At 64.6% G+C, this 57,671-nt stretch carries 49 protein-coding genes and 2 pseudogenes (1 of these 51 running past the window's edge); 11 read left to right on the top strand and 40 right to left on the bottom strand.

The features are described 5' to 3' along the window. The 6 genes from truB to rimP all read right to left on the bottom strand — a co-directional run. Positions 1-855: the 5' portion of a tRNA pseudouridine(55) synthase TruB gene (gene truB, locus IVA80_RS04155; protein ID WP_247425872.1), read on the bottom strand. 264 nt of this gene lie to the left of the window's left edge; the window shows 855 of its 1,119 coding nt (coding positions 1-855); it begins with the start codon at positions 853-855; its stop codon lies off the left edge, out of view. Then, a complete protein-coding gene (gene rbfA, locus IVA80_RS04150; RefSeq protein WP_247425870.1) occupies positions 852-1,283 on the bottom strand; it encodes a 30S ribosome-binding factor RbfA in 432 nt (143 codons plus the stop codon). Before rbfA ends, truB begins: the two co-directional genes overlap by 4 nt. A 156-nt stretch (positions 1,284-1,439) precedes the next feature. Continuing rightward, entirely contained in the window at positions 1,440-4,139 is a 2,700-nt protein-coding gene (gene infB, locus IVA80_RS04145; protein ID WP_247425868.1) for a translation initiation factor IF-2, read from the bottom strand. 72 nt (positions 4,140-4,211) lie between these two features. Then, positions 4,212-4,895, bottom strand: coding sequence for an RNA-binding protein (locus IVA80_RS04140; RefSeq protein WP_247425866.1), 684 nt, complete (start codon positions 4,893-4,895; stop codon positions 4,212-4,214). Between the two features lie 23 nt (positions 4,896-4,918). Beyond that, positions 4,919-6,529, bottom strand: coding sequence for a transcription termination factor NusA (gene nusA, locus IVA80_RS04135; RefSeq protein ID WP_247425864.1), 1,611 nt, complete (start codon positions 6,527-6,529; stop codon positions 4,919-4,921). A 2-nt stretch (positions 6,530-6,531) separates the two neighbouring features. Continuing rightward, positions 6,532-7,311, bottom strand: coding sequence for a ribosome maturation factor RimP (gene rimP, locus IVA80_RS04130; RefSeq protein WP_247425861.1), 780 nt, complete (start codon positions 7,309-7,311; stop codon positions 6,532-6,534). A 380-nt stretch (positions 7,312-7,691) separates the two neighbouring features. On the opposite strand from rimP, the gene IVA80_RS04125 reads away from it, so the two are divergent. Next, entirely contained in the window at positions 7,692-8,774 is a 1,083-nt protein-coding gene (locus IVA80_RS04125) for a DUF2336 domain-containing protein (protein WP_247425859.1), read from the top strand. Here IVA80_RS04125 and IVA80_RS04120 read toward each other — a convergent pair. From IVA80_RS04120 to murJ, 16 genes are all read right to left on the bottom strand, one after another. Continuing rightward, a complete protein-coding gene (locus IVA80_RS04120) occupies positions 8,771-9,481 on the bottom strand; it encodes a tRNA (guanine(46)-N(7))-methyltransferase TrmB (protein WP_247425857.1) in 711 nt (236 codons plus the stop codon). The genes IVA80_RS04125 and IVA80_RS04120 overlap by 4 nt on opposite strands. After that, positions 9,478-10,635, bottom strand: a complete 1,158-nt coding sequence (locus IVA80_RS04115; RefSeq protein WP_247425855.1) for a M20 family metallopeptidase — start codon at positions 10,633-10,635, stop codon at positions 9,478-9,480. Before IVA80_RS04115 ends, IVA80_RS04120 begins: the two co-directional genes overlap by 4 nt. 84 nt (positions 10,636-10,719) lie before the next feature. After that, on the bottom strand, positions 10,720-11,133 hold the full coding sequence (locus IVA80_RS04110) for a helix-turn-helix transcriptional regulator (protein ID WP_007598327.1): 414 nt from the start codon (positions 11,131-11,133) through the stop codon (positions 10,720-10,722). A gap of 221 nt (positions 11,134-11,354) precedes the next feature. Next, a complete protein-coding gene (gene lnt / locus IVA80_RS04105; RefSeq protein ID WP_247425852.1) occupies positions 11,355-12,968 on the bottom strand; it encodes an apolipoprotein N-acyltransferase in 1,614 nt (537 codons plus the stop codon). After that, positions 12,965-14,083 (bottom strand): hemolysin family protein, encoded by a 1,119-nt coding sequence (locus IVA80_RS04100; RefSeq protein ID WP_247425850.1) that lies wholly within the window; start codon positions 14,081-14,083, stop codon positions 12,965-12,967. Before IVA80_RS04100 ends, lnt begins: the two co-directional genes overlap by 4 nt. 1 nt (position 14,084) lies before the next feature. Next, on the bottom strand, positions 14,085-14,573 hold the full coding sequence (gene ybeY, locus IVA80_RS04095) for an rRNA maturation RNase YbeY (protein WP_247425848.1): 489 nt from the start codon (positions 14,571-14,573) through the stop codon (positions 14,085-14,087). Positions 14,574-14,655: 82 nt separating this feature from the next. Beyond that, positions 14,656-15,651, bottom strand: a complete 996-nt coding sequence (locus IVA80_RS04090; RefSeq protein WP_247425846.1) for a PhoH family protein — start codon at positions 15,649-15,651, stop codon at positions 14,656-14,658. Positions 15,652-15,715: 64 nt separating this feature from the next. Next, the gene (gene miaB / locus IVA80_RS04085; RefSeq protein WP_247425843.1) at positions 15,716-17,113 is read right to left on the bottom strand and encodes a tRNA (N6-isopentenyl adenosine(37)-C2)-methylthiotransferase MiaB; all 1,398 of its coding nucleotides are present in this window, start codon (positions 17,111-17,113) and stop codon (positions 15,716-15,718) included. A gap of 177 nt (positions 17,114-17,290) precedes the next feature. Continuing rightward, the gene (locus IVA80_RS04080; RefSeq protein ID WP_247425841.1) at positions 17,291-17,971 is read right to left on the bottom strand and encodes an HAD family hydrolase; all 681 of its coding nucleotides are present in this window, start codon (positions 17,969-17,971) and stop codon (positions 17,291-17,293) included. A 4-nt stretch (positions 17,972-17,975) separates the two neighbouring features. Beyond that, entirely contained in the window at positions 17,976-18,431 is a 456-nt protein-coding gene (locus IVA80_RS04075) for a Fur family transcriptional regulator (RefSeq protein ID WP_247425839.1), read from the bottom strand. 38 nt (positions 18,432-18,469) lie between these two features. Continuing rightward, positions 18,470-18,955 (bottom strand): ribosomal protein S18-alanine N-acetyltransferase, encoded by a 486-nt coding sequence (gene rimI / locus IVA80_RS04070; protein WP_247425837.1) that lies wholly within the window; start codon positions 18,953-18,955, stop codon positions 18,470-18,472. Next, positions 18,952-19,641, bottom strand: a complete 690-nt coding sequence (gene tsaB, locus IVA80_RS04065) for a tRNA (adenosine(37)-N6)-threonylcarbamoyltransferase complex dimerization subunit type 1 TsaB (RefSeq protein ID WP_247425835.1) — start codon at positions 19,639-19,641, stop codon at positions 18,952-18,954. The genes rimI and tsaB overlap by 4 nt, the downstream gene beginning before the upstream one ends. Positions 19,642-19,784: 143 nt before the next feature. After that, on the bottom strand, positions 19,785-20,354 hold the full coding sequence (locus tag IVA80_RS04060; protein ID WP_247425833.1) for a NifU family protein: 570 nt from the start codon (positions 20,352-20,354) through the stop codon (positions 19,785-19,787). 284 nt (positions 20,355-20,638) lie between these two features. Next, positions 20,639-21,133 carry a universal stress protein gene (locus IVA80_RS04055; RefSeq protein ID WP_247425831.1) on the bottom strand — a complete coding sequence of 165 codons (495 nt, stop codon included), beginning with the start codon at positions 21,131-21,133 and terminating at the stop codon, positions 20,639-20,641. A gap of 104 nt (positions 21,134-21,237) precedes the next feature. Continuing rightward, positions 21,238-22,290: a tryptophan--tRNA ligase gene (gene trpS / locus IVA80_RS04050; protein ID WP_247425829.1), complete on the bottom strand. Its 1,053-nt coding sequence runs from the start codon at positions 22,288-22,290 to the stop codon at positions 21,238-21,240. 104 nt (positions 22,291-22,394) lie between these two features. Then, a complete protein-coding gene (gene murJ / locus IVA80_RS04045) occupies positions 22,395-23,927 on the bottom strand; it encodes a murein biosynthesis integral membrane protein MurJ (RefSeq protein ID WP_247425827.1) in 1,533 nt (510 codons plus the stop codon). 124 nt (positions 23,928-24,051) lie between these two features. On the opposite strand from murJ, the gene IVA80_RS04040 reads away from it, so the two are divergent. Next, positions 24,052-25,053 (top strand): adenosine kinase, encoded by a 1,002-nt coding sequence (locus IVA80_RS04040; RefSeq protein ID WP_247425826.1) that lies wholly within the window; start codon positions 24,052-24,054, stop codon positions 25,051-25,053. 162 nt (positions 25,054-25,215) lie between these two features. Here IVA80_RS04040 and IVA80_RS04035 read toward each other — a convergent pair whose 3' ends face one another. Next, the gene (locus IVA80_RS04035) at positions 25,216-26,409 is read right to left on the bottom strand and encodes a serine hydrolase domain-containing protein (protein ID WP_247425824.1); all 1,194 of its coding nucleotides are present in this window, start codon (positions 26,407-26,409) and stop codon (positions 25,216-25,218) included. 602 nt (positions 26,410-27,011) lie between these two features. Here IVA80_RS04035 and IVA80_RS04030 point away from each other — a divergent pair. Beyond that, complete coding sequence (locus IVA80_RS04030) at positions 27,012-28,505, top strand: NAD-dependent succinate-semialdehyde dehydrogenase (protein ID WP_247425822.1); 1,494 nt, start codon at positions 27,012-27,014, stop codon at positions 28,503-28,505. 97 nt (positions 28,506-28,602) lie between these two features. On the opposite strand, the gene IVA80_RS04025 is transcribed toward IVA80_RS04030, so the two are convergent. The 4 genes from IVA80_RS04025 to IVA80_RS04010 form a co-directional block, all read right to left on the bottom strand. Continuing rightward, positions 28,603-30,819, bottom strand: coding sequence for a SulP family inorganic anion transporter (locus tag IVA80_RS04025; protein ID WP_247425820.1), 2,217 nt, complete (start codon positions 30,817-30,819; stop codon positions 28,603-28,605). 139 nt (positions 30,820-30,958) lie between these two features. Beyond that, positions 30,959-31,873, bottom strand: coding sequence for a phosphoribosylaminoimidazolesuccinocarboxamide synthase (locus IVA80_RS04020; protein ID WP_247425818.1), 915 nt, complete (start codon positions 31,871-31,873; stop codon positions 30,959-30,961). Positions 31,874-31,951: 78 nt separating this feature from the next. Beyond that, positions 31,952-32,869, bottom strand: a complete 918-nt coding sequence (locus tag IVA80_RS04015; protein WP_247425816.1) for a pirin family protein — start codon at positions 32,867-32,869, stop codon at positions 31,952-31,954. Between the two features lie 88 nt (positions 32,870-32,957). Continuing rightward, complete coding sequence (locus IVA80_RS04010) at positions 32,958-34,328, bottom strand: MmgE/PrpD family protein (protein ID WP_247425814.1); 1,371 nt, start codon at positions 34,326-34,328, stop codon at positions 32,958-32,960. A 124-nt stretch (positions 34,329-34,452) separates the two neighbouring features. Here IVA80_RS04010 and IVA80_RS04005 point away from each other — a divergent pair, with 124 nt between their 5' ends. Next, entirely contained in the window at positions 34,453-35,568 is a 1,116-nt protein-coding gene (locus IVA80_RS04005; protein ID WP_247425812.1) for an FUSC family protein, read from the top strand. 343 nt (positions 35,569-35,911) lie between these two features. Beyond that, the gene (locus tag IVA80_RS04000) at positions 35,912-36,406 is read left to right on the top strand and encodes a septal ring lytic transglycosylase RlpA family protein (RefSeq protein WP_346347960.1); all 495 of its coding nucleotides are present in this window, start codon (positions 35,912-35,914) and stop codon (positions 36,404-36,406) included. Positions 36,407-36,484: 78 nt separating this feature from the next. On the opposite strand, the gene IVA80_RS03995 is transcribed toward IVA80_RS04000, so the two are convergent. The 9 genes from IVA80_RS03995 to rpsT all read right to left on the bottom strand — a co-directional run bounded on the left by IVA80_RS03995 (position 36,485) and on the right by rpsT (position 49,144). Then, a complete protein-coding gene (locus tag IVA80_RS03995; RefSeq protein WP_247425807.1) occupies positions 36,485-36,973 on the bottom strand; it encodes a DUF2867 domain-containing protein in 489 nt (162 codons plus the stop codon). Next, the gene (locus IVA80_RS03990; RefSeq protein ID WP_247425804.1) at positions 36,970-38,364 is read right to left on the bottom strand and encodes an MATE family efflux transporter; all 1,395 of its coding nucleotides are present in this window, start codon (positions 38,362-38,364) and stop codon (positions 36,970-36,972) included. The genes IVA80_RS03995 and IVA80_RS03990 overlap by 4 nt, the downstream gene beginning before the upstream one ends. Before the next feature lie 375 nt (positions 38,365-38,739). Then, positions 38,740-40,035 carry a UDP-N-acetylglucosamine 1-carboxyvinyltransferase gene (gene murA, locus IVA80_RS03985; RefSeq protein WP_247425803.1) on the bottom strand — a complete coding sequence of 432 codons (1,296 nt, stop codon included), beginning with the start codon at positions 40,033-40,035 and terminating at the stop codon, positions 38,740-38,742. 285 nt (positions 40,036-40,320) lie between these two features. Further along, on the bottom strand, positions 40,321-42,756 hold the full coding sequence (gyrB, locus tag IVA80_RS03980) for a DNA topoisomerase (ATP-hydrolyzing) subunit B (RefSeq protein ID WP_247425801.1): 2,436 nt from the start codon (positions 42,754-42,756) through the stop codon (positions 40,321-40,323). A gap of 250 nt (positions 42,757-43,006) precedes the next feature. Then, entirely contained in the window at positions 43,007-44,143 is a 1,137-nt protein-coding gene (gene recF / locus IVA80_RS03975; protein ID WP_247425799.1) for a DNA replication/repair protein RecF, read from the bottom strand. Positions 44,144-44,226: 83 nt separating this feature from the next. After that, entirely contained in the window at positions 44,227-44,592 is a 366-nt protein-coding gene (locus IVA80_RS03970) for a DUF559 domain-containing protein (protein ID WP_247425798.1), read from the bottom strand. A 131-nt stretch (positions 44,593-44,723) separates the two neighbouring features. After that, positions 44,724-45,842 carry a DNA polymerase III subunit beta gene (dnaN, locus tag IVA80_RS03965; RefSeq protein ID WP_247425796.1) on the bottom strand — a complete coding sequence of 373 codons (1,119 nt, stop codon included), beginning with the start codon at positions 45,840-45,842 and terminating at the stop codon, positions 44,724-44,726. Positions 45,843-46,218: 376 nt separating this feature from the next. Further along, positions 46,219-47,631, bottom strand: a complete 1,413-nt coding sequence (dnaA, locus tag IVA80_RS03960) for a chromosomal replication initiator protein DnaA (protein ID WP_247425794.1) — start codon at positions 47,629-47,631, stop codon at positions 46,219-46,221. Positions 47,632-48,877: 1,246 nt separating this feature from the next. Then, positions 48,878-49,144 carry a 30S ribosomal protein S20 gene (gene rpsT, locus IVA80_RS03955; protein WP_247425792.1) on the bottom strand — a complete coding sequence of 89 codons (267 nt, stop codon included), beginning with the start codon at positions 49,142-49,144 and terminating at the stop codon, positions 48,878-48,880. Between the two features lie 383 nt (positions 49,145-49,527). On the opposite strand from rpsT, the gene IVA80_RS03950 reads away from it, so the two are divergent. From IVA80_RS03950 to IVA80_RS03940, 3 genes and pseudogenes are all read left to right on the top strand, one after another. Beyond that, entirely contained in the window at positions 49,528-49,845 is a 318-nt protein-coding gene (locus IVA80_RS03950) for a hypothetical protein (protein ID WP_247425790.1), read from the top strand. 78 nt (positions 49,846-49,923) lie between these two features. Continuing rightward, a pseudogene (gene msrA / locus IVA80_RS03945) lies at positions 49,924-50,465 on the top strand (peptide-methionine (S)-S-oxide reductase MsrA); the annotation flags it as partial. Positions 50,466-50,828: 363 nt separating this feature from the next. Further along, positions 50,829-51,575: a polysaccharide biosynthesis/export family protein gene (locus tag IVA80_RS03940; RefSeq protein WP_247425788.1), complete on the top strand. Its 747-nt coding sequence runs from the start codon at positions 50,829-50,831 to the stop codon at positions 51,573-51,575. A gap of 165 nt (positions 51,576-51,740) precedes the next feature. Here the strand turns inward: IVA80_RS03940 and IVA80_RS03935 are convergent, their stop codons facing one another. Beyond that, positions 51,741-52,040 (bottom strand): hypothetical protein, encoded by a 300-nt coding sequence (locus IVA80_RS03935; protein ID WP_247425786.1) that lies wholly within the window; start codon positions 52,038-52,040, stop codon positions 51,741-51,743. Between the two features lie 41 nt (positions 52,041-52,081). Between IVA80_RS03935 and IVA80_RS03930 the strand changes: the two genes are divergently transcribed. Continuing rightward, positions 52,082-52,240 (top strand): hypothetical protein, encoded by a 159-nt coding sequence (locus IVA80_RS03930; RefSeq protein ID WP_247425784.1) that lies wholly within the window; start codon positions 52,082-52,084, stop codon positions 52,238-52,240. 215 nt (positions 52,241-52,455) lie between these two features. Here the strand turns inward: IVA80_RS03930 and IVA80_RS03925 are convergent, their stop codons facing one another. The 3 genes and pseudogenes from IVA80_RS03925 to IVA80_RS03915 form a co-directional block, all read right to left on the bottom strand. Beyond that, positions 52,456-53,127 (bottom strand): dienelactone hydrolase family protein, encoded by a 672-nt coding sequence (locus IVA80_RS03925; protein WP_247425782.1) that lies wholly within the window; start codon positions 53,125-53,127, stop codon positions 52,456-52,458. A 166-nt stretch (positions 53,128-53,293) separates the two neighbouring features. Continuing rightward, complete coding sequence (locus IVA80_RS03920; protein ID WP_247425780.1) at positions 53,294-53,635, bottom strand: hypothetical protein; 342 nt, start codon at positions 53,633-53,635, stop codon at positions 53,294-53,296. Between the two features lie 23 nt (positions 53,636-53,658). Further along, a pseudogene (locus IVA80_RS03915) lies at positions 53,659-54,422 on the bottom strand (alpha/beta fold hydrolase). Positions 54,423-54,743: 321 nt separating this feature from the next. On the opposite strand from IVA80_RS03915, the gene IVA80_RS03910 reads away from it, so the two are divergent. After that, positions 54,744-55,235, top strand: coding sequence for a (2Fe-2S)-binding protein (locus tag IVA80_RS03910; RefSeq protein WP_247425778.1), 492 nt, complete (start codon positions 54,744-54,746; stop codon positions 55,233-55,235). Beyond that, on the top strand, positions 55,232-57,514 hold the full coding sequence (locus IVA80_RS03905) for a molybdopterin cofactor-binding domain-containing protein (RefSeq protein ID WP_247425776.1): 2,283 nt from the start codon (positions 55,232-55,234) through the stop codon (positions 57,512-57,514). The genes IVA80_RS03910 and IVA80_RS03905 overlap by 4 nt, the downstream gene beginning before the upstream one ends. The last annotated feature ends 157 nt before the right edge of the window (positions 57,515-57,671 follow it).

The raw sequence follows: 57,671 nt of genomic DNA, 5'->3' as shown, positions 1-57,671 counted from the left end.
GAGGCTACCCTCGCCGGACGCGGCTCTATCGCATAAAGCCTCCAGCTGATCCAGCGGAATCATGTCGGTTTCGCCGAATGGGCCGACCAGGGTCCGCCGCAGCGCGCAAATATGGCCAAAAGTGCCGAGAATCCGGCCCATATCGCGGGCGATCGCGCGCACATAGGTGCCTTTGCCGCACTCGGCCTCGAATACGGATCGGTCGTTATCTAGTTGATCTACAAGGGTTAAATGGTGAATTTCGACCGGACGGGGGGCCAGTTCCACCACCTCGCCGTCACGGGCGAGATCATAGGCGCGCTCGCCATGGATCTTGATCGCGGAATAGCGCGGCGGAGTCTGCTGGATCACCCCGGTGAACCGGGGCAGCAGGGCCAGGATGGCCTCCCGGGTCGGGCGCTGGTCGGAGGTCGCGGTGACCCGGCCCTCGATATCGTCGGTGTCGCGCTCCTCGCCCCAGCACACGGTGAACTGATAGCGCTTGCGGCCGTCCATGACGAAGGGGACGGTCTTGGTGGCTTCGCCAAGCGCGATCGGCAGGCCGCCGGAGGCGAGCGGGTCGAGCGTGCCGGCATGTCCCGCCCGCTTGGCATTGAACAGGCGCTTGAGCACGGCGACCGCCTGCGTCGAGGTCATGCCGATCGGCTTGTCGAGCACGACCCAGCCATGGACGTCGCGGCGGTCGCGGCGCGGCTGGTTGCCTTTCTGCTGCTTGGCACGGGGATCGTTGTTGACGCGGCGCGGCTCCTGATGCGGCTGAGAAGTGCCGCTCATGTCCGCAAAATTATTTTTCTGCACGTCGCGCTGATCAGCTTCTTCGCCGCCGATCGTGCCGTGAGCCGGATCCATCGTCATTGTTCTTCTTCCCGATCCGACTCCGGATCCTGTTCCAAGTCCTTCTGCACCGCGGGTGTTCGCAAAAGCTTCTCGATCCGTTCCGCTTCGTCGAATCGCTCGTCGACGTGGAAGCGAAGGTCAGGTGCAAATTTCAGGTTAACGCGCCGCGCGACGTCGCCGCGCAGGAATTTCTTGTTGCGCTCGAGCGCGGCGATGACGATCTCGGTGTCGCGGCCGCCGAGCGGCATCACGTAAACTGTTGCGAGCTTCAGGTCGGGCGACATCCGTACCTCCGGTACGGTGATGATGTGGCCTTCGAGGTCCGCATCATGCACATTGCCTTGCGCCAGAATCTCGGCCATCGCGTGGCGAACCTGCTCGCCGACCCGCAACTGACGTTGCGAGCCGCCCGGCGCGGAACTTTTCTTCTGATGGTGGCGGGGCATGGTCGAAAATCACCTCGTCGTGCCCGCGTTTGAGACACGAGCATTGTCATTTGTCCTGTTGAAACGAATGCGGCGCGGATGGCCGGAATAAATCCGGCCATCGCACTCCCGCAATTTCAGCTCAAAAAGATCCGGGCGCTTCGGTAAGATTTGGACTTACAGGGAGCGCTGGATCGTCTCCACGCGATAACACTCGATCACGTCACCGGCACGCATGTCGTGATAGTTCTCGAAGGCCATGCCGCATTCTTGACCGGACTGGACTTCCTTCACTTCGTCCTTGAAGCGTTTCAGCGTCGACAGCTTGCCTTCGTGCACGACGACGTTGTCGCGGATCAGGCGCACATTGGCGCCACGTTCCACGGTGCCGTCGGTGACCCGGCAGCCGGCGACCTTGCCGATCTTGGAGATGTTGAAGATCTCCAAGATCGCGGCATTGCCCAGCATGGTTTCGCGCAGGGTCGGCGCGAGCAGTCCGCTCATCGCCTTCTTCACGTCATCGACGAGGTCGTAGATGATGTTGTAGTAGCGGATCTCGATGCCGTTGCGCTTGGCGGCCGCAGCCGCCTCCTTGTTGGCACGAACCGAGAAGCCGATGATCGCGGCGTTGAAGCCTTCCGCGAGCGTCACGTCGGATTCCGAGATTCCGCCGACGCCGGCATGCAGGATGCGAGCTGCGACTTCGTCGGTGCCGAGCTTCTCCAGCGAGCCGAGGATCGCTTCCAGCGAGCCCTGCACGTCGGCCTTGATGATCAGCGGGAATTCCTTGCGGCCCGCCGTCTTCAATTGCGACATCATCTGCTCGAGCGAGCCGCGCATGCCGGAAATCGAGGCCGCCGCGTTCTCGCGCTTCTGGTGCGCGCGGTAGCTGGTGACCTGGCGGGCGCGGGCTTCGTTCTCGACCACCGCGAGACGATCGCCGGCTTCCGGCGGACCATTGAAGCCGAGTACCTCGACGGGCACTGAAGGACCTGCCTCCTGCACCGTCTCGCCCTGATCCGAGATCAGCGCGCGGACGCGGCCCATTTCGGCGCCGGCGACGATGATGTCACCGACACGGAGCGAGCCGCGCTGGACCAGCACGGTCGCGACCGGACCACGGCCGCGGTCGAGCTTGGCCTCGATCACGGTGCCCTCGGCCGGCCGTTCCGAATTGGTCTTCAGGTCGAGGATGTCGGCCTGGAGCGCGATCATCTCGAGCAGCTTGTCGAGATTGGTCTTGTTCTTGGCGGAGACTTCGACGTCGACGACTTCGCCGCCGAAGGATTCCACCTGCACCTCGTGCTGGAGCAGCTCGGTGCGCACGCGCTCGGGCTTCGCATCGGGCTTGTCGATCTTGTTGATGGCAACGATGATCGGCACCCGCGCCGCCTTGGCGTGGTTGATGGCTTCGATCGTCTGCGGCATCACGCCGTCATCGGCAGCAACCACCAGCACGACGATGTCGGTCACCTTGGCGCCGCGGGCGCGCATCGCGGTGAACGCGGCGTGGCCGGGCGTGTCGATGAAGGTGATCTTCTTGCCGCTTTCGGGCGACAGCACCTGATAGGCGCCGATATGCTGGGTGATGCCGCCGGCTTCGCCGGAGACGACGTTGGCATGACGGAGCGCGTCGAGCAGCGAGGTCTTGCCGTGGTCGACGTGACCCATCACGGTCACCACCGGCGAACGCGTCTCGGTGTCGGTGGAATCGGCGACCTGATCAAACAGACCCTCTTCGACGTCCGACGCGGCAACGCGCTTGACCGAGTGGCCCAGTTCTTCGGCGATCAGCTGCGCGGTGTCGGCGTCGATCACGTCGGTGATCTTGTGCATCGCGCCCTGCTTCATCAGCATGCGGATGACGTCGACCGCGCGCTCGGCCATGCGGTTGGCGAGCTCCTGGATGGTGATCGCTTCCGGAATGATCACCTCGCGGATGAGCTTTTCCTTCGGCTCGTTCGAGGCGTGGCCCTTCAGGCGCTGGGTGCGGCGGCGGAAGGAGGCAATCGAGCGCTCGCGCACGTCGTCGGCATTGAATGCCGTGACGACGGTCAGGCGGCCGCGCTCCTTCTGCGGGCCGGGCTTGTGGGTGGTCTTCGGGGGCGGCACGGGGCGCGCAGCGCCGCCGGGGCCGCGACGGATCTGGCGCGGACCCTCGTCCTCGTCCGGTCCGGCTGCGACAGCAGGGGCGCGGCCCACCGGGCCTCCCGGCCGCTGCGTGGTCGTTCCGGGCCGCGCCGTCGTTGTTCCGGGGCGGGCCGTGGTGGTCGTCCCGGGCCGCGCCGTGGGCGCTCCGGGCCGCGGTGCAGGAGCGGCTGCGGCCGTCGTTGCAGCGCGCACCGCAGATTGCGGCTGCTCGCCTTCGCCAAAACGCTTCTTGGCCTCGGTTTCGGCCTTGCGCTTGGCTTCCTCTTCGTGGCGGTGACGCTCATCCTCGGCCTTGCGGCGGGCTTCGGCGGCCTCGCGCTCGACGCGCTCTGCGCTTTCGCGGACAGCGCGGCGCTGAGCCTCTTCCTCGGCATGGCGGCGCTCTTCGACTTCGCGCACCTTGGCATCGGCCAGCGCGCTGGCGCGGGCGGAACGTTCGTCCTCGGTCAGCGTGCGCAGCACCACGCCGGATCCGGCGTTGCGCGGCGGAGCCGGGCGCGCGGGAGCAGGCTTGGGCGCGGCGGGAGCGGGCTTCGCCACCTCGGCGGCCTGCGGCTCGGGGCTGCCGTCGATGCGGCGCTTGCCGCGCTTCTCGACCACGACCTGCTTGCTACGGCCATGGCTGAAGCTCTGGCGCACAGTGCCCGTTTCGACGCGCGGCTTGAGCGATAGCGTCTTGCTCGGAACGCTCAGCTTCTTGTCTCCAGGGGTCTTGGTATCAACCATTCAGCAGTCCTAATCCTGATTTATCAGTTGTTGTGCGTTGCCGCACCGTCCTATCGGGGTCGTCGTTGTCTCTCAGAAATCCTGGCCGGGCTTTTCGGCAATCTTGTCATCGTCCGCCATCCGGTATCGGACCAGCATCTGGCTACGTGACAGGAATGACCTGCTCGCCGGGCCCGCGAGCAGGGCAGCATGTATCACATTTGACCGGGTCAGTGCCAAATCCAATTCTATCGATTTCAGTGCCGTGACGACGGGAATCTGCGGCTTGGCGCCGCGATTTACGTCATTTTGCCGCGCCAGCATGTCCAATTTGCGGATTCCGTCCGCGGCCCCGTCGCTGGCGTGGATCAGGACCTCGACCGTGCCTTCCCGCAGGGCGCTCTCGACCTTGCCGAAGCCGGCTACGACCTGGCCCGCCTTGGCAGCGATCCCGAGGGCTTCCGTGGCGCTCCGAACCAGGAGCGCCTCGATATCGGCGGGGAGCGTCTGGGGAGTGCGCAGCTCGCGCTTGAAGGCCTTGCTAAATTGGTGACGCCGCACGGCTTCCGCAACCACCTCGCGTGAGGCGGTGATCCACATACCGCGTCCGGGCAGCTTGCGCTTGAGATCGGGAACTATGTCCCCTTGGGGCGAAATGACGAAGCGGATCAGCTCGTCGATCGGCCGGACCTCGCGGCTGACCGCGCACATCCGCATGGTCGCGGACCTTTCGGTCCGCGGGCCATTGTCGAGATCGTGGTCAGTATCTGCGAGCATCCGGGCGACATTCTCCTTTGCCCTTAAGCCGGCTGATCTTCAGCCGCCTCAGCCTCTTCGGCCGGCTTGGCCAGGTCAGCCTCGGTGATCCAGCCGGCCTTGACGCGGGCCTGCATGATCATCGCTTCCGCATCGTCGCGGGAGACCTCGAGGCCGTCGAGCGCACCAGCGAACTTGGTCTGCTCGCCGCCTTCCTTGCGCTCGGTCCAGCCGACCAGATCATCGGTGGCGCAGCCGGCGAGGTCGTCGACGGTCTTGATGTCGTTCTCGCCGAACTTCACCAGCATCTTCGAAGTGACACCGGGCACATCCTTGACGGCATCCTCGACGCCGAGTTCCTTGCGCCTGGCCTCGAGCTCGGCTTCCTGCTGCTCGAGATATTCGCGGGCGCGGTTCTGCAGTTCCTGCGCGGTTTCCTCGTCAAAACCTTCGATGCCGGCGAGCTCCTTGACGTCGACCATCGCGAGCTCCTCGACCGAGGTGAAGCCTTCGGATGCCAGCAACTGGCCGACCACCTCGTCGACGTTGAGCGATTCCATGAAGACGCGGGTGGAGTTCTCGAAGTCGGCCTGGCGGCGCTCCGATTCCTCCTGCTCGGTCAGGATGTCGATGTCCCAGCCGGTGAGCTGCGAGGCCAGACGCACGTTCTGGCCGCGGCGGCCGATCGCCAGCGAGAGCTGGTTGTTGGTGTCGGGCACGACGACCTCGATGCGCTCGCGGTCTTCGTCGATCACGACCTTGGAGACTTCGGCCGGCGCCAGCGCGTTGACCACGAAGGTCGCGATGTCGGGCGACCAGGGAATGATGTCGATCTTCTCGCCCTGCAATTCGTTCACCACCGCCTGCACGCGCGAGCCGCGCATGCCGACGCAGGCGCCGACCGGGTCGACCGAGGAATCGCGGGAAATCACGCCGATTTTCGCGCGCGAGCCGGGATCGCGGGCCACCGCCTTGATCTCGACGATGCCGTCATAGATTTCCGGCACTTCCTGCGCGAACAGCTTCGCCATGAACTGCGGATGGGTGCGGGAGAGGAAGATCTGCGGGCCGCGGGTCTCGCGGCGCACGTCGAAGATATAGGCGCGGACGCGGTCGCCGTTGCGGAACACTTCGCGCGGCAGCATCTCGTCGCGGCGGATGATGGCTTCACCGCGACCGAGATCGACGATCACGCTGCCATATTCGACGCGCTTGACGACGCCGTTGACGATGTCGCCGATGCGGTCCTTGAATTCCTGATATTGCCGGTCGCGCTCGGCCTCGCGCACCTTCTGCACGATCACCTGCTTGGCCGATTGCGCGGCGATGCGGCCGTATTCCAGCGGCGGCAGCGTATCGGCGATGGTGTCGCCGACCTGGGCGCCGGGATTGGCGCGTTGCGCATCCACCAGAGAGATCTGGTTGGAATGATTTTCGACCGTCTCGACCACCAACATGTGGCGCGACAGCCGCAGCTCGCCCTTCTTCGGGTCGATCTCGGCGTGAACGTCAGTCTCGCTGCCATAACGTGCCCGCGCCGCCTTGGCGATGGCATCCTCCATCGCCGCGATGACGATGCCGCGGTCGATCGATTTCTCGCGCGCAACGGCATCGGCGATCTGGAGCAATTCAAGTCGATTGGCGCTGACTGCCATGGCTAGTCTCCTTCGTCAGGCTCGATCTCGCCCCGTCGCGCGCGTTCGGCGGCCAGGCGATGTTTCTTCGTATTGGTCGGTGCCGGCTTCTTTGTATTGGTCGGCGCCGGCTTCTTTGTCGGCTTGGTGTTCTTGGTCGTTTTTTCGCTGATGCTGGCGTGCGGTGCGGCCGGCGGCTCCAGGCCGAGATTGCGGCGCATCTCGCGTGCCTGGGCCTTGCCGCGGCGCATGGATTCCGCGATCAGCTCGTCGGTCAGCACCAGCCGCGCTTCGCCGATATCCTCCATCGTCAGGAGAACTTCCGCGGTTTCGCCGGCCTTGACGTCGTCGCGGGTCAGATGCACGCGGTCGCCTTCGACGGCACCGATCGTGCCGCGGAACCGCTTCCGCCCCTCATGGGCGACTCCCATCTCGACCTTGACCAGATGACCGGCATAGCGTTCGAAATCGGAGCGCCGCACCAGCGGCCGGTCGATCCCCGGTGAGGAAATCTCCAACCGGTAGGCGCGCTCGATGGGGTCTGCGACGTCCAGCACGGGCGACAGCGCCCGCGAGATCGCCTCGCAATCCTCGATCTGCATCGAGCCGTCCGGCCGCTCGGCCATGATCTGCACGGTGCAGCCGGCTTCTCCGGAAATGCGGATCCGCACCAGGCGATAGCCCATGCCCTGGAGCACCGGACCCGCAACCGCAGATACCCGCGCCGCCGCGCCGGGCTCGACCACGAGCCTCGGCTCGGCCAGCAACTCGGCATCTGTGGAACCAGGGTGCGGTTCGGTCATATCAGGGGTCAAGGCGCTCGATGGTTAAGGCTTGGTTAAGGCTTGCGCAGGTTAAGATTTGCAGAGCCTGCTTTGGAACTCTTCATCCCGACAGGTCGTCGGCCGGGCATCTTCTGCCAAACTGCGTTCAGGTAACAAAAAAGAGCGGGTCCTTTCGGGCCCACTCTCATTACGCGGATCGTATGAGAAGGTGAATTGGCGCTGATATAGCCCTTTCCACCCTCCCGGACAAGGCCCATCGCGGGTCTGATGTGGCTTTTTGCAGCCAGTCTGCGGCCCCCGCGCAACGCTTCCTTCACCTGGGAGGCCTAAATTCCCTGATTGTCGGGCGGCTTGAGTTATGGGGCGCCCACGGCGTGCCAAATCCGAGTTGCGCTCTCATGACCGTTGCCACGTCGCTGATTCCCGGACTGGACGATATCGTCAAACGCGGCGATCTACGACGTCGTGGCGAAATTGCGCGCGCCATCTCTGCATTGTTCTTCCAGGATGCCGAGAAGCTCCGTCCTGATCTCGTCGATCTCTTCGACAATTTGCTGATCGATCTCGTCCCGCATGCCGAGCTTGCCTCGCGCATCGATCTCGCCGAACGCTTTTCGCGCCTGAGCAACGCGCCGCCGCATCTGGTGAAACAGCTCGCCCGTGAAAACGAGATCACGGTGGCAGGCCCCGTGCTGCGCCGCTCGCCCGTGCTCGACGAAGCTGCGCTGCTCGAGATCGCGCGGCTGAAAGGCCAGGGGCATCTGCTGGCGATGACGGAGCGCCCCGCTTTGTCGGCTGTGGTGACCGACGTGCTGATCGAGCGCGGCGATCGCGACGTGGTGCGCCATGCCGCCGGCAATGCCGGCGCGGCGTTCTCGCCCGGTGGCTATTCGGAGTTGATCAAGCGGGCGGCGCAGGACGGCGTGCTGACGCTCAAGATCGGTCAGCGCGAGGACCTCTCCGGCGAGCACCTCAAGGAACTGCTGAACGGCACGCTCGACGTTATCCGCCGCCGTCTCTCCAGCGTGGTCAACCCCGCGCGCCAGGTCGAGATCAAACGCGCGATGTCGGCGATCGAGGAGGCGACGCTGCCCCCCGGGCCGCGACGCGATTTTTCGGCGGCGCAGCGCACGGTGCTCGGCCTGCATCGCGGGGGTCATCTCGGCGAGAGCGCGCTGCTCGGCTTCGCCAAGGCGCACAAATACGAGGAATCGATCGCCTCGCTCTCGGCGCTGTCCGGCGTCCGTCTCTCGATCCTCGATCGCCTGATCGCGGGCGACCGCTGCGATCCGATCCTGATCCTGGGGCGCATGTTGAACTTGGGCTGGCCCACGGTGCGCGCGCTCGTTCTGTTGTGGCACGGACCGCATCGCACGCCGGCCGATGCCGACATCGAGGCCGCGCGCATGAACTTCACGCGCCTGATGCCGGCGACCGCCGAGCGCGTCGTGAAATTCTGGCGCAACCGGCAGACGATCTAGAGCCTGCGAAACCGCAGATAGGTCGTCTTGCGCCCCTCGCGCGTGGCCTTCCTGCCGTATCGCGTCATGGTGTAGCCTGCCCATGGCTGCCGGAAATCGTCGGCGCGTTGCGCGAGCCAGACGAAATCCCGCGAGCGCGCAAGATGCGACAGCGTCCAGGCGCAGTAATCGTCGATGTCGCAGACGAAGCGGAATTCGCCGCCCACTTTCAAGACGCGCGCCATCGCAGCGATGGTCCGGTCCTGGACGAAGCGCCGCTTCCAGTGACGCCGCTTCGGCCAGGGATCGGGATGGATCAGGTCGATCCGCGACAGCGATGCCTGTGGCAGCCAGGCCAGCAACTCGGCGGCATCGCCCGCGAACAAGCGGATGTTGACGATGTTCGTGGCCTCGATCTGTGCGAGGATTTTTGCCATGCCGTTGACATAGGGCTCGCAGCCGATGAAGCCGGTCGCGGCGAAATTCCGCGCCTCCGCGGCAAGGTGCTCGCCGCCGCCGAAGCCGATCTCGAGCCGCACATCGTCCGCAGCGGGATCGAAGATATCGCCTGCATTCGCCGGCGCCTCGCCGTTGATGTCGAGCGCAAGATGCGGCAGCAGATGATCGATCAGCTCGGCCTGGTGCTGCCTGAGCTTGTGGCCCTTGCGGCGCCCGAAGAAGGCGCGCTCGCTGTCCTCGCGATCGGGATCTGATTTGCGTTCGCTCATCGCAGCGTCTGGTACAGGCGATGGAGCAGCCGCGCGCGCGGCTCGAGCGACGAAACGTAAAGCTGCTCATAATGGGTATGTGCGCCCTTGCCGTCGACGCCGAGCCCGTCGAGCGTCGCGGTGTGCGCGGCGGTGAAATTGCCATCCGAGCCGCCGCCGGTATGGGTGTCGATCAGATCGAAGCCGATCTCGGCAGCAAGCGCCTTCGCATGTTGGTACAGCGAGGCACCTGAATTGCTCTTCTCGTAAGGCGGACGATTGAGTTCGCCGACGACTTTGACGGTGACGCCTTCGGTCTTCGATGTCAGCCCGAGGATCTTGCCGACGAACTCTTCCGCATCGGCAAAGCTCGGCACGCGCAGGTCGACCTCGGCATAGGCCTCTTCCGGCGTGACGTTGGGACGCGTGCCGCCACGCGCCACGCCGACATTCACCGTAACGCCGCGTGTCAAATCGTTCATGCCTTCCAGCGCCAGGATGACGTTGGCAAGCTCGCGGACGGCGCTGCGGCCATCTTCGGGCCGCGTGCCGGCATGTGCGGGCACGCCCTTGATGAACACGCGGAATCGTCCGACGCCCTTGCGGCCGGTGACGATCTTGCCGCCGTCGCGCGCGGGCTCCGTCACCAGCACGTATTTGGCCTTGCGCCCTTCCGTCTCGATGAGCGCGCGGGAGGTGGGGCTGCCGATCTCCTCGTCGGAGGTGAACAGATGCGTGATACCGAGTGGCGAACGATCGCCGGCGGCGCAGAGCGCGCGAAAGGCGTGATGGGCGACGTAGGCGCCACCCTTCATGTCGTAGATACCGGGACCGAACGCGCTGTCGCCTTCGACCTTGAACGGCAGGCGCTCGATGAATCCCATGGGATGAACGGTATCGAGGTGGCTCAGCACCAGAATTCCCGGCCGGTCCTGGCCCCAGGTCGAGCGAGCGGCGAGATGATCGCCGCAGCCGCCGACGCCGCCGACGCGTTCGAGCGCGACGGGCAGATCGCGATATTGCTCCGCGACCACAGAGATCAGTTTGTTGACCTGTTCAGGTGCTTCCGTCGGCGTCTCGATCTCCACCCAGCGGCGGATGCCATCGAGAATAGTTTGGGAATCGAACCAATTGGACTTAATCATGAACGCATCTGTGCCTTTGAACCGCATCATCGAAGAGGCGCGCACCAAAACGCGGCCGCAAATGACGACATAGGCCAGATTTGACGCAGTCTCAAATCGGATTGAGACGTCGCGTCACCGTTTGTCGGGACCTTCGCGGGCCGCGATCTGCTCGACGAGATCGACGATCGAGCGGCGCATCTTCGAATCAGTGATCCGGGTGAACGCCTTGGTCAAAGCGAGACCTTCGGAGGTCGCGAGGAAGTCCGACACGTAGGAGGGCGAAGCGCCTTCGGCGAAGCCGTCCGGGCCAGCTACGCCGCTCGGTCCGCCCTCGAACAGGAACGACACCGGCACCTGGAGAATCTCGGCGATCTGCTGAATGCGGCTCGCGCCGACGCGATTCGTGCCCTTCTCGTACTTCTGGACCTGCTGAAAAGTCAGGCCCAAAGCTTCACCGAGCTTTTCCTGACTCATGCCCAACATGATGCGGCGCATACGCACGCGGCTGCCGACATATTTGTCAACAGGGTTGGGCGCTTTCGACATTTCCTCAGCCTCCAAACATCACCTTCGGCGCAATCACAAGAATGCCTCCGGTGCCAGCATCGTCAAAATCAGACCCTCTTATTGGGAAACATTGCGGAGAAATTTAGCAACACCCACTGTCTTTTGCAGCCGGTGCAGAATGAGGAGCGCGCGTGCAGTCTGTCAACCGTGGGACTACGGTTGTCAAAGGATTCTGGCCGCTGCGCCGGCGAGAGGCGTGATCAGGGGTGCCGTTTGGCAGCACGCCGGCGGACCGCCAGCATCACTGCCAGCGCAACCAGCATGGCTGCGGGCACGTCGCCCACCCGCGCATAGACGGTCGGCGGGATTGCGGCGGGCAGGCTTGCATCCAAAATGCCTTCCACGCCGAGGCCGAGGCTGGCAACGGTTCGTCCCACCGGATCGATCACCGCCGAGACGCCGGTATTGGCGGAGCGGACCAGCGGCAGTCCGAGTTCGATCGCGCGCATCCGCGCCTGCTCCAGATGCTGATAGGGGCCGGTCGAGATGCCGAACCAGCCGTCATTGGTGAGGTTCACGATCCAGCCGGGGCGCTCATTGCGGCCGGCGACCTCGCCTGGAAAAATTGCTTCGTAGCAGATCAGCGGCAGCGCGGGCGGCGCACCGGGCACCGGCAGTGCATGCCGCACGGTGCCCGGAATGAAGCCGCCGCGCACGCGCGTGAGCTGCTCGAAGCCGAGCTTCTCCATCAGGCCCTGGTAGGGCAGGAATTCGCCGAACGGCACGAGGTGCAGCTTGTCGTAGACCGAGAGCACGCTGCCGTCGTGATCGATCACGTAGATCGAATTATAGGCGCGCGTGATCGGTGTGCCCCGCGGCAAGTCGGGGGCGCGGACCGAGCCCGTGATCAGCACCGTGCCCTTCGGCAGAAGCTCGGCGATCCCGGCCATCGCGTCGGCTTCGCGGGTCAGGAAGAACGGAAACGCGGATTCCGGCCAGATCAGGATGGTGGCATCGCGCACGCCGGTCGATTGCGGCCCCGAGGCGCGGTCCGACAGCGCCAGATATTTCTTCATCACCTCCGCCTTGGCGGCGTAGTTGAATTTCGCGTTCTGCTGGAGGTCCGGCTGCATCAGGCGCAGCTTGGCGCCCGCGACCATCGTGGTCGGATGCAGCGACAGTCGGATCGCGCCGAAGATGCTCATGACGATCAGAAGCGCAATCGCAGCAGTCGGCGCGCGCCACGCCGGGCGGCGATCAGGCGTGCGGTCGATCAGCGCCGCGGGGCTCGCGAAGATCGCGATCGCGAGGAACGTCATGCCCCACAGGCCGATCAGCGACGCCGTCTGCGCCAGCGGCAGCGGTTCGGACAGGGCATAGCCGAACGCGTTCCAGGGGAAGCCGGTTAACGCGTGACCGCGCAGCCATTCGGCGATGGTGAGGCTTGCGGCGAGGGCCAAGATGCGCGTGGCATCCTTGGTCCAGAGCAGGCGGGCCAGCGCAAAACCGATCGCGGTGAAGATGGAGAGATAGGCCGGCAAGCCAAGCACGGCGAACGGCGTCAGCCACGCGAACAGGTCGGCGTCGACGAAGAACGCGTAGCCGATCCAGTAGAGGCCGGGGACGAAATAGCCGAGCCCGAACCAATAGCCGGTCAACGCCGCGGCGGGGACACCGCGATATCGTCCGGCGCCCGCCCCGTCGATCAGCCAGACCAGCACCGGGAAAGTAATGAACAGCACCGGAAAGACGTTGAACGGCGCCAGCGCCAGCACCGACAGCGCGCCGCAGCCCATCGCGATGAGCGCGCGCTTCCATCCCCAGGTGAGGATGATGGCAAGCGCAATCTGCCGAAGCCGCTGGAATGGGGTCACTGCGGACCGGACCCGTCGCTCGGCGGCGGGGTGGGCGTATCGCTCGAAGGTGGCTGACCGCTCTCCGGCGCGGCCTCGCGGCGGCGGCTCTCGCGCTGGGTACGCGGCGCGGGACGCTCCTTCCGCGTCGCGATGCGCAGCCGCTTGACGCGGCGCGGATCGGCATCGAGCACCTCGATCTCGTAATTGCCTGGGCCCGAGATCACCTCGCCGCGCACCGGCAGGCGCCCGACGAAGCTGACGAGATAGCCGCCGAGCGTCTCGACCTCCTCACCGGCCTCGCCGGTGACGAAATCCTCGCCGATCACCGCGCGGACGTCCTCGAGGCTGGCGCGGGCATCGGCGATGAAGGCGTTGTCGGGCAGGCGCACGATCGAGGGCGGCTCGTCGCTGTCGTGCTCGTCGTCGATTTCGCCGACGATCTGCTCGACGATGTCCTCCAGCGAAACCAGCCCGTCACTGCCGCCATATTCGTCGACCACCAGCGCCAGATGAATGCGCGTGGCCTGCATCTGCGCCAGCAGGTCGATCGCCCGCATCGACGGCGGCACGTAAAGCAGCTTGCGGATGATGCGCGCCTCCCCGAGCGGCAGCGCGAGGTCGACGGTACGCAGATCGAGCCCGGCCGGCAGCGGTTTTTTGCGCTTGGTCTTGGCGGCGTCCGACACGCGTGCACGCGCGGTCATGAAGGCGAGCAGGTCGCGGATGTGGACGATGCCGACGGGATCGTCCAAGGTCTCGTTGTAGACGACGAGGCGCGAATGACCGGCGCTTTCGAAGCGGTCCATCAACTCGCCGAGCGGAATGTCGCGCTTCACCGCGATGATGTCAGCGCGATGCACCATGACGTCGGCGATGCGGCGCTCGTGCAGACCGAGGATGTTGCGCAACATGGTGCGCTCGACGGTCGAGAAACCCGTGTCGTCAGGCGTCGAGGCATCGAGCACGACCTGGAGATCGTCGCGCACCGATCCGGCCTTCCAGCCGAACAGGCTGCGAATGGCACGCAGCAGCCAGCCTTCCGCGGTCGGGCGCGTCACCTCGCCGGGCGTTACCACGACCGGCAAATTGGCCGTATTGCGCGGATTGTCGTGAATCGGGTCGGAATCCGGCATCTCAATGCGTCCCCGGGCGGTCTGCATAGGGATCGGGAATGCCGAGATGGGCCAGGATCTCTCGTTCGAGCGCTTCCATCTCCTCCGCGTCGCCGTCGTTCTCGTGGTCGTAGCCGATCAGGTGCAGGAAACCATGCACGGCGAGATGACTCAAATGATGGTCGAATGGCTTCTGTTCCTCGTCCGCCTCGCGCCGCATCGTTTCATAGGCGATAGCGATGTCGCCGAGCATGCGCGGCGCATCGCCGGGCTTCCACTCGCCCTCCGGCTGGAGCGCCGGGAACGACAGCACGTTGGTCGGCTTGTCGAGGCCGCGCCAGTTGCTGTTGAGCGTGCGGATGCCGGTATCATCGGTCAGCATGACGGCCACTTCCGCCCCTGCGACGTCTTCGTCGACACTCTCGGCGGCGGCCGCAACCGCGCGCTGGATCACGGCTTCGGCGTCGGGCTCGCTCTGCCAGCAATCGGCGACGACGAGGACCTCGGTCATGGGAAGGTTTGGATGTGACATCTTGTTTATTCGGAACGAAAGGGCGCCGTGTCCGCGCCCGTATGGTCCGGCTGTTGTCTCGTCAGGATTTACCGGCGGCCGGCCGCTGCGGTAGCCCTTCATAGGCGGAGACGATTCGTGCCACGAGTTCGTGGCGGATCACGTCCTCGGCTTTGAAATGAACTTGCGCAATGCCTTCGACGCCGCTCAGCAGACGCGTCGCCTCAGCGAGGCCCGAGGTCTGGCCGTTCGGCAGGTCGATCTGCGAGGGATCGCCGGTCACGATCATGCGGCTGTTCTCGCCGAGGCGGGTCAAAAACATCTTCATCTGCATCGACGTGGTGTTCTGCGCCTCGTCCAGGATGATGGCGGCGTTGGTCAGCGTGCGGCCGCGCATGAAGGCGAGCGGCGCGATCTCGATCTCGCCGGTCTGGAGCGCGCGCTCGACGATGCGCGCGTCCATGAGGTCGTAGAGCGCGTCGTAGATCGGGCGAAGATAAGGATCGACCTTCTCGCGGAGATCGCCGGGCAAAAAGCCGAGCCGCTCGCCGGCCTCGACGGCCGGGCGCGACAGGATGATCTTGTCGACCTCCTTGCGCTCGAACAGTTGCGCGGCATGCGCCACCGCGAGCCAGGTCTTGCCGGTGCCGGCAGGGCCGATGCCGAACACCAGCTCATGGCGCTTCAGCGCGCGGATGTAGGAGTCCTGCGCTGCGGTGCGTGCGCGCACCGGGCGTTTGCGCAAGTTGATGCTGTCGAAGGTGGACTTGGGCGACTTGGCGTCGAACTCGAACAGCGAGCCCTGCGCGATCACGGCGCGGATCGCGCCCTCGACCTCGCCCTGGTCGAGATCCTGCCCCTTTGCCGCCTGAGCGTAGAGCGTCTCCAGCACGCGCCGCGCGGCGTCGCAGCCGTCGCGGCTGCCGCCGATCGTGATGTGGTTGCCCTTGGAATCGACGACGACGCCGAGCCGCCGCTCGATCTGCGCGAGATGCTGGCCGTAGGGGCCGACCAGCGCCGAAGCGGCGCGATTGTCGTCGAAGTCGATGACGACCTGGGTCTCGGGCGGAACTTGCATGTCGCGGTCAAATTTGCGGGTGGGAGCGAACGAGGACGAATCCGATGCGCTTTTGGGCAAGGGTTCAGGCTCCAGTGGCGATTTGCGATAAAGCGGGCTCGCGCGCCGTGCGCGGCGTCACGAGCTCACCGAGAAAGCTATAGCGCTCGAGGCTGTCGATGCGCACCGGCAGGATTTTTCCGATGATGTCGGGCGACGCCATCACATGCGCAGGCTGGAGGAAGGCAGTGCGGCCGACGATCTGGCCCTCCTTGCGGGCCGGACGCTCGAACAGCACATCGACCGTTGAGCCAATCGCAGCCTTGTTGAAGGCCGATTGCTGGCTGTCGATCAGTTCCTGGAGCCGCTCCAATCGCTGGTCCATGTCGGCTGGGGACACCGTCTCCTGCAAGTCCGCGGCCGGCGTTCCCGGCCGGGCGGAGTATTTGAACGAATACGCTGCAGCGTAGCCGATTTGCGTGACAAGTGCGAGGGTGGCGAGAAAATCTTGCTCGCTCTCGCCCGGGAAGCCCACGATAAAATCTGATGAAAAAGCAATGTCTTGGCGCGCAGACCGGAATCGGTCGATGACACGCCGATAATCATCGGCGGTATGTTTCCGGTTCATGGCGGCGAGAATCCGGTCCGAACCCGACTGCACCGGCAGATGGACGAACGGCATCAGCTCGCCGAGATCGCGATGGGCTGCAATCAAACTGTCATCGACATCGCGGGGGTGGCTGGTCGAATAGCGCAGCCGCGCAACGCCGGGAATCCGCGCCAGATGCTCGAGCAGGCTGCCGAGCCGCCAGCTTTTTCCGTCGGGTCCCTCGCCATGATAGGCGTTGACGTTCTGTCCGATCAGCGTGAGCTCGCGCACGCCGTTGTCGGCCAGCCGCTTCACGTCGTCCACGATCTTCGCGACAGGCCGCGAGACTTCGGCGCCCCGCGTGTAGGGCACGACGCAGAAGGTGCAGAACTTGTCGCAGCCTTCCTGCACCGTGACGAAGGCGGAAATGCCGCGCGCGCGGATCGCATCCGGCTTGGGTTGCGCGAGGAAGCCGAACTTGTCCGCGGCGGGAAATTCGGTCTCGATCGCGCGGCCTTCGTCGCCGGCGCGCTTCAGCAACTCGGGCAGATGATGATAGCTCTGCGGGCCGACCACGACGTCGACCACCGGCGCACGGCGCACGATCTCCTCGCCCTCGGCCTGCGCCACGCAGCCCGCGACCGCGATCTGCATCGCGCGGCCTGCGCGCGCGGCCTCGTCCTTGGCGACGCGCAGCCGGCCGAGCTCGGAATAGACCTTCTCGGAGGCCTTCTCGCGGATATGGCAGGTGTTGAGGATGACGAGGTCGGCCTCCTCCGCGCTGGCCGTCTCCACGAATCCTTCCGGAGCCAGCGTGTCCACCATGCGCTGGGCATCGTAGACGTTCATCTGGCAGCCATATGATTTGATGTGCAGCTTGCGCGGCGGCTTCATGGAACCCGGAATTGAGGTGGAGGATCGCCCCCAGATATAGGCTGTAGCGGCGAAAATCCAGCGATGAGAGGGTTTTAGGCCGTCATTCCCGGGGCGCTTGCATGCGCGGAGCCGGAATTGTGGGCCAAAACCGGCAATTCCGGCTTTCCGGGCGTGCGGGGACCTGGAATGGCGATTTCAGCCGGCGATGGCGTCCGCATCGACGCGGCGCACCAGGTCCGGCAATTGCCGCATATCGTCGAACGTCAATCCGGCGCCGGCGGCGCGCAGCCTCTCGGCGTGGCCTGGCGGGCAGTGGCTGCCGCCGTGAAAGCCCAGCACGCTCATGCCGGCGGCATGTGCGCCGGTCACCCCGGGAACGCTGTCCTCGATCACGAGGCACCGCTCCGGAGCGGTTTTCATCTGTTCGGCGGCAAACAGAAACAGATCAGGCGCGGGCTTGCCGCGTGCGACCTGGCTCGCTGAAAAGATGTGCGGCGCGAGCAGGTCGTATAGCCCGGCACAAGTCAGGCCATGAAGGATCTTCTCCGGTGTGCCGCTCGATGCAACGCATTTGGGCAAATCGATTGCGCCAATCGCCGCGGCGACATGGGTGATCGGCTGCAGGTCGCTGGCGTAAAATTGCAGCGTAGCCGCATTCACCTGCTGCTCGAGATCGTTCGGGAGATTGCGGCCGATTTCCTGTTCGACCATGCGCCGCGCGTCTTTCTCGGACACGCCGAGGAAGCGGACCAGAACCTGCTCCGATGTGATCGGATAGCCGTGCTTGGTCAGCACATCCGCATGCGCGCGGCAGGAGATCACCTCGCTGTCCACGAGCACGCCGTCGCAATCGAAGATGATGAGGTCTATTGGCACTGAACTAAGACGTCGGCTTGTCGTCGTCGAGCGGAACGCAATAGAGCTCGAGCCGATGGTCGACCAGCTTGTAGCCGAGCTTGCGCGCGATCTCGGCCTGGAGCTTCTCGATCTCCTCGGAGGTGAACTCGATCACCTTGCCGTCGCGCAGATTGATGAGGTGGTCGTGATGGCTGTCGCGCATCGTCTCGTAGCGCGCGCGACCCTCGCGGAAATCATGGCGCTCGATGATGCCTGCATCCTCGAACAGCTTGACGGTGCGATATACGGTCGAGATCGAGATCTTGTCGTCGACGGCGACACAGCGCCGATACAGCTCCTCGACGTCGGGGTGATCGACCGCTTCCGCCAGCACGCGGGCGATGACGCGGCGCTGCTCGGTCATGCGCATGCCGGTGGCGGCACAGCGTGCCTCGACGCCGGTCGCCTTGGATGCGGAGGAAGGTTTAAGTCCAGTCATAGGGTGTCCGCCTGACGGAGCGCTTTCTGCCATCAATGTTACGACAAGTCACGTCGCATCAGAAGTGCGTTCAATTGTTCCCCGTTGGGCTGCTTATAGTAGCGTTCGCGGCGCCCGACCACCATGAATCCGGCTCGGTCGTAGAGCAGCCGCGCCGGCTGGTTATTTTCCTCGACTTCGAGAAATATTGTGCGCACGCCGCGCCCTGCAAGGTGGCCGAGATGCGTCATCAGCAGTGTGCGGGAAAGGCCGCGGCCGCGGTGAGTCTGGTCGATCGCGATAGAGAGGATTTCCGCTTCGTCCGCGCCGATCCGCGAGACCGCGAATCCGATTGTCTTGCGGCCGAGCCGCAACCGATGCACGAGCGTGTTGCGCTCGCCGATCATGCTCTCGAACTCGCCTTCGCCCCAGCCGCGGGCAAAGGATTCGCCGTGCAGCTGCGCCAGCCGCGCGGCGTCGCGCGTGGACGCTGACTCGACGGCGGCCGTGCCGCCGCGCCACCGTTCCGAAAACCATCTCATCATGAGGTTGCGGCTTGTGCTGCGAGCTGTGCGGCCGGCTTTGCATCGGGTGCGCGCAGATAGAACGGCCGCGCCGGATTTGTCTCGGGATCGGCCGCAGCTCCGAGCCACGCGACCCAGCCGATATCGGGCGCGGGCTGCGCGTCGACCGCAACGGGTTGCGGACCATCCTTCGGCCAACGATCGGCGAGGATATTTGCGGCATTGCCGACCAGATGCGGCGCGCCGAATTGCGAGGCCGCGATCGCCTCGTCGATTGGAGCGACGCTCGGCCGCACCAGCTGGCTGCCGTCGCCGGCCACGATCTGGAAGTAGACGTGATCGTGCCGCGCATCGATCGCCGAGATCACCGGCGCCGCTCCGCTCTGGCCGACGATAGTGGCGGCATAGGCCGATAACGTCGTCAGCCCGACGGCGGGCCGCTTCGCCGCAAGCGCAAAGCCACGTGCCGCCGAAATGCCGACCCTCAGGCCCGTGAAGCTTCCGGGGCCGACGGTGACGGCGATGCGGTCGAGCGAGGTGAAGGCAAGATCGGCCGATTGCATCACGCGCGCGATCAGGGGCATCAGCGCCTCGGCGTGGCCGCGCTTCATCAGAAGCTGCTCCTGCGCAAGAAGCTGGCCGGCGTCGGTGTCGAGAACGGCGGCCGCGCATGCCCCCAGCGCGGTATCGATGGCAAGGATCAGCATGGAACGATCGTAGCACCATCCGTCACGGAATGCTCGTCGTCATGGCCGGGCTCGTCCCGGCCGTCCACGCCTTTGCAGCCCCAAGAACGTGGATGCCCGGCACAAGGCCGGGCATGATGGTGTGGGAGCATCCGGCGTCCAGCTTACATCGGCCGGACTTCGACCACGTCCGGCACGAAATGCTTGAGCAAATTCTGGATGCCGTGCTGGAGCGTCGCGGTCGATGACGGGCAGCCGGAGCAGGCGCCCTTCATGTTGAGATAGACGATACCGTCCTTGAAGCCGCGGAAGGTGATGTCGCCGCCATCATTGGCGACCGCCGGCCGCACGCGGGTCTCGATCAGATCCTTGATCATGTCGACCGTCTCGGCATCGGCCTCGTCGAAGAACTCGTCCTCGTCGTCGAGATCGGCATCGCTTGCGGCCGCGCCGTCGGCGAGCAGCGGCGCGCCGGACATGTAGTGCTCCATGATGGCGCCGAGGATCGCGGGCTTGAGCTGCTGCCATTCACCGTTGGCCTTGGTCACGGTGATGAAGTCCGATCCGTAGAACACGCCGGTGACGCCGGGCACCTCGAACAGCTTTTCGGCGAGCGGCGAGCGCGCCGCGGTTTCGCGGCTGGCAAACTCCATGGGGCTGCCGTCGATCACGGCGCGGCCGGGAATGAATTTCAACGTGGCGGGATTGGGGGTGGCTTCGGTCTGGATGAACATCGCTTTTCTCCGAACGTCGCCGGTTCAAGGCCGGCGCGTGAGCTATCCAGTAGCAGATGGCGACGGCGAACGCACGGTCAAGGGGCGGGGAGGCCTATTTCGTTGTTAAATCATCAGCTTAGGGCACCTGAAAATTCCAGCACGGTCATGGCACGGTCATGGCCGGGCTTGTCCCGGCCATCCACGCCTTACTTCGTGGGACCAACAACGTGGATGCCCGGGACAAGCCAGGACAAGCCCGGCCATGACGAATATTGGGTTGGCCATGCTCCGGACGCGGAAAGCTACGACAGCGAATCCACGCTTTGGTCGCTCAGTGCTCCGGAAATGATCGTCACCGGCACCGGGAACGTACCCACCGCATGGGTAAGCAGCGCGACCAACGGTCCGGGCCCTTCCGCGCCGGGATTGGCGGCGAGCACCAGCATGGCGATATCAGGATCATCGTCGATCACCCCGAGCAGCTGTTCCATCGCGGCCCCTTCGCGGACGACGCGTTCCGGCGTAATCGCGGCGATGCCGTTGGCGCGGCCGGCGGCGCGGTCGAGTGCGGCCTCCGCCGCTTCATGCGCCTCGGCGCGCATGATGTCGGCGACACCAAGCCATTCCTGGCTCTGCTGCTCGGGCTCGATGATGCGCAGCATGACCACGCCGCCGCCGGCGCGGATCGCCCAGCGGCTGGCGTAATAGACCGCGCGATCCCATTCGGCGGTGTCATCGACGATGACGAGGCATTTGGGCTTGTGCCCCGGCTCGAAGCAAAGTCGCTTGCTGGTCATGCATGTCCCGGCGTGTGCGCGGTCGGCATGCTGCCACACTCCCCGTTGGTTTGGGAGAGGGTCCCCCACGCTGCGGCGTCGGCCAGACTTCGCAACCACGGTCATCAGCGCCGGCGGATGAAGCCGACGATGTCCTTCGAGAGCTGCATGGTCTCATCGGCGATGGCGCGGGCACGGTCGGCGCCATCGTTCAGGATCGCGTCGATATGGCCGGGGTCGGCGACGAGGCGTTTCATCTCGCCGGCAATCGGCGCGAGCTTCGTGACGCACAGCTCGACCAGCGAATTCTTGAAGCTGGAGAACTGGCCGCCGCCGAAATCGCGCAGCACGTCGGCTTTGGAGCGGCCGGAGAGCGCGGCAAAAATGCCGACGAGATTGTCGGCCTCGGGACGCGCTTCCAGGCCCTTTTCCTCGGTCGGCAGCGGCTCCGGATCGGTCTTTGCCTTGCGGACTTTCTGCGCGATGGTGTCGGCATCGTCGGTCAAATTGATGCGCGAATTGTCCGACGCGTCCGACTTCGACATTTTCTTGGTGCCATCACGCAGGCTCATCACGCGCGTGGCCGGCCCCGTGATCAGCGGTTCCGGCAACGGGAAGAACAGGCCGTCATTGGTGCCCCGGCTGCGGATGGAATCAGCGAAATCGTTGTTGAATTTCTGCGCGATGTCGCGCGAGAGCTCGAGATGCTGCTTCTGGTCCTCGCCGACCGGAACGTGGGTGGCGCGATACAGCAGAATGTCGGCCGCCATCAGTACGGGATAGTCGAACAGCCCGACGGAGGCGTTCTCGCGGTCCTTGCCGGCCTTCTCCTTGAACTGGGTCATGCGGCCGAGCCAGCCCATGCGCGCGACGCAGTTGAAGATCCAGGCGAGCTCGGCATGGCCCGAGACCTGGCTCTGGTTGAACACGATGTGCTTGTTCGGATCGATGCCGCTCGCGATGAACGCCGCGGTCACCTCGCGGGTGTTGCGCGCGAGCTCGGCCGGCCCGCCCCAGACGTCCACCCCTTGCGTGATCGCGTGCATGTCAACGACGCAATAAATGCAATTGTGGGTGTCCTGCATCTTCACGAAGTTGACGATCGCGCCGAGATAATTGCCGAGATGCAGATTGCCGGTCGGCTGGACGCCCGAAAAGACCCGTTCAACGAATGGCATGGTAAGCTTTCCTGGCAAGCCTTTCTGGAGGTATTCGGCCGTCGTTTCCAACAGCGGCGCTGCCCCGTCAAGGGTAATTTGGAGGCTCGCGCGCCAGGGGAGGGTTAGCTCGGGCGCCTCAGCGCGTTAACCGCCTCGCGCAAGGAGGCGACGTCGAGGATCTGGAGGAGCAAACCGTAGACGGCGATTCCTGCCGCGATCTGCAGGCCAAGGGCAATGAAGCGGACCAGGCTATGGCTGTCGCTGGGCACGAGCCCCGTTGTCAGCCAGAGCAGGGCACCCATGGCGAGCGCGGCGAGCACGATCCGCGGCAGCCGTTTTCGGGCGGCCGCGTCGATCGAGAAGCCGAACTCGGTCGCGCCTTTTCGTAGCAGGGAGAGCGCGCTGCTCCAGGCGCCGGCCGCGATGCTCGCGGCGATCCCGGTTGCGCCGAAGAAGTGACCGAGCAGGACGGCGAGCGCGACCGCGACGACGAAGCCTTTCGCCGTCGCCAGCAAAGGCGTCATCGTGTCGCTACGGGCGAAGAAGGCCGGCGACAGCGCCTTGATCAGCACGTGGGCCGGCAAGCCCAGCGCCAGCCACATCAGCGCGTGGGAGGTCGCAATGCTGTCATCGGCGCCGAACGCGCCATGCTCGAACAGCAGCCGCACGATCGGCTCGGCCAGCACGACCAGGCCGAGCGTCGCCGGCAGCGCCAGCCCGGTCGCAAGCTCCAGTGCGCGCGATTCCGCATGCGCGCCCGCGTCACGGTCGCCGCTGCCGACCGTGCGGGTCAGCTCCGGCACCAGCACCGTGCCCATGGCGACGCCGACGATGCCGAGCGGCAGCTCGATCAAGCGGTTGGCGAAATAGAGCCAGGAGACCGCGGAGGGCGTGGCGGAGGCAATGATCGCGCCGGCGACCATCAGCCATTGCGGGCCCGAGCTTGCGATCATGCCGGGGACAGCTTTGGCAAAGAAGGCACGCATCTCCTTGTCGAAGCTCAGGCGCAACGGCGTCGCAAGGCGTGCACCTCGCTGCGACAGCAGCATCAGGAGTTGCAACAGGCCTGCGATGCCGACCGTCGCTGCCAGCATCCACGCGGCGAAGGTCGCATCGGCATGCCAGACAAGGAGCACCGCGATTGAGGCGATGAGGGCGATATTGAACAGCAGCGGCGAGAACGCCGTGAGAGCAAAGCGGCCTTGCGCGTTGAGCAGTCCCATCAGCACCGTGACGGGGCCCGCAAAGGCGAGATAAGGCAGCATCAGCCGCGCGTTCTGGACGGCGAGATCGAGCGTGCTGCTGCCCAGAAATCCGGGCGCGATGATCGTGATGATCAGCGGCATCAGGAGCGCGATGACGATCGAGACTGCGATCAGGGCCGCACTGACCATGCCGAGCACGCGTCCGGCGAACGCCGCCGCGGCAGCCTCGCCGCCGCGGTCACGGACGCGCAGCCAGGCCGGAATCAGCGCCGCGTTCAGCGCCCCTTCGCTGAGCAGCCGCCGGACCACGTTGACGAGCTGAAACGCCGCCAGGAACGCATCCGCCACGGCGCCGGTGCCGAGCAGCGCCGCGATCAGGGAATCGCGGGCAAAGCCCAGCAGCCGCGAGGCCAGTGTTCCCGTCGAGACGGTCAGGAAGGAGCGGATCATTGGACGTGCATAATACCGTTGCTTGCCCGCGAAGGCCCGGTCGTGATAGGCCGCGAGCCAGATTCCAGGCCGACAGGAAGCGGATTTTCCCGGCAATCGCAATCCGCCAACAGGATCAAGGTGAATGGCTGACGTGAAATATGACGTTCTCGGCATCGGCAACGCGCTGTTTGACGTGCTGGTCAAGACCGATGAAGCCTTTTTGGGCAAGCACGGCATGACCAAGGGCAGCATGTCCCTGATCGACGAGGCGCGGGCCGCCGCCATTTACAAGGATATGGGACCGGCGACGGAAGTCTCGGGCGGCTCGGCCGCCAACACCATCGTCGGCATCGGCAGCCTCGGGGCACGCGCGGCCTATGTCGGCAAGGTCAAGGACGACCAGATCGGCAAGCTCTATGTCCACGACATCCGCGCCGCCGCCGTCGCCTTCAACACGCCCGCAGCAAAGGATGGCCCTGCGACCGGCTGTTCCTACATCCTGGTCACGGGCGACGGCGAGCGCACCATGAACACCTATCTCGGCGCCGCGCAGGACCTGTCGCCGGCCGACATCGATCCGGCCGAGATCGCCTCTGCCGGCATCGTCTATCTCGAAGGCTATCTCTGGGATCCCAAGAACGCCAAGGACGCCTTCGTCAAGGCGGCCAAGATCGCCCATGATGCCAAGCGCAAGGTCGCGCTGACGCTGTCGGATTCCTTCTGCGTCGACCGCTATCGCGACGAGTTTCTGGGGCTGATGCGCAACGGCACCGTCGACATCGTCTTCGCCAACGAATCCGAGCTGCATTCGCTCTACATGACCTCGGATTTCGACACCGCGCTGAAGCAGCTGCGCAACGATGTCAATCTCGGCGTGGTCACCCGCAGCGAGAAGGGCTGCATGGTGGTGTCGGCCGAAGATGCCGTCGCCGCGCCCGCGTTTCCGGTCAAGCAGGTGGTCGACACCACCGGCGCCGGCGATCTCTTCGCCGCCGGCTTCCTGTATGGCCTGGCGCGCAACCTGGCTTACAAGCAATGCGGCGAGCTCGGCGCACTTGCGGCCGCCGAAGTGATCCAGCACATCGGCGCACGCCCGCAGGTGTCGCTGAAAGAGCTGGCGCAGCAGCGCGGGCTGACGGGGTAGAGCTCGGCTCTCTGTCCCCGTCATTGGAGGCAGATGTTCGCCAAACACTCCGTCGTCATGCCCGGGCTTGTCTCGGGCATCCACGTTCTTCGTGCCGCGAGGTGAGGCGTGGATGGCCGGGACGAGGCCCGGCCATGACGTGGTGGTGAGAGTTGTGGCGCCTCACGCCGCCTTCTGCCCACCCTCGGCATCGAGCCCGGCATACACGCCACGCTCGAATCCCGCGAATGCCTCCAGGCACTTCGCGTCGGCGAATGGCAAAACCTGCATCAGGATCACGCCGGTGACATCGCGCGACGGGTCGATCCAGTAGTAGGTGTTGGCGAGGCCCGCCCAGGCGAGGCTGTTCGGGCTGCGGCCTTCCAGCGTCCTGGAGGTGTTGATCAGGAAGCTCAGGCCCCATTTCTTCACCTGGTCCGGATAGAGATCGACGTCGTTGGTGTACATCGGCGCCACCGAATTCATTCTGGTGACGTTGAGATCGCCGATGTGGTTTTGCCCCATCATCGCGACCGTCTCGGCTTTGAGCACCTGGTTGCCGTTGCCGCGGCCCTTGTTCAGGATCATCTGGGTGAACTTGATGTAGTCGCCTGCGGTCGAATAGAGGCCGCCGCCGCCCATGTGGAATTCCGGCTCCTGCTCGAGCTCGAACGGGATCGCAGCGAGCTGGCCGTCCTCGCCGCGCGCATGCATGCCGACCAGACGCTTGCGCATGTCGTCGGTGATCTTGAAAGCGGTATCGCTCATGCCAAGCGGGGCGAACAGATTGTCGCGCAAGTAAGCGTCGAGCCGCTTGCCACTGATGGCTTCCACCGCCTTGCCGACAAAATCGATATTGGTGCCGTATTCCCAGCGTGTGCCGGGATCGGTCGCGATCGGCGTCTTCAGCGCGGCATTCTGGCAGGTCGTGATCGCCGGCGTGCCGGTCTTCTCCAGATAAATCGCATTATCGCCATTCCACATGTTGTAGCAGAAGCCAGCGGTGTGGGTCATGAGCTGGCGCAGCGTGATCGGCCCCTTCGCCGGCCGCAGCTTCGCCTCGCCCTTGGCATCAAATCCTTCGAGCACCTGCGGGTTGGCGAGGTCGGGCAGCACCGAACCGATCGGCGCATCCAATGACAGCTTGCCCTGCTCGACCAGTTGCATCGCTCCGGCGGTCGTCACCGCCTTCGTCATCGAGGCGATCCAGAACACGCTATCGTCTGTCATCGGATCAGGCTTGGACAAGTCGCGCTTGCCGAATGCGCCTTGGTAGATCACGTCGTTACCGCTGGCAGCGATGGCGACGACGCCGGGAATCTCCTTTGCGTCGCTCTTCTGGCGCAAAATCTCGTCGATCTGTGCTTGGCTCTGCATACGCTTTTCCTCCGGTTTGATTATTGTTGGAAGTGATCGATTGTCCTCCCGCGTGCTCCGCGCGGCAAGCACATCCACGCACCTGCCGCGGTCGCGATGTCGTGACTTGACGGTCCGCGCCCCGCGCAGGACAGACATGGCGTCTGAACTGCCACACTTCGTCACACCACACTTCGTCACGATCGTCGGTGGATGGCCGCACTTCGCCCGACCGTGGATGGCCCCGGGCGGTACGTTTCAAAAGTTTTCGAGCACCTGAAACATTTTGTGCATTGCGGCGTTCAGCACCCGGTCCGATCGCGCGGCCGACGTTAACACTGGATGCAAATTTGGCGACGTCCTCGAAGGCCGACGCCAAGGCAGCCGCCGAGCGCATGATCGGCCGTCGCGAGACCTATCTGAGCGGCGCAGCCTAGAGCATGATCCGGACCCGGAGGGCCCCGCTAGCGCAAAATGTGCAGCGGTTTTCCGGAAAGATCATGCTCACACAATAAGATCGCCGCTCCCGTTTAGCTAAAGGCAGATGTGCATTGCCGGACGGTGCATTGCGTGCCGTCTGTCGCTATATTCCGGGCCGATCCGATCGCCCTAGGAGTAACGCCATGACCCCGACCGTCGCCGCACGCGCCCCGCAAGTCACGTCCAATCTGCGCGACCGGTTGAAGGACCCTTCGCTGCTGAAGGAAGCCTGCTACATCGACGGCGCCTGGGTCGGCTCGCCGGTCTTCGCGGTGAACAATCCCGCCACCGGCGTCGAGCTCGCGAAAATTCCGCAACTCGGTGCGGACGACACGACCAAGGCGGTGGAGGCCGCCGAGCGCGCCTTTCCGGCCTGGGCCAAGCACACGGCCAAGCAGCGCTCCAACATCCTGCGCAAATGGTTCGAGCTGATTGTCGCCAACCGCGAGGATCTCGCGCTCATCCTCACCTCCGAGCAGGGCAAGCCGCTGTCCGAAGCGCTCGGTGAGGTCGATATCGGCGGTGCCTATGTCGAGTTCTTCGCCGAGGAAGCCCGTCGGGTTTATGGCGAGACCATCCCGACCCAGCGGCCCGATGCGCGCCTGCTCGCGATCAAGCAGCCGATCGGCGTCTGCGGCGCGATCACGCCGTGGAATTTCCCGAACTCGATGATCACCCGAAAGGTTTCGCCGGCGCTCGCGGCCGGCTGCACCGTGGTGCTCAAGCCCGCCAACGAAACGCCGCTGTCGGCGTTGGCGCTTGCGGTGCTCGCGGAGAGGGCCGGCGTGCCCAAGGGCGTGTTCAACATCGTCACCGGTGATGCGCCGCCAATCGGCAAGGTGCTGTGCGAACATCCGGCGGTGCGCTTCGTCGGCTTCACCGGCTCGACCGCGGTCGGCAAGATTCTCTACCGGCAGGCCTCGGTCGGCGTGAAGCGGCTCGGCCTCGAACTCGGCGGCAATGCGCCGTTCGTGGTGTTCGACGATGCCGATATCGATGCCGCGGTCGAAGGCGCGATCGTCTCGAAGTACCGCAACATGGGTCAGACCTGCGTCTGCGCCAACCGCCTCTACGCCCAGGACAAGATCTACGACGAGTTCGTGCAAAAACTGTCGAAGAAGGTCGCGGCGATGAAGATCGGCGACGGTACTGAGAGCGGCGTCACGCAAGGTCCCCTGATCAACCTGAAAGCGGTCGACAAGGTCGAGCGTCACATCGCGGACGCCGTGAAGCGGGGCGCCAAGGTTGTCACCGGCGGCAAGCGCAGCGAGCTCGGACGCTCCTTCTTCGAGCCGACCGTGCTCTCCGACGTCAAACCGGACTCGCTGGTGGCGCAGGAGGAAACCTTCGGCCCGCTTGCGCCGGTGATCCGCTTCAAGGACGAAGCCGACGTCATCGCAATGTGCAACGCCTCGCCATTCGGCTTGGCTTCGTACTTCTACTCCCGCGATCTCGGCCGCGTCTGGCGCGTCGCCGAAGCGCTGGAATCCGGCATGGTCGGCGTCAACACCGGCTTGATCACCACCGAAGTCGCGCCCTTCGGCGGCGTCAAGGAGAGCGGCTTGGGGCGCGAAGGCTCGCATCACGGCATGGAAGAATATGTCGAGATCAAATACGTGATGATGGCGGGGGTTTGAGATTCTGTAGCCCGGATGGAGCGCTGCGAAATCCGGGACTTTTGTGCCTCATGCGAGATCCCGGATTACGCTGCGTTCCATCCGGGCTACGCAGCTGTTAACGCCTGAGCACCGCAATCGTCCGGTTCGCGAATGTCAGCCGCTCGGCCATGACCGACACGAAATAGGTCAGCAGCTTGTGGCTGAGCGCCGGGTCCTCGTTCCTGATGGCGTCGAACTGGTGCGTGTTCAGCACGTAGAGCACGCTGTCGACCTCGGCCTGGATCGTGGCACTACGCGGCGTCTGCGACACCAGGCCCATCTCGCCGATCGTGGTGTAGCGGCCGAGGCTGCGCACGCGCGTGGTGCGGTCGTCCTCGGCCGGGATCATGATGCCGACGCGGCCGTCCAGGATGAAGTGCATGGAATCGGCGGGATCGCCGGCTCGCACGATGGCCTCGCCGGCCTCGACCTCGAGACGCTGGCAGCGGCGGATCAGCTCGTCGGCATCGTCCTCGCTGTCGAGAATCCCTGTGAACCAGTCGCGCAAGTTCGCCTCCTCCTGCGCCAGTTCCTGATGTTGCGCGATGAGCTCGTTCTCGCACCATTCCAGCGCGTGATCGAGCTCGGGGACGATGGTGACACCTTCGCCGACGAAGTCGCTGGAGCGCAGCACCTTCTCGGCCGTGGCCGACAGATGCACCAGGATCAGCTCGACGCCCAAGTCATGCGCGCTGCGCTTGATCTGGGCGAAACTGTAGGCGGCCGAGGAGTCGACGCCGGTGACGAGCTTGAAGTCGAACAGCAGATAGCGGCACTCGGGGCGCTCCTGGAGCAGCTGCTTGACATGCTGGTAGAGCCGGTTGGCGGAGCCGAAGAACAAATAGCTCTGGAGGTTGAGGCCTCGGATCTTGCCGCCATGGGCCAGTAGCACCTTCTGGTCGTCCCGCGAGCGATCGAGCGAAGAGCGATATTCGGAGCCGTCAAAACTGTACTTGATCGATTCGACCCGCGCCGCGCTGAACGCGAAGGTTGCGCAGCCGATGACGACGCCGATCAGGATGCCCGGCACAAAACCCCAGGCGACGATGATCGCGATGATGGCGAGCAGCGAGAGATATTCGAGCTTCGAGAGTCGCTTGCGCGACTCGATCAGCCATTTGTGCAGCTGATCGGCGCCGAGATAGAGCAGCAGACCGCCGAGCACGAATTTCGGCATGAAGCCGAGCAACTCCGGCGCGACGGCGAGCATCAGCAGCGACATGGCTGCGACGGTGAGACCGGACAGGCGTCCGCGGCCGCCGCTGCTGAAATTCAGGATCGAACGGCTGACCGAAACGCAGCCGGCATAGCCGGTGAGCGCGCCGGTCAGGATGTTGGCGGCACCGGTGACGTTCAGCTCGCGCTCCAGATTAGCCTCGCGATGCACGGCGACTTCGATCCCGGTGGTGTTGAACAGCGTGCTGGAGGCTGCGACGAAGATGACGGCGACGACGTTGCCGAGCAGGTCCGGCACCGCGGACCAGGGATAATTGGCGAGATCGTCGGTGTGCCAGGGCAGCATGAATGTCGCCGGCGGCGGGGGCTGGAAGGTCCAGCCGAGGGCGCGCGCCTCCTCCGCCGAAATCCCAGTGATCCAGAACGCCAGATGTGCCGTGAGCATGCCGCCGACCAGAATGATCGGCAATCCGAACGGGCTGCGCGAGCGGTGCCAGGCCAGATACAGCACCAGCGCCATGGCGCAGGCGGCGCCCAGCTCCGAAAGCGTGACGCCGTTGGTGAAGCGCAACAACGTGGCAAACTGCACGGGATGATCGGTGATCACCCGGATCGCACCCATGACGATCAGAAGCCCGGTGGCCCCCAGGAAGCCGCCGATCACCGGATAAGGCACGTAACGGATGGCGCGGCCCATCCGCGTCAGTCCCAATCCGCACAGCACGATTCCGGTGAGCACGGTCGACAGGCCGAGCGTGATCAGGACCGGCGAGAGCAGCGGTGCCGACAGATTGGCCGCTTGGATGCGCTCAACCAGCGAGGCCGCCAGAATTCCGGTCACGGCGGCGATCGAGCTGTCAGGAGCGGCGACCGCGAAGGGCAGTGAGCTTCCCATCCCAATGACGGCAGCGAGCACCGCGGAGCTGATGAAAGTCGCCGCGATTCCGTAGGACAGATACGGCGACAGCGGGCCGGTGAAGATCAGCAGCGCATAGGAAAGCCCGAAGGTGACGGTCAGGACGCTGGCGGCGCTTCCGCCCAGTATATCGTTCAGCGCACGCTTGATGGACGGATTGAGTCGTGTGACCGGATCTAGGCCAATTGCTGGATCTGTCACGCCCCGACACTCGCTCTTGAGAATTCCCGACCGACAGGTAGACGAGTGCGAGGTTAGCGCAATAGGGTTCTTGCAATTATGAGATCGGCAACAGTTTCGGGCACGCTCTCGGCGTCCGGAGCGAGACGAAACAGTCGGGCTAGATCTTCAGCTCACTCCCCGTCACCCGCCGATACGCTTCCAGATACCTTTTGCTGGTCGCCTCCACCACGCTCGCCGGCAACGGCGGCGGCGGCGCGTCGCCGTTCCAGCGGCCGGCGCGGCGTTCGACATCGAGATAATCGCGCAAAGGCTGCTTGTCAAAACTCGCCTGCGGCTGGCCGGGCTTATAGGCATCGACAGCCCAGAACCGCGAGGAGTCCGGCGTCATGACTTCGTCGATCAGGATGATGCGGCCGTCCTTGTCGCGTCCGAATTCGAACTTGGTGTCGGCGATGATGATGCCCTGCTCGCGGGCGAGCTCCTCGCCGAGCGTGTAGACCGCGCGCGTCATGCTCTCGAGCGTGTAGGCGGTCTCGTCGCCGACGACCTCGCGCATCCGTGCGATCGTGATGTTCTCGTCGTGGCCGGTCTCGGCCTTGGTCGCCGGACTGAAGATCGAAGGCTCCAGCTTCTCGCTCTCGACGAGGCCGGCCTTCAGCTTTTCGCCGGCGAGCGTGCCGCTTGCCGCATATTCCTTCCAGGCCGATCCCGAGAGATAGCCGCGGATCACGCATTCGATCGGGAATACGGTGGTGCGGTACGACAGCATGGCACGGCCGAGGATCTCGGCGCGATGCGGCTTCAAGGCCGGCACGGCGGCGATGATCTCGTCGGTGTCGGCGCTGATCATGTGATGCGGCACCACGCCTTCGAGCTCGTTGAACCAGAACGCGCTCACTTGCGTCAGCACCGCGCCCTTCATCGGGATGGTCTCGCCCATCACGACGTCGAAGGCGCTGATGCGGTCGGTGGTGACGAGCAGCAGGCGGTCGTCATCGACGGCGTAGATATCGCGCACCTTGCCGCGTCCGATCTTGGGGAGCGGCAGGTCGCTGGAGAGCATGGCGGTCATCGGCAAAACTTTCAGAGGCAGGGCCTTCGCGCAGGAAATCCAGCCATGCCTGATGGCACGGCCGGACACCGGATTAGCCTATTCCGGCAGCGGAATGAACTCATGTTCCTGCGGAACCGCGGCGAAGCGGCCGGTTTTCCAGTCCTGCTTGGCTTGCTCGATCCGCTCCTTGCTGGAGGAGACGAAATTCCACCAGATGTGGCGCGGCCCCTCCAGCGCATCGCCGCCGAGAAACATCATCCGCGTCGCCTTCAGCGCCTTCACGGTGATGCGGTCGCCGGGGCGGAAGATCAGAAGCCGCGGCCCTTCGTAGCGCTCGCCCGCGATCTCGACCTCGCCGTCGACGATGTAGATCGCGCGCTCCTCGTGATCAGGGTCGAGCGGCACGCTCGCGCCGGCGATGGCGTTGATTTCGGTATAGAGCCAGGGCGACACCATCGTAACCGGCGAGGTGATGCCGAACGACGAGCCCGCGATCACCCGCGCAGTAAAATCGCGTTCCGAGATCATCGGCAAATCGCCCGCGCCGTAATGCTGGAACGACGGCGCGATCTCCTCCGATCCGGCCGGCAGCGCGATCCAGCTTTGCAGGCCGAGCATCTGTTGTCCCGAGGCGCGCTGCGCATCCGGCGTGCGTTCAGAATGCGCGATGCCGCGCCCGGCCGTCATCAAATTCATCGCGCCGGGCGCGATTTCCTGGACGTTGCCCTCGCTGTCGCGATGCATGATCGCGCCGTCGAACAGATAGGTGACGGTGGCAAGGCCGATATGCGGATGCGGCCGCACGTCCATGCCCTTTCCGGAAATGAACTGCACCGGTCCGAAATGGTCGAAGAAGATGAAGGGGCCGACCATCTGCCGCTTACCATGCGGCAACGCGCGGCGCACCGCGAATCCGTCGCCGAGATCGCGGGTGCGCGGCACGATGACGAGGTCGAGCGCATCGCAGGACATGGGATCGCCAAGCACGGGATCGTTCGAGGGTTGCCAGCTCATGGTGGACTCCTTCTGCTGCGACAATCGTATCAGGATTTGACCGCCGCGTCGCGCCGCTCGTCCCCTAGCGCGCGGCGCTAGCTCAAACCTACTGCCGCCCCAGCTCCGTCGCGTTCGCCACGCGGTCGAACCGCTCCAGCGCCATGATCGCATCGGCAAACTTTTCCGCGCGCGCGTTCAGCACCGGCCGCGCCAAGGTCAAAAACTTCTGCTGCATCGCCTGCGCGTCGGGGAAGGAGGTCGGCTCGCCCGAGGGATCCGCGTAGAGCCGCTCGTGCACACCATCGTCCGTCGTGATGCTGACGCGCGCCCCGAATGGGTGGGTGCGGCCGATCTCGAGGCGATCGTCCTGCACGACGTCGAACTTGTCGGCGAGCGCGTCGATCGCGGCATCGCCGAGCCGGCTGTAGTCGTCCCAGCCGAAGCTGCCCTGGTCGAGCGCGAGCGCGCCGGTGAAGAACATCGAGAACTGGCCGCCGACGATCGACGTGGGATGGCGCTTGGTTGCGGCATCGCCCGTGAGCGTGATGCCGTTGCGATGCAGGCCGATCTCGACGCGCTTGACCTGGTCGGGCGTCAGATTGTGCTCGCGCCGCATCGCGATCAGCGCGTCGATCGCCGCATGGGTGTAGCGGCAGCTCGGATACGGCTTCACGCCGATCTTCATCGTCTCGTAGCTCTTGCCGAGCCCGGCGACTGCCTTGTCGGGATGCGCGTCGTCGGTGTAGCCGGCGAGCAGGCCGTGCTTGCCCTCGACCGACTCCGTCGCGCCGACGAAGTCGTTGCGCGCCAGCGTGGCAGCGATCACGCCATTCATTGCGGCGGCGCCGACCTGATAGCGCTTATTCCAGGCACCGTTGACCAGAAATTGCAGCGAGCCGGCGGCCTGGCTGCCGGAGACGCCGAAGGCGGCGATGATCTGCTGCTCGGACAGGCCGAACAGCTTGCCAGCGGCGGCGGCCGCACCATAGGTGCCGGCGGTCGCCGTCGGATGGAAGCCGCGCGCATAATGCGAAGTCGGGTCGAGCGCGTTGCCGAGCCGGCAGCAAACCTCATAGCCCGCGACGATCGCGGTCAGCACGTCGCGCCCCGACGCACCGACCATCTCGCCGACTGCGAACGCGGCCGGTACCACCGGCGCGCTTGGATGCAGTGAGGAATCGGCATGGGTATCGTCAAAGTCGAGGGAGTGGCCGAGCGCACCGTTGAGGAGGGCGGCGACCGCCGGGGTCCAGGTCTTGGTGTCGCCGAACACGGTGGACTCGCCCTTGGTATCGAGCGCGAGCGCCTCCAGCATCTTCAGGATCGACGGGGTCGATTCCGCCTCCCTGCGAGCCCGAATGGCACTGCCGAGGAAGTCCAGCGTCAGCACCTTTGCGCGATCCAGCACTTCCGCCGGAATATCCTGGTACTTCAGATTGAAGACGTAGGCGGCGAGCGTTGCGGTTTCGTGGGCCATCGTGTTTCCTCGTTTTGGCGCGCAAGTTAGGCGGGCTGATTTGGCCTTTCAAGCGGCCCTGGGGTCGCGGGCATCAGCTATGCTTTTGCCTGGCTTTACGAGGATCGGACCGGGACATTCGACAATGGCATTCGCAAAAGAGCTGTTCGACCGGATCCGGTCGCGGCGGACGCAATTGGGGCTGGCGATCCGGGTCACGGTGGCCGCGACCGCGGCCTATGCGATCGCCACTGCGCTGCATCTGTTGCTGCCGCTCTGGGCGGTCCTGACCTCGCTGATCGTGACCCAGATGAGCGTCGGGCGCTCGCTGAAGGCGACGCGCGACTACATGCTCGGCACCATCGGCGGCGCCATCTATGGCGGCGCGATCGCAATCCTGATCCCCTATTCCAGCGAGGCGGTGCTGTTGGGTTTGCTGGTGCTCTCGGTCGCCCCGCTCGCCTTCATCGCCGCGATCAATCCGAGTCTGAGCGCCGCCACGGTGACGGCCGTGATCGTGCTGCTGGTTCCAACCATGCACCATTCCGATCCCATGACGTCGGCGATCGACCGCGTCAGCGAAGTCGCGGTTGGCGCGATCACCGGGCTGCTGGTCTCGTTCCTGGTGCTGCCGTCGCGCGCGGCGCGGCAGATCCGCGCCGGTGCGGCCAAGCTGCTCGAACTGATCGCGGATGCCTTCGCAGAACTGCTCGCGGGGCTCACGCGCGGCCGCGACAACGACGCGCTGCACAGGATCCAGGATGGCATCGGCACCGCGATGGTCGGTCTCAACGCCACCGGCACTGAGGCCGAGCGCGAGCGCTCCGCGCGGCTGTCGAGCGGGCCCGACACCGGCCCCTTGCTGCGAACGGTCTTGCGGCTGCGCCATGACGTCGTGATGATCGGCCGTGCCACGGTGGTGCCGCTGCCGGTCGAGGTGCAGACGCGGCTTGCGGCTCCCTTGACGGAAGTCTCGACCGTAATCGCGCGCTTCCTTCGCTCCGCCGCCGCGGCCTTGCGCGAGGGCGCCGGCGCGCCGCCGATCCATCCCGTCCACGTTGCGCTCCAGCATTATGCCGAGGCAGTCGCAGCCGTGCGCCAGGACGGCCTGATCCGCGGCCAGCCGAGCGACACCGCCGAGCGCTTCTTCGCGATCGGATTCTCGCTGGAGCAGATGCACCAGAATCTCTGCGATCTCGATCGCGTCGTCGGCGAGTGGTCGGAGGTCTCGACCGACAAGTCGGCGCGCGTGGCGGAGTGAGTTCGAGTGTGTCTTCGTATGCGTCGGCTTCCGACAGCAATGCGGACGTCGCCCGGCTTGGCCGTGATCGGCGGCTTGTGAACCCTTGGCTGACGTCGCACGCGCCACTCACGCCAGGGTCCGTCAAGTCATGTTGCTGACGCAATCTCCGTCTTAGTCGGTGAGAACTAAAACGCTGCGTGAGGATCACTCTGGTTCCCACGACGGTTCCGTAGCCAGGGTTGGCTCGAAGCCGCAAAAGATTGGCGCAAGTTTCCTGAACGCTCCCGCGTTCGCTTGTCCATGTTGCGGCATCGGGAACCGGACGATCAAAAAATCACAGGACTAAAAAATCACAGGACTTATGATGCTATTTCGCTCGAGCGCCGCAATTTGCGGCGCCCTGGTTGCGCTTGCCGTTTCCGTTACCGTCGCTCAAAGTGAAACCCGTGGAGTTCACTCAAGTGCCGTCGCCGATGCCGCCTCTGGAGATGCGATCCTCGGCGCAGCATCCACGTACAATCCATTCAAGCCGGGCAAGGAGGAGGGTGGTCCGAGCACAGCCTCCGGCGAGCGTTATGATCCCTCTGCCTGGACGGCTGCCATCAAGACGCGTTTGCGTCGGAAATTTGGTGGGGTTCAATTTGGCGCGAGGCCGAAATATGCCCTCGTCGAGGCCGTAGGGAAGAAGGTCATCGTCAAGATAAATGACGTGGGGCCACTAAGGCCTGGCCGCATCATTGACCTCAACGAGCGGACGATGCGCCATTTCGATCCAAGCCTGAAGCTCGGAGTCATTGATGATGTAAGGGTTAGTCCGCTTGCAGGGGACAATTGGACCCCGGGACCGGTGGGCTGATCATCCCACGCAAAAAAGCTAGTGCCCGTCTCGAACGGCGGGGTCGCCTGATGAACCTGAAGATGTCGACGGACAGGGTCATCGGGCCGGCTCCGCGATGCGCCCCATCATGCTGCGGACGACTAGCTTGTGGAACGGCATGATGAGGGCGAGATAGGTCCGTCCCAGCAGATTATGCGTCCGCACCAGCGTGGTCGAGGTCACCTGGCGGCTCGCGGCATCGCCTTCCAGATCGACCACGAGGCGAAAGTCGAGATGAAAATCGTCGAAGCCCGCGACCAGCCGCTCCGGCGTTTCGCTGAGCACCGGAAACAGGCCGATCAGGCCGCCCGGCGCCGGCGCGCCTTCGCCCGAGGTCTTCAGACCGAACGGCGTCACCAGAATGTTGCGCAGGCGCAGCAGCACATCGATCCAGCGCGGCCCGTGCAGCACCATCCGGGTGCAGGCCTCGCGCGCATTCACCGCTGTCGCGCCGATCCCCACGCGAAACGCGTCGACGAACTGCGCGCCCGCCAGCACGTCACCGGTGTCGACCTCGGGTGTGACTTCGCGAACTATTCCGGTCATCCCGCGAGTCTGCGCGTCAGCATCCGGAAGCGCAAGATCAGCAGCCCGGCATAGACGAACGATCCGATCGACAGTCCGATCCAGACACCGACGGCGCCGAAATCGGCGTGGAAGGCAAGCCACCAGGCGATGGGGAAGCCGACGCACCAATAGCCGATCGCCGCGAACACCAGCGTCATCCTGGTATCATTGATACCGCGCAACGCGCCGCCCATGATGGTCTGGAGCGCATCGGCGATGAAGAAGGTCGCACCGACCAGCAGCAGCGTCGCTGTCAGCTCGATCGTCGCCGCGCTGGCCTCGTCGTTGCCGAAGAACAGCCGTCCCAGCTCATAGCGGCCGAGGATGATGGCGACGGTCAGGGCCGAGACGAATGCGACCCCGAGCAGCGCCGCGACCAGCCCCGCGCGCCTCACCGCGAGCGGCTCGCCGCGGCCGAAGGCGTGGCCAACCCGCACCGTCGCCGCCATGCCGATGCCGAGCGGGACCATGAACAGCACAGCGGTGACTTGCAGCGCGATCTGATGCGCCGCGAGCGCTGTGGTCGAGATCAGCCCCATCAGCAGCGCGGCCGAGGAGAACAGGCCATATTCCATCAGCAGCGAGAACGAGATCGGCGCGCCGATCGCGATGAGCTGGCGCATCAGCGGCCAGTCGATCCGCCAGAGATGGGCGAGCGGTTGATAGTCTGCGAACGGCTTGCGCAGCCCCGCGATGGCGAGCGCCGCGACGAAGGTGCCGAGATTGACCAGCGTGGTCGCAAGCCCCGCGCCGAACAGGCCGAGCTCGGGCAGGCCGAACCGGCCATGGATGAGGGCATAGACCAGCGCGGCGTTGACGGGGATCGCCGCGAGCGTAATCCATAGCGGCGCCTGCGGCCGGTTCACCGCACTCATCATGCTGCGCAGCGCGATGAAGCCGAGCGCCGGCGCGATGCCCCAGGCCAGCCCGTTCAGATAGCGCTGGGCGAGGCCAGCCGAATGCGGCGCCTGGCCGAGCGCAACCAGGATGTGCTCGCCATAGAGCGGCGAGGCCATCATCGGCAGCGAGATCAGCAGTGCGACCCACAACCCGACGCGCAAGGAGCCGCGGATGCGCCTGATGTCGCCGGCGCCAAACGCCTGTGCGGCCAGCGGCGACACTGCGGACATCAATCCGAGCCCGAAGGTGAAGCTGACGAAATAGACCGTATGCGCCAGCGCCGCCGCCGCGACTGCATCCTCGCCGAGCCTCCCGATCAGCGCGAGATCGGTCGTGATCATCGCGATCTGCCCGAGCTGCGTCAGCATCATCGGCACGGCCAGCCGCAGCGTCTCGACGAACTCTTCGGCGAGATGGTTTTGCGGCACGCCGGCTTGCGGCTGCGGACGAGGCTGGACGGTGTCGAGCATGGCGGTTGCAATAGCACAGCCACACGTCGAAAACATGGCCCGGTGCCTCTCCCTCTCCCCTTGTGGGCTAAGGCATGCACACATCTCAAAAACGGAATCTAATACAGGGACTTAGATGACCCCGGGTTTCGGAACCGCCCAAAGAGCGGTCGGTCAGCTATCATTGAAAAGACTTGCGCTTTCTATTGATGCTGACCAACGGCCGAAAGATGTGTGCACGCCTTAGCCCCTTGTGGGAGAGGGTGGCTCGCCGCGTAGCGGCGAGACGGGTGAGGGGTTTCTTTCGGCGAATCACTCTCTTTCGAGCACTCGGAGAGGACCCCTCATCCGGCGCTTCGCGCCACCTTCTCCCACAGGGGGAGAAGGGAAATTGCCTCAGCCGTTCCGTTCCGGCACCCGCTTGATCTTCGCCCCCAGCGCGTTCAGCCGTTCGTCGATGCGCTCGTAGCCGCGCTCGATCTGGTCGGCGTTGTTGATCGTGGAGGTCCCCTCAGCGCAGACTGCCGCCAGCAGCATGGCCATGCCGGCGCGGATATCGGGCGAGATCATCGATGCCCCGCGCAGCCGGCTTGGCCCAGCAATGATAGCCCGGTGCGGGTCGCACAGCACGATGCGGGCGCCCATGGCGATCAGCTTGTCGACGAAGAACATCCGCGATTCGAACATCTTCTCGAACATCAGGATCACGCCCTCGCATTGCGTGGCGGTGACGATCGCGATCGACATCAGATCGGCCGGGAAGGCGGGCCAGGGCTGGTCTTCCAGCTTCGGCACGTGGCCGCCAAAATCGTCCTGGATCTTCAACGTCTGGTTCGAGGGCACGATGAGATCGTCGCCCTCGACGCGGCAGACGATGCCGAGCCGCTCGAATCCCATGCGGATCGAGCGCAGATGCTCGACCCCGGCGCGCACGATGCGAAGCTGGGAACGCGTCACGGCGGCAAGGCCGATCAGTGAGCCGACCTCGATATGGTCGGGCTGGATCCTGTAGGTCGCAGCGCCCAGCGTTGCCGGCCCATGCACGATCATGGTGTTGGTGCCGATGCCCTCGATCTTCGCACCGAGCGCGACCAGGAAGTTGGCGAGGTCCTGCACATGCGGCTCGGAGGCCGCGTTGCGCAGATGGGTGACGCCGTCGGCGGCGACCGCCGCGACCAGCGCGTTCTCGGTCGCGGTGACGCTGGGCTCGTCAAGAAACACGTCGGCACCGGCGAGCCTTGCCGCGCGGAATTCGAGCCGGTCGGTCGCAGTGACCTTGGCGCCGAGTTGTTCGAGCGCGAGCACATGCGTGTCCAGACGGCGGCGGCCGATGACGTCGCCGCCGGGCGGCGGCAGCATCACTTCGCCGCAGCGGGCGAGCAGGGGGCCTGCGAGCAGGATCGAGGCGCGGATGCGGACGCACAGCTCCGGGTCGAGATCAGCGGCGCGGATGGTCTTGGCGTGGATATGAAGCGTATTGCGCGCAGTCCACTCGGCCGACGCGCCGACCGAGCGGATCAGTTCGACCAGCGTCTCGGTGTCGCGGATCCGCGGCACGTTCTCCAGCGTCACCGGATGCGCGGTGAGCAGGGCGGCTGCGATGATCGGCAGCGCCGAATTCTTGTTGCCGGACGGCTCGATCGAGCCCGAGAGCCGGTGACCGCCCTCGACGATGTACTGGATGGGCGCCACGGGGTTCTCGCTGTCCTGCTGGGTGGGGCGGGCTGTTTTTCGAGGCGGAAACTACAGAGAATTGGGCGCGGGAGCAATTCGGGCTTGATGACTACCACGAAGGAGGTGCGCTCCCTCTCCCGCTTGCGGGGGAGGGCTGGGGAGGGGTGCCTCCGCGGTGGGATTGTCGAAATCTACGGAGAATATCCCCGTGAGGAGAAAGCCCTCACCCGCCGCGCTCGGGACGATGCTTCCCGTCGCGCGCCGACCTCTCGCGCAAGCGGGAGAGGTGCAGCGAGGTCGGGGCTAGATATCGATCGTCGCGCTCAGCGAATGTTCCTGGATGAAGTCGCGGCGCGGCTCGACCACGTCGCCCATCAGCTTGGTGAAGATGTCGTCGGCCTCGTCGACCTCCTTGACCTTCACCTGGAGCAGCGAGCGTGCGTCGATGTTGAGCGTCGTCTCCCAGAGCTGTTCCGGGTTCATCTCGCCCAGACCTTTGTAGCGTTGCAGCGTGACGCCCTTGCGGCCGGCGTCGGTGACGGCTTCGAACAGATCGACCGGGCCGTACACCATGTGCTCGACATCCTTGCGCCGCAGCTTGCCGGGGCGGACATAAACGTCCTGGAGCTTCACGGTGTATTCGTCGAGCTTGCGGGCTTCGACCGAGCCCAGGAAGGCGTCGTCGATGACGGCGGCTTCCTTGACGCCGCGCACCGTGCGCTCGAACTGGAAACCGTGGCCTTCCACGTATTGACCAATCCAGCCGCGCTCGACCTCGTCGGCGAGCGTGTCGAGGCGGGCGGCGATGTATTGCGCGGCCGCGGCGGCTTTCTCCGGATCGCCGTAGATCGCCTTGTTGAGCACACCAGTGATGGCGGCCTGCTCGATCACCTTGCGATTGTAGCGGCTGTGCAGGCTGCGCAGGATGCCGCGGACGGCGCGGGCGTCGTCGACCAGCGAACGCAGGTCGCGGCCGGTGCGATCGCCGCCGGTGCCGGGACTATAAATACAGTCGTCGAGTCCGGTATCGATCAGATAATCTTCCAGCGCCCGCTCGTCCTTCAGGTATTGCTCGGATTTGCCGCGGTTGACCTTATAGAGCGGCGGCTGGGCGATATAGAGATAGCCGCCGTCGATGATATCGCGCATCTGGCGGTAGAAAAAGGTGAGCAGCAGGGTGCGGATGTGAGCGCCGTCGACGTCGGCGTCCGTCATCACGATGATCTTGTGATAGCGCAGCTTCTCGATCGAGAATTCGTCGCTGATGCCGGTGCCGAGCGCGGTGATCAGCGTGCCGATCTGCTCGCTTCCCAGCATCTTGTCGGGGCGGACGCGCTCCACGTTGAGGATCTTGCCGCGCAGCGGCAGCACCGCCTGGAATTCGCGGTTGCGGCCCTGCTTGGCGCTGCCGCCTGCCGAGTCGCCCTCGACGATGAAGAGTTCGGACTTGGCCGGATCCTTTTCCTGGCAGTCGGCGAGCTTGCCGGGCAGCGAGGAGACCGAAAGCGGGCTCTTGCGCGTCAGCTCGCGGGCCTTTCGCGCGGCTTCGCGGGCCGCGGCGGCCTGGATCACCTTGCCGACGATCATCTTGGCTTCGCTGGGGTGCTCCTCGAACCAGGCCTGAAGCGCCTCGTTGAGGACGTTCTCGACCACGGGGCGCACTTCCGAGGACACCAGCTTGTCCTTGGTCTGCGACGAAAATTTTGGATCGGGCACCTTCACCGACAGCACGGCCGTCAAGCCTTCGCGGCAGTCGTCACCGGTCAGCGCGATCTTTTCCTTCTTCGCATTGGCCTCGGCATAGCCGTTGACCTGGCGCGTCAGCGCGCCGCGGAAACCGGCGAGATGGGTGCCGCCGTCGCGCTGCGGGATGTTGTTGGTGAAGCACAGCACGTTCTCGTGGTAGCTGTCGTTCCACCACAACGCGGCCTCGACTCCGATGCCGTTGGCTTCGGCGCGCACCATGATCGGCGCCGGCACGATCGCCTTCTTGTTGCGATCGAGATATTTGACGAATTCCTCGACGCCGCCGGAATAGTGCATCTCCTCGCGCTTCTCGACCGCGTGGCGCATGTCGGAGAGGGCGATGTTGACGCCGGAATTGAGGAAAGCGAGCTCGCGCAGCCGGTGCTCGAGCGTCGCGAAATCGTATTCGATGTTCTTGAAGGTCTCGGTCGAGGCCTGGAACGTCACCTCGGTACCGCGCCGGCCCGGCGCGTCGCCGACGACCTTAAGCGGTGCAACGGCATCGCCATGGGCGAACTCGATGGTGTGCTCCTTGTTGTCGCGCCAGATGCGCAGCACGAGCTTGCTGGACAGCGCGTTCACCACGGAGACGCCGACGCCGTGCAGGCCACCGGAGACCTTGTAGGAATTCTGGTCGAACTTTCCGCCGGCGTGGAGCTGGGTCATGATGACCTCGGCCGCCGAGATGCCTTCGCCCTTGTGGATGTCGACCGGAATGCCGCGGCCGTCGTCGCGCACGGTGACGGACGTGTCGGCGTTGAGCACGACGTCGACGCGTGTGGCGTGGCCCGCGAGCGCTTCGTCGATCGCGTTGTCGACGACCTCGTACACCATGTGGTGCAGGCCGGAGCCGTCGTCGGTGTCGCCGATATACATGCCCGGACGCTTGCGGACAGCATCGAGACCCTTGAGCACGCGGATCGATTCCGCACCGTATTCGCTCGCGTTGGAGGGCTCGTTTTCGGCAGCAGGCTGCCGAGCAGGTTCTGTCATGAGAGGCCTTCGAGATGTCGCCCGAATCAGCTGCGCAAAAGGCGCCGATTTGCAGGCCATTTGTGCCACGAAAGACAGCTTGCGCCTAGCGCAAAGTATCCCCCGGCAACCCTTTGATGAAATAGGGATTTTTTGCCAGTTTTCAAGGCGTTCGGAGGCCGATTTTGGGGGACGCAAAAAGCGCGATTCGAGGGCTCATTTCGGGCTGACCGGAGGCCGCATTTTTCCGGATACGAAGGCGCCTACCGAGCTAACGCCGGGCGGAGACCCGCCCGCTCTCGACGTCAAAGACTTCGCTCCCGGCGCCGATCTCGGCGAAGGCGGCCGGGTCCGCGCCGGTCAGCCACACTTGCGCGCCGAGCTTGTGCAGCTCCTCGAACAGCGCCGCGCGCCGGCTCGGATCGAGATGCGCGACGACCTCGTCGAGCAGCAGCAGCGGCACGATGCCGGTCATTTCGGCGACCAGGCTCGCATGCGCCAGCACGAGGCCAATCAGCAGCGCCTTCTGCTCGCCGGTCGAAGCATCGCGCGCCGGCATGCTTTTCGGCGCATAGATGACCTGAAGGTCGGTGAGATGCGGGCCGTCGGTGGTGCGGCCGGCGATGGCGTCGCGCGGGCGGTTGTCGCGCAGGATCTGGCGGTAACGGTCCTCGACCGACGTCGCGGTCTCGGTGAGCAGCGCATTCTCCATCCAGCCGTCGAGCGCGATCTGCGCCGACGGAAACGCCGAGGCCAGCGCGCGCGCATTCAGCATGCCGGTCAGCCGTGCTGCGGTCTGGCCGCGCGTTGCCGCGACCGCCACCGCGAGCTCTGCCGTCTCGCGCTCGATCGCGTCACACCAATGGTCGTCGTAATTGCGCGTCTCGAGCAGGCGGTTGCGCGAACGCAACGAGCGTTCGAGCGCGGAGATGCGGCTGGAATGCTCGCTGTCGATGGCGAGCACCAGGCGGTCGAAGAAGCGCCGCCGCTCGGAGCCTGCGCCCATGAACAGCCCGTCCATCGCCGGCGTCAGCCACACCATGCGGATATGGTCGCCGAAAGCCGTGGCCGAATTGACCGGCTCGCGGTCGATGCGACAGCGCCGGCTGACTGCGCTGTCGGGAAGCGGTGCGTCGATGCCGGTGCCGAGCGTGGCAAGACCCAGCGCGCCCTCGACCTGCGCGGACACCGCCCAGGAGCCGTCACCCTGGTTGTCGGCGACGTCGTCCAGTGTCGCGCGCCGCAAGCCGCGGCCGGGCGAGAGAAACGAGATCGCCTCGATGCAATTGGTCTTGCCCGCCCCGTTCGGCCCGACCAGCGCCACCATGTCAGCCGCCGTCTCGAGCCCCGCCGCCCGATAATTGCGAAAATGCGTCAGCGTCAGGCGATGAATGCGGGAGGGGGTCATGTTGGAACTGCGGCACGCTCTTTACCCTCCCCTTGTGGGAGAGGGTGGCGCCTCACGAAGTGAGGCGACGGGTGAGGGGTATCTTACCGCTCGGCAAGCTTTGCAAGGATATCCTCTTGCACGGCCACGGGCTGCTGTAACACATCGTTGTTCCAGTACCGCGCTGTCTGAAACCCTTCGGATGCTAGTGCCGCTGCGCGGGTCGCGTCGCGTTGCGATTCCGCGTGCTGGCTTCCGTCGATCTCGATCACGAAGCGCTTCTCGAAGCAGACGAAATCGAGAATATAGTTTTTGAACGGGACTTGCCGGCGAAATTTGTAGGCAGACAACCGACGCTCCCTGAGCAGCCGCCACATTGCCGCTTCCGCATCAGTCGGCTTGCGCCGCATATTTCTCGCAAACTCGCGAAGATGTTTGGGAACTGGCCGATGGGACGGCTCCTGCGGCACTAGCCCCTCACCCGAGTGAGGCTGTGGCTGATGGCGGAGCAGCCCTCTCCCACAAGGGGAGAGGGCACAGCAACGTGCATCGCTTCTGAATCACGGGAGATCGCTCGGCATGACCGCCGCGCCACGCGCCCTCACACCCGCATCGGCATCAGCACGTACAGCGCACTCTTGTCGTCGCGGTCCTGGACCAGGGTGGGCGAGCCGGGATCGGCGAGCTTCAGCGTGGCGACATCGCCTTCGATCTGGGAGGCGATGTCGAGCAGATAGCGCGAGTTGAAGCCGATATCGAGGGCGTCGGAGGCGTATTCGACCTCGAGCTCTTCCGTCGCGCTGCCGGAATCCGGGTTGGTCACGGACAGCACCAGCTTGCCCGGCGACAGCGAGAGCTTGACGGCGCGGCCGCGCTCGCTGGAGATGGTGGAAACACGGTCGACTGCGTTTTCAAAATCCTTCTTGTCGACGACGAGTTCCTTGTCATTGCCCTGCGGGATCACGCGGCCATAGTCGGGGAAGGTGCCGTCGATCAGCTTCGAGGTCAGCACCACATTGCCGATGGTGAAGCGGATTTTTGCCTGCGACAGCTCGATCGTGACTTCGGCCTCGTTGTCCTCGATCAGGCGCTGCACCTCGCCCACGGTTTTCCGCGGCACGATCACGCCCGGCATGCCGTCGGCGCCCTTGGGCTGGACCAGATCGAGTTGGGCGAGGCGGTGGCCGTCGGTGGCGACACCGCGCAGGGTGGCGGCCTGGGCCGTGCCGGCGGCGTGCAGATAGATGCCGTTGAGATAATAGCGCGTCTCTTCGGTCGAGATCGCGAACTGGGTGCGGTCGATCAGCCGCTTGACGTCCTTGGCGGCGAGCGAGAAGGAGTGCGACATGTCGCCGGCCGCGAGATCCGGGAAATCATTCTCCGGCAGGGTCTGCAGCGTGAAGCGGGAGCGGCCGGCGCGGATCGCCAGCACGGCGCGGTCGCCGTCGGCCTCCAGCACGATTTGCGAGCCGTCCGGCAGCTTGCGCACGATGTCGTAGAACATGTGTGCCGGCACGGTGGTGGAGCCCGCGGTCGCGGTTTCGGCCGCGAGCGTCTCCGTCACCTCAAGGTCGAGGTCGGTCGCCTTCAGCGACAATTTCGCGTTCTCGGCGCGGACCAGCACGTTGCCGAGGATCGGAATCGTGTTGCGGCGCTCGACCACGCGATGGACATGGCCCAGCGACTTCAGGAGTTGCGCGCGTTCGACCGTAACCTTCATTGCACTACTCGCCCGATCCCCAAGATGAAAAAGCCGGACGGCCGAAAAGCGCGCCGCGGCACCGTAGACCCCGAAAAGCCGGATCGTCCAGCCGATATGACCAAAGCCGTCAGGGTCGCGCAAGGTGGCGCGGAAAGCCATCCGTTTCAAGGGATTGCGGGATAGTTCCCCACGATTTACAGGGCAAAAACGAAGACCGCCGCCGCGAAGGTCTGCTCCCTCGCCCCGCTTGCGGGGAGAGGGTGGGGTGAGGGGGACTCTCCACAAGGGAGGTGAGAGACGGCTTCGCGGAGAGGCCCCCTCACCCGGAATCCGCGCTTTCAGCGCGCATTCCGACCTCTCCCCGCACGCGGGGAGAGGTAAAAGACCTAGGCGTTTATTCCTGAAGCTGGCGCTTCAGCGACTCGACTTCCTCGGACAGCGCCGTATCCTTGTTGACCAATCCCTCGATCTTGCGCACGGCGTGCAGCACCGTGGTGTGGTCGCGCCCTCCGAAGCGGCGGCCGATTTCCGGCAACGAGCGCAGGGTCAGCGTCTTGGCGAGGTACATCGCCACCTGGCGCGGACGCACCACGTTGGCGGTGCGGCGCGAGGACAGGAGGTCGGAGCGGCTGACATTATACTGCCGTGCCACCACGCGCTGGATGTCCTCGATCTTGATCCGCTTGGGCTCCTGCGGCCGGATCAGGTCGCGGACCTCGTGCTCCGCCATCTCCAGCGTCACCGGCCGGTTGTTGAGTTTCGAGTGCGCCAGCAGACGGTTGATCGCGCCTTCGAGATCCCTGCCGTTATGGGTGATGGCGCGCGCCAGATAAGTCAGTACCTCCTCGGGTACCTCAAAGGTCGCGTGATGCGCGCGGGCCGCCGCGACGCGCGACTTCAGGATGCCGTGCCGCAACTCTTCGCCGAGCGAGGCCATCTCGACCACGAGACCGCCGGCGAGGCGCGAGCGCACGCGGTCGTCGAGGCTTTCGAGATCGGACGGCGGACGATCGGCCGCGATCACGACCTGGCGGCCGGCATCGATCAGCGCGTTCAGCGTGTGACAGAACTCCGCCTGCGTCGACTTGCCCTGAAGGAACTGGAGGTCGTCGATCACGAGAACGTCGATGCCGCGCAGCGCTTCCTTGAAGGCGAGCGCCGTCTGCGTCTTCAGCGCGGCGACGAAGCCGTACATGAATTTTTCCGCGGTCAGGTACAGCACCTTGCGCTCGTTGCCGGAATTGCCGGCCCAGGTCACGGCCTGGAGCAGATGCGTCTTGCCGAGGCCGACGCCCGCATGGATGTAAAGCGGGTTGAACATGACGGGATCGCCTCTGCGCCCTTCGGCGACCTGACGTGCCGCCGCATGCGCCAGCGTGTTGGAACGGCCGACGACGAAGCTTGCAAAGGTCAGGCGCGGATCGAGCGGCGAGCCGCCGAGCGCGTCGTGATTTGCGGAGACCGGTGCAGTCGCCGTCGAGCGCAGCTCCGGCGCAGGCGTGCGGCGTGCTTCGACCGGCGCAGGCGCCTCCTTCTGCTGCACGACCGGACGCATTGCGGAGCGAACAGTGAGATCGATGCGATGCACTTCCGGCATCTCGGCCTGCCAGCACGACAGCACGCGCTCGGCATAATGCGCCTGAATCCAGCTCTTCAGGAAGCGGGTCGGAACCGAGAGCCGCACGCTTTCGTCCTGCACGCCTTCCAGATCCATGCGCGCAAACCAGCTCGTATAGACGTCCTCGCCAACGGTCGAGCGCAGCCGACCCTTCACGCGTGACCAGCGATCCTGTTCCGATGTGTTCATCGTCAAAAAACTTCTGTTGAGAGATAAAGCTGCGTTGTGAGTGCCATGCAGGGTTCCTGCCATGGCCCGACCTCAAGCGATTCCATCGTCGGACATTGCTCCACCGTTCGGCGCGAACGCCGCGGGTCAGATCAGCGATGTCAGAGATGGAGGGGTCGCGAGGTCAGCGCGTACTCGGCGCTCCGTCACACGCGGGAGGCTGGATGTAGGACTGATCTAAACCGGCATCGTTGGAATATGAGACTTGTTTTAATACCGCGTTGAGTCCGTAAGACATGATACCTCCCCTGCCTGCCGTGATTGCTCACGGCAAGGTCCTGCGTGTCCTGAAGACAACTGCGACCAAAATCGCTGATGCCCCGCCCGTCTGCACTGTTCGTCCGCCCGTCTACGCCATCACCTGTCGGAGTAGCTTCATGACATCTCTCATTTGCGCCTGGCGCGAGCGAGATACGAAGATCCCGCTTGGAGACATTCAGACAAAGAACTACCATTCCCATGTTGCTATGGGTTTTGAACCGACAATCGCTTGTTGAAGCGTCGCCAACGTGCATACCGCCGCCGATTTGCACGCTCGCCCCGTTTCCAAAACCGCGCTGGTCTCAAGATCGTGGGCGCTGCGAACGACTTAAGGAATACACTAAGCGGAAAGACTCGCAATGAAATTGATTCACACTTGAGGCATCAAAAAACTTGATCTGCGTTAACGCCGCGCGCGGGTTGTTCACAGGCTTGAGAGCAAGTTTTTGAATCGCCGTAGAGAATCGAGAACCAAACTCGCAGTGTGACAATTCCCGAACAGCGGCCAAAATTATTTTACAAATCCTTCACGTAGCTGCCGGACGAGGTCATTTTCCAAATGGTTGGCGTCGCTATGTGGATAAGTGATTATCCAAACATCGCTTTTCGAGTCTCGTTTCACAGGGTAACTCCACCGCGAAGCCTCGTCCGGTGAAACTACGGTGTGAAGAACCTTCTTGCTTAGCGATTGCATTTGTGCCCGTCCCGCAGGGCTTTTTGCATTGCGGCGAAATGTTTCCGCTGGGCCGAAAACGCGGCGAAGAAGGCTCAGCAGGTAAATCTATGGAAAGCAGACTCCGACAGTGACGCTCGCCTGGCAACGCGGCGGCGGCGTCGATGATCCCGTGCAGGACTGCGCAACAAAAAAGCCCGGCATGATGCCGGGCTGATTATGATCGCGATCATCGATCAGATCGATCGATGACGTCGCCAGTTTGCTTGGGGCTTACTTCGCGAGCTTGGCGATCTGGGCGGTGAGCCGCGAGACTTTGCGGCTGGCGTTGTTCTTGTGAATGATGTTGCGCTGCGCGGCGCGCATCAAGGCGGGCTCGGCACTGGCCAGCGCCGTCACGGCGGCGGCGCGATCGCCGGTCTTGATGGCTTCTTCGACGGTACGCACGGCGCCGCGCATCTGGGTGCGGCGCGACTTGTTGACGGCGGTGCGGCGGGCGATCTTGCGCGTCGCTTTCTTGGCGGAAGTGGTATTGGCCATGATCTCAATATCCTTTGCGGTACCGGTCGCGTCTTGGTCGGGTAGCGCCGGCTGCTGGACCGCTTGATCGACGCTCGGATTTCGGGTGTTCGGTTGCTGGGCTGTCCCCGGAACATGAGCGACGGCCTTGCGGTCGTCTCTGAGGCCCAAAGAACCTGCAACTGCTCAAAGAACAGCGGCGGCAGGATTGCGCCCACCGCCAGTTGGCGCCCTTATAGAGAGGGTCTGCGGCAGCGTCAACGCTTTACCGGGGCTGGAAAATGGGCCTTGGGCGCTCTAGCGCACGCCATAACACCCTGATGAGGTTGAATTTCTGCCATCGTCCGGCTATTGGCTGGCGACGTTCCAGGGCTCGTCCGATCGGACGACCATAGAGGTGAGGCATGATCCGCGGCTTTTTCCGACTGATTGGGCTGTTGCTGCTCGCTGGCGGGTTCATCTTCATGGTCTACGACGGCGCCCGCTGGGTCGCCGACCAGAGCCTGCGGTTCACCCGGTTCGGCCAGTTCTGGAACGACATCAATCAGGCCAGCCAGGCGGCGTTCCGGACCTGGGTCGAGGCCAAGGCGCCATGGCTCTGGAGCTCGGTGATCCGCCTGGTGCTGGATCAGCCGGTTTTCGCCGTGCTCGGCATTTTGGGGATCCTGCTGATGATCCTGTTCCGGCCGCGGAAACCCTTGATTGGATATTCCAGGGACTGAGCGTCGGATGAGGCGCGGCGTAACAGGGCTGCCCCGTCCTGCGCGTATGCCTATATTCCCCACCTGATCGCGAGCACGCCGCCTTATCCCGCAGGCTTCGAACTGGCCGTGTTCGGGCTCGGCTGTTTCTGGGGCGCCGAGCGCAAATTCTGGGAGCTCGGTGACGGTGTTTACGCGACCGCTGTCGGCTATGCCGGCGGCCACACGCCGAACCCGACCTATGAAGAGACCTGTTCGGGACGAACCGGCCACACCGAAGTGGTGCTGGTGGTGTTCGATCCGAACAAGATCTCCTACGAGAGGCTGTTGAAGATTTTCTGGGAGAACCACAACCCGACGGAAGGCATGCGTCAGGGCAACGATTTCGGCACGCAGTACCGAAGCGCGATCCACACTTACTCCGACGCGCAGAAGAAAGCGGCCGACGAGTCGAAGGCGCTCTATCAGAAGGCGCTGCTGCAAAAGGTCTCGGCGCCATCACCACAGAGATCGCGCCTGCCGGCCAGTTCTATTTCGCCGAGGACTACCATGAGCAATATCTGGCCAAGAATCCCGCCGGCTATTGCGGTCTCGGCGGCACCGGCGTGTCCTGCCCGATCGGCGTCGGTGTGAGCGCGTAAGCGCGCGACGAACTCGCTGCACCTCTCCCGCAAGAGCAGGGCAGCCGCATTTGAGAGCAGCTTCCTACGGCCTATCCTTCGAGACGCCCGCTTTAGGCGGGCTCCTCAGGATGAGGATGGTGTGTGCGGTAACTGTTTTAAAGGGCACCGATGCCGATTAGCCTCATCCTGAGGAGACCGCAGAGCGGTCGTCTCGAAGGACGAGGCGCGCGTTCAGACTGACCAAAAGGCCATATGCGATAGACGTGCCCGCAAGCGGGACAGGGAGCGCAGCGCGCATCGTCGCGCCAAGCGGCCCCTCAACCCTTTATTAACCATAACCGGTGCATCAGTGAAGCTGTCTCGTTTCGAGGGATAGGTCCTGTGCCGGTTGCGCGCGCGTTTCGATGGTCGATCTCGGCAGCATCCTTGGCAGCGTCCGCCGCGCTTGCCCTCGGCGGCTGCATGCAGACCGCTGGCCCCGTCGCGGTCGCGCAACCGCGCGCCGATCTCGACTCCATGGCTTACGGCCAGCCCTACATCGCTCCGCAGCCGGCTGTCGTCGCCGACGGTGGCGGCGCCATCGGCGCGCTGCGCAATTCCTTTGCCGCTTCGCCGGCGCCCATGCCGGTCGGCTACGCCGCGCCGATGGCGGCGCCGGTGCGCTACGATGCTTCCTACCATCTCGACGCCGGAGACAAGCTGCGTGTCGTGATCTACGGCCAGGAAGGTCTCACCAACAGCTATGCCATCGACGCCGGTGGTTCGATCACCATGCCGCTGATCGGCGCGGTGCCGGCACGCGGCCGCACCCCGGCGGGCCTTGCCGGTGAAATCGCCGCGCGCCTGCGCAACGGCTACATCCGCGAGCCGTCGGTCGCCGTCGAGATCGAGGCCTATCGCCCCTTCTTCATTCTCGGCGAAGTCTCCGCGCCCGGACAGTATCCCTATGTGCCGAGCATGACGGTGGAGAGCGCGGTCGCGATCGCCGGCGGCTTCTCGCCCCGCGCCAAGCGCGACGTGGTCACCGTCACGCACACCGAAGCCGGCGGCGCCATGCGCGCCACCGTTCCGCTCGGCACCCCGTTGAGTCCCGGCGACACCGTGTTCGTCGGCGAGCGCTGGTTCTAGGTTTCAGCCCAACTTTCTCCCCTCGTCATTCCGGGGCGCGACGAAGTCGCGAGCCCGGAATCCATTGCGCCACCGACTCTGACGCCTGATGGATTCCGGGCTCGCGCTCCGCGCGCCCCGGAATGACGATGGAGGAAGGGGACGCGCGCGTTCGCCCCTCTCGACCTACCGCCTGAAATCCAGCCGCCCGTTCGGAAAACACCCGTCGATCCGCGCGGTATCGACCACGAGCCCGATCCATGGCCGCGTGATCGCCGGCGTGGTCAGGTTGATGTACTTTCCGACCAGGCGATCCGTGCCGTCTCGCGCGGCGTCAATCAGCCCGTGCCGACGGCCCTTGTCCCAGTCGAAGCGCAGATAGATCCGGCTCCCCGCGATGCGGATGTCCGCGCGCCCCCTTTCCATCTGTCCGGCGTATCGCCCGCAATGGTCGGATCGGCGCCGCCATTCCAGCGGCTCGCCCATGTGCCCTCGAGCGGATCAGATAGCGTGGGGATTGACGCCCAATGGGTCGCATTGACATCGGCTGCATCGCCGGCAAGCGCCGCCGTCGCGGCGTAGTCCATCACCTCCGGATCGTTCGGATCGGGGACGTCCATGGTTCCGAACGGATTGCGGATGACGAGGTGCGTGATGGCTTGCTGCATGGCGATCTCCCGGCGTGAGTTGGCTCGATCGGAGGTCTATCGTCGCGCGCCGGGCTGCAGCCACCCGATTTCTGCTCTCCGTTGTCATTCCGGGGCGCGCGTAGCGCGAGCTATGATGCGCAATTGCGCATCAGAGAATCCATTCCCCCACCGATTTTGCGGCACGATGGATTCCGGGCCTGCGCCTGTCGGCGCATCCCGGAATGACGGAGGCTGGAGTTGGACGCCGTCTACTATTTCAAATGCTTGCCAAAAAATTCCATGCTGCGTGGCCAGGCGACGTCGGCACTGGCCTTGTCATAGCTGGCGCGCTCGTCGCAATGGAAGCCGTGCTGGGCACCCGGGTAGACGAAGACTTCCACATCCGGCCGCTTCGCCTTGACGGTCTCGACGTCGGTCAGGGGAATGCCGGCATCCTTCTCGCCGAAATGCAGTTGCGTCGGCACCTTCGGCGTCTCGTCGGCAAAACGCACCACCGCGCCGCCGTAATAGCCGATCGCGGCCTTCAGGCCCGATAGCCGGGTTGCTGCGACAAAGGCGATGCTGCCGCCGAGACAGAAGCCGATGATGCCGACCGCGCCGACGCTCTTGACCGCATCGATTGCGGCCTGGGTGTCGCGCAACATCGCGTCCCAATCGGGATTGGCGACGAACTTGCGCGCCTCGGCGATCTCGTCGGGCGTGTAGCCCGACTGGAAGTTCGGCGAAATGCGGTCGAAGATCGACGGCGCGATTGCGACATAGCCTTCCCCGGCGAGGCGGTCGCAGACCGAGCGGATGTGATGATTGACCCCGAAAATTTCCTGGATCGCCACCACCGCGCCTTTGGGCGCGCCCACGGGATCGGCGCGATAGGCGCCGAGCTGGAAATTGTCGGAAGCCGTCAGCTTGATGTCTTGTCCCACGCGGGTTGTCCTTCTTGGTTGTCACGAACTCAAATCTCTCTCTCCTCATCCTGAGGAGCGCGCCCTTCGCGCGCGTCTCGAAGGATGAAAGGCCGAGATGCATCAGCCGGGCCTTCATCCTTCGAGACGCTTGCTCCGCAAGCTCCTCAGGATGAGGAGCAACACCTCACTCCCACATCCAGTTCTCGCCGTAATCCTCCTTCCATCCTGCCAACCGTCCATGACGAAATTGCAGGAACAGGCGGTGACGGTAGGGGATCAGCCCGCTGCCGCCGATGTTGCGAAGAGCGAGGTAGATCTCGTTACCAGGGCGGCCCCGCACATATTTCAGGGGTTGCCCAAGGGCGCGCGCGGTCTGCTCGGCATCCATGCCGAAGGCGAGCGGCATGTTGTTCGACAAGGTCGCAACGAAGGGCTGGCGCGGCGGCATGGTACCGAACCTCTCGGCCCGCGCAGGCATCGAGAGAAGTGCCGCCATTACGCCTGCAGCGAATATCGCGTGCTTCATTGTCGATGCCTCGTTCGATCGTCCTATTTCGGCAAGTTCTTCAGGAAAGGCAGCACCGCGTCAACAAAAGCCTTGGGCTGATCGATGTTGACGGCGTGACCGGCGGCGGGAATCACGATTTTTTGTGCGCCGGGAATTTTGCGGCCATGTAGTCGGACGCGGCGAGGAACGGCGTGTCGTCGGCGCCGACCACGATCAGCGACGGCACCTTGATCTCGGGGAGCAGCTCGATCACACGCGCGTCGCGCTGGGTCAGCATGCCGCGTGCGGCAAGCGCCAATCCCTTGGCATTGCGATGACTCGCGGTGGCGCGCTCGCGTGTCGCCGACTTCAGCATGTCGAGACCTTCGCGATCGAGCTTGTCGGCGGTGCCGAGCGCCCGCGCATTCCAGGCCTCGCGCGCGTCGTCCTTCTTGAAGCCGGGGCCGGTGTCGATGATCAGCAGGGCGCGGGCGCGTTGCGGATAAGCGCGATAGAACGCGAGTGACATGTAGCCGCCGAGCGAGAGCCCGCCGATGACGGCGCGCTCGGTGCCGACCGCATCCAGGATCGCGGCCATGTCGCCGACGGTGAGCGTCTCGCTATAGGCCTTCGGATCATCGGGATAGTCGGTCTGGCCGTGGCCTCGCATGTCCCACAAGATCAGCTTGTGGTCCTTCGCGAGCGCATCGACTTGCCCATGCCACATCGCCGAGGTCGAGGAATAGCCGTGGGTGAGCAGCAGCGGCGGCCCCTCGCCATGGACTTCGTAGTAAATTCCGACGCCGTTCCGATCGATCCTCGGCATGTCTCCCGCCTCTTTCTTGTTCGCAGTTTCCATATCGATCTTAGCCCGCCGGGTTACCTAGAAGAAACCGCCTGAACGCGATGGCACGCATGCCTGGCGCGAAGTCTGCTGCCTTCGTGTTGCGTTCAGTCGCTGCATCAGGGCCTTGTCGCGACGCACAAGATGCGCGCACCGCGTTTGTTTTGATCGATTCCAAATTGCATTTGCCTCCGCGCCTGAACGCGATCATTCTCGTGATCAAGGTGGGCGCCGGCCCGGTGGGCGTCCACCACTCAAGTTGCCGCCGTAAGCGGCTTCATGCACCGGCAGGGGAAGACGCCTATGCCAACTCTCACCATCAACGGGCGGAGTCTGTCCGTGGATGCGGCGAACGATACGCCGCTCCTCTGGGCGATCCGCGAGCAATTGCAGATGACCGGCACCAAGTTCGGCTGCGGTGCCGGGCTGTGCGGCGCCTGCACCGTGCACGTCAACGGCGAAGCCGTACGCTCGTGCCAGACCATGCTCAGTGATGTCGCCGGCAAGAAGATCACCACCATCGAAGGCCTTGCCTCCAAGGGCGATCATCCGCTCCAGAAGGCGTGGATCGCCGAGCAGGTGCCGCAATGCGGCTACTGCCAGTCCGGGCAGATCATGCAGGCGGCCTCGCTGCTGGCGAAGAATCCCAATCCGACCAAGGAAGAAGTGGTCGCGCATATGGACGGCAATCTCTGCCGTTGCATGACCTATTCGCGGATCCAGAAGGCGATCATGCGCGCCGCAACCGAGATGCGCACCGCGTCCGCCTCCGGCAACGAACGGAGGCCCACATGAACAAGCACGTGAAGAACACCATCCCCGAGACGTCAGATCTCAGCCGCCGGTCCTTCCTGGTCGGCACCGCCGCCACCGGTCTCGTGCTCGGCTATACCGGCGTCCCCGGCATCGGTGAGGCGCTCGCTGCGCCGTCGAATTTCGAGCCGAGCGTCTGGTATGCGATCTCGCCCGATGGCCTGGTCACCGTGACCTGCGGCAAGGCCGACATGGGCCAGCACATCGCCTCCACCATGGCGCAGATCGTGGCCGAGGAGTTAGGGGCGAAATGGAGCGACATGCGCGTTGCGCTTGCCTCCAACGATCCGAAGTTCAACGACCCCGTGCTGGGCGCGCAGATCACCGGCGGCAGCTGGTCGACCATGATGAATTTTGACGCCATGAGTCGCGCGGGCGCCGCTGGCCGTATGGCATTGACCGAAGGCGCGGCCGCCGCGATGGGCGTTCCGGCTTCAGAGCTGGTGGTGCGCGAGTCCGTGATTGCGCATCCGAAATCGAAGAAGCAGATGTCGTTCGCCGATGTCGTCAAGAGCGGCAAGGCGACCAAGACCTTCACGCCGGACGATCTGAAGGCGATCAAGCTGAAGACGCCGGATCAGTACACCATGATCGGGGTGTCGGTGCCGCAGCTCGACATCCCCTCCAAGACCAACGGCACGGCCAAGTACGGCATCGACGTGATGATTCCGGGCATGGCTTATGGCGCGGTGGTCACGCCGCCGGTGCGCTTCGGCGCGACCGTGAAATCGGTCGACGACAGCGGTGCGAAGAAGGTGCCGGGCTTCATCAAGGCCGTTACCCTCGACGACAAGACCGGAACGACCTCGGGTTGGGTCGTGGTGGTCGCCAGCACCTATGCCAACGCCAAGAAAGCGGCTGCGGCGCTCAAGATCGCCTATGACGGCGGCCCGAACGCGAAGGTCTCGAGCCAGTCGCTGCTCGATGAAGCCATGCGGCTTCAGAAGCTGGAGGATTCCGGCCAGTTCTTCGTCAAGGACGGCGATCCCAACGCGGCGTTCGGCTCGGCGGCCAAGGTGCTGGAGGCGGAATACACCACCAGCATCAACATCCACGCGCCGATGGAGCCGATGAACGCCACCGCGGAGTTCAAGGGCGACATCCTGCACATCTATTCCGGCAACCAGTTCGCGACCCGCTCCGGCGCGATTGCGGCGGGCGCTGCCGGGATCGATCCGAAGTTCGTCGTGATGCACCAGATGTGGCTCGGCGGCGGTTTTGGCCGCAGGCTCGACGCCGACATGATGATTCCGGCGGTGCAGGCGGCGAAGGCGATTGGCAAGCCGGTGAAGGTGATCTACACGCGCGAAAACGACATGACGATGGATTTCTCGCGTCCGCTCACTTATCAAAAGGTCAAGGCCGGCGTGGACGGCGACGGCAAGCTCGTCGCGCTCAGCCACGACGTGGTCTCGGCCTGGCCAACTCAGCGCTGGGGAATCCCCGATTTCCTGACGCCCTCGGTCGACAAGAAGGGGCCGCTCGATTCCTTCACGGTGAACGGTGCGGACTTCTTCTACACCGTGCCCAATCACCATGTGCGGGCGATCAAGAACGAGATGGCGCACAACGCCACCCCGTCGGGCCAGCTCCGCTCGGTGGCGCCGGGCTGGACCTTCTGGGCGGTCGAAAGCATGATCGATGAGATCGCGGTTGCGGCCGGCAAGGACCCGGCGCAGTTCCGGATCGCGCTGCTCGACGGCAAGGGCAAGAACGACGGCGGCGCGCAGCGGCTGCGCAACACGCTGCTCGCCGCGATGGGGCTGTCCGGCTACGGCACCAAGCAGCTGCCGAAGGGCGAGGGCATGGGCGTCGCCTGCGTCTCGTCGCAGGAACGCGCGACCGCAAGCTGGACCGCCTGTGTCGCTCACGTTGCCGTCGCGCCGTCGGGGGAGGTGACCGTGAAGAAGCTCACGGTCGCAACCGACGTCGGCACGCAGGTGCATCCCGACAACATCCGCGCCCAGGTCGAGGGCGCGGCGCTGTGGGGCCTGTCGCTGGCGATGTATGAGAAGGCGACGCTGAAGGACGGTGGCATCGAGCAGACCAATTTCGACAGCTACACGCCGTTGCGCATGAGCCAGATGCCCGAGGTCGCGATCGCCGTGATCGCCAACGGCGAAAAGGCCACCGGCGTCGGCGAACCCGCGGTGACGGTGATCGCCCCCGCCATCGGCAACGCCATCTTCAACGCCTCCGGCGCCCGGGTGCGGGCCTTGCCGATCACGGCGGAGGCCGTGAAGGCGGGTATGAAGGCATAAGGCTGGTTGCGATTGTGACGTGACATGATCCGCCGGAGGGCAACCTCCGGCGGGTTTGTTTTTGGTGCGCCCAGCATGGGTGCACTCTTATGGGTGAAAGTCCCATCGTGAGTTGATCACAACGAGCGAAGTGAAGCGCAACTGCATGAGGGCGACC

The sequence above is a fragment of the Bradyrhizobium sp. 139 genome (assembly GCF_023074175.1).
Classification (GTDB): Bacteria; Pseudomonadota; Alphaproteobacteria; order Rhizobiales; family Xanthobacteraceae; genus Bradyrhizobium.
This window is presented reverse-complemented; position numbering and strand designations above follow the sequence as displayed.

Coding starts and splice junctions, on each gene's coding strand:
- IVA80_RS03995 (WP_247425807.1), bottom strand. CDS start 36,973: ATGACCGGAATAGTTCGCGAAGTCACACCCGAGGTCGACACCGGTGAC.
- nusA (WP_247425864.1), bottom strand. CDS start 6,529: ATGGCAGTCAGCGCCAATCGACTTGAATTGCTCCAGATCGCCGATGCC.
- rimI (WP_247425837.1), bottom strand. CDS start 18,955: ATGATGAGATGGTTTTCGGAACGGTGGCGCGGCGGCACGGCCGCCGTC.
- tsaB (WP_247425835.1), bottom strand. CDS start 19,641: ATGCTGATCCTTGCCATCGATACCGCGCTGGGGGCATGCGCGGCCGCC.
- rbfA (WP_247425870.1), bottom strand. CDS start 1,283: ATGCCCCGCCACCATCAGAAGAAAAGTTCCGCGCCGGGCGGCTCGCAA.
- IVA80_RS04015 (WP_247425816.1), bottom strand. CDS start 32,869: ATGAGCTGGCAACCCTCGAACGATCCCGTGCTTGGCGATCCCATGTCC.
- IVA80_RS04100 (WP_247425850.1), bottom strand. CDS start 14,083: ATGCCGGATTCCGACCCGATTCACGACAATCCGCGCAATACGGCCAAT.
- IVA80_RS04055 (WP_247425831.1), bottom strand. CDS start 21,133: ATGACCAGCAAGCGACTTTGCTTCGAGCCGGGGCACAAGCCCAAATGC.
- IVA80_RS04000 (WP_346347960.1), top strand. CDS start 35,912: ATGATGCTATTTCGCTCGAGCGCCGCAATTTGCGGCGCCCTGGTTGCG.
- IVA80_RS03905 (WP_247425776.1), top strand. CDS start 55,232: ATGAACAAGCACGTGAAGAACACCATCCCCGAGACGTCAGATCTCAGC.
- murJ (WP_247425827.1), bottom strand. CDS start 23,927: ATGATCCGCTCCTTCCTGACCGTCTCGACGGGAACACTGGCCTCGCGG.
- ybeY (WP_247425848.1), bottom strand. CDS start 14,573: ATGACCGAGGTCCTCGTCGTCGCCGATTGCTGGCAGAGCGAGCCCGAC.
- IVA80_RS04110 (WP_007598327.1), bottom strand. CDS start 11,133: ATGTCGAAAGCGCCCAACCCTGTTGACAAATATGTCGGCAGCCGCGTG.
- dnaA (WP_247425794.1), bottom strand. CDS start 47,631: ATGAACACATCGGAACAGGATCGCTGGTCACGCGTGAAGGGTCGGCTG.
- IVA80_RS03950 (WP_247425790.1), top strand. CDS start 49,528: ATGATCCGCGGCTTTTTCCGACTGATTGGGCTGTTGCTGCTCGCTGGC.
- IVA80_RS04035 (WP_247425824.1), bottom strand. CDS start 26,409: ATGCAGAGCCAAGCACAGATCGACGAGATTTTGCGCCAGAAGAGCGAC.
- IVA80_RS04005 (WP_247425812.1), top strand. CDS start 34,453: ATGGCATTCGCAAAAGAGCTGTTCGACCGGATCCGGTCGCGGCGGACG.
- IVA80_RS04140 (WP_247425866.1), bottom strand. CDS start 4,895: ATGCTCGCAGATACTGACCACGATCTCGACAATGGCCCGCGGACCGAA.
- gyrB (WP_247425801.1), bottom strand. CDS start 42,756: ATGACAGAACCTGCTCGGCAGCCTGCTGCCGAAAACGAGCCCTCCAAC.
- IVA80_RS03930 (WP_247425784.1), top strand. CDS start 52,082: ATGGGTCGCATTGACATCGGCTGCATCGCCGGCAAGCGCCGCCGTCGC.
- IVA80_RS04020 (WP_247425818.1), bottom strand. CDS start 31,873: ATGACCGCCATGCTCTCCAGCGACCTGCCGCTCCCCAAGATCGGACGC.
- IVA80_RS04010 (WP_247425814.1), bottom strand. CDS start 34,328: ATGGCCCACGAAACCGCAACGCTCGCCGCCTACGTCTTCAATCTGAAG.
- rimP (WP_247425861.1), bottom strand. CDS start 7,311: ATGACCGAACCGCACCCTGGTTCCACAGATGCCGAGTTGCTGGCCGAG.
- IVA80_RS04060 (WP_247425833.1), bottom strand. CDS start 20,354: ATGTTCATCCAGACCGAAGCCACCCCCAATCCCGCCACGTTGAAATTC.
- infB (WP_247425868.1), bottom strand. CDS start 4,139: ATGGTTGATACCAAGACCCCTGGAGACAAGAAGCTGAGCGTTCCGAGC.
- recF (WP_247425799.1), bottom strand. CDS start 44,143: ATGACCCCCTCCCGCATTCATCGCCTGACGCTGACGCATTTTCGCAAT.
- IVA80_RS04090 (WP_247425846.1), bottom strand. CDS start 15,651: ATGCAAGTTCCGCCCGAGACCCAGGTCGTCATCGACTTCGACGACAAT.
- IVA80_RS04040 (WP_247425826.1), top strand. CDS start 24,052: ATGGCTGACGTGAAATATGACGTTCTCGGCATCGGCAACGCGCTGTTT.
- IVA80_RS04115 (WP_247425855.1), bottom strand. CDS start 10,635: ATGATGCGGTTCAAAGGCACAGATGCGTTCATGATTAAGTCCAATTGG.
- IVA80_RS03920 (WP_247425780.1), bottom strand. CDS start 53,635: ATGAAGCACGCGATATTCGCTGCAGGCGTAATGGCGGCACTTCTCTCG.
- IVA80_RS04120 (WP_247425857.1), bottom strand. CDS start 9,481: ATGAGCGAACGCAAATCAGATCCCGATCGCGAGGACAGCGAGCGCGCC.
- IVA80_RS04030 (WP_247425822.1), top strand. CDS start 27,012: ATGACCCCGACCGTCGCCGCACGCGCCCCGCAAGTCACGTCCAATCTG.
- trpS (WP_247425829.1), bottom strand. CDS start 22,290: ATGCCATTCGTTGAACGGGTCTTTTCGGGCGTCCAGCCGACCGGCAAT.
- IVA80_RS03935 (WP_247425786.1), bottom strand. CDS start 52,040: ATGGGCGAGCCGCTGGAATGGCGGCGCCGATCCGACCATTGCGGGCGA.
- rpsT (WP_247425792.1), bottom strand. CDS start 49,144: ATGGCCAATACCACTTCCGCCAAGAAAGCGACGCGCAAGATCGCCCGC.
- IVA80_RS04075 (WP_247425839.1), bottom strand. CDS start 18,431: ATGACTGGACTTAAACCTTCCTCCGCATCCAAGGCGACCGGCGTCGAG.
- IVA80_RS04125 (WP_247425859.1), top strand. CDS start 7,692: ATGACCGTTGCCACGTCGCTGATTCCCGGACTGGACGATATCGTCAAA.
- IVA80_RS03910 (WP_247425778.1), top strand. CDS start 54,744: ATGCCAACTCTCACCATCAACGGGCGGAGTCTGTCCGTGGATGCGGCG.
- IVA80_RS03990 (WP_247425804.1), bottom strand. CDS start 38,364: ATGCTCGACACCGTCCAGCCTCGTCCGCAGCCGCAAGCCGGCGTGCCG.
- miaB (WP_247425843.1), bottom strand. CDS start 17,113: ATGAAGCCGCCGCGCAAGCTGCACATCAAATCATATGGCTGCCAGATG.
- dnaN (WP_247425796.1), bottom strand. CDS start 45,842: ATGAAGGTTACGGTCGAACGCGCGCAACTCCTGAAGTCGCTGGGCCAT.